The sequence below is a fragment of the Rhizobium sp. Root1203 genome (assembly GCF_001424945.1).
GTDB lineage: Bacteria > Pseudomonadota > Alphaproteobacteria > Rhizobiales > Rhizobiaceae > Rhizobium.
Genome location: NZ_LMCW01000007.1, coordinates 1 through 56,957, shown reverse-complemented (window position 1 = coordinate 56,957; position 56,957 = coordinate 1). Strand labels below are relative to the sequence as shown.

53 protein-coding genes and 4 pseudogenes (1 of these 57 running past the window's edge) are annotated in these 56,957 nt (G+C 60.3%); 20 read left to right on the top strand and 37 right to left on the bottom strand.

The window, feature by feature from the left end; genetic code table 11:
• Together phnA and phnY are read left to right on the top strand one after the other, a co-directional pair.
• Positions 1 to 1,014: the 3' portion of a phosphonoacetate hydrolase gene (gene phnA, locus ASC97_RS07595; RefSeq protein WP_057467745.1), read on the top strand. The gene continues 249 nt to the left of window position 1, outside the view; 1,014 of the gene's 1,263 nt are visible here — the last part of the coding sequence; the start codon falls outside the window, past its left edge; its stop codon occupies positions 1,012 to 1,014.
• Positions 1,015 to 1,042: 28 nt separating this feature from the next.
• Positions 1,043 to 2,482, top strand: a complete 1,440-nt coding sequence (gene phnY / locus ASC97_RS07590; RefSeq protein ID WP_162246680.1) for a phosphonoacetaldehyde dehydrogenase — start codon at positions 1,043 to 1,045, stop codon at positions 2,480 to 2,482.
• A gap of 124 nt (positions 2,483 to 2,606) precedes the next feature.
• Here the strand turns inward: phnY and lhgO are convergent, their stop codons facing one another.
• The 10 genes from lhgO to hutC all read right to left on the bottom strand — a co-directional run bounded on the left by lhgO (position 2,607) and on the right by hutC (position 13,631).
• On the bottom strand, positions 2,607 to 3,797 hold the full coding sequence (gene lhgO / locus ASC97_RS07585) for an L-2-hydroxyglutarate oxidase (protein WP_057467744.1): 1,191 nt from the start codon (positions 3,795 to 3,797) through the stop codon (positions 2,607 to 2,609).
• A 271-nt stretch (positions 3,798 to 4,068) separates the two neighbouring features.
• Complete coding sequence (locus tag ASC97_RS07580) at positions 4,069 to 4,311, bottom strand: hypothetical protein (RefSeq protein WP_057467813.1); 243 nt, start codon at positions 4,309 to 4,311, stop codon at positions 4,069 to 4,071.
• Positions 4,312 to 4,442: 131 nt separating this feature from the next.
• A complete protein-coding gene (locus ASC97_RS07575) occupies positions 4,443 to 5,483 on the bottom strand; it encodes a fatty acid desaturase (RefSeq protein ID WP_057467743.1) in 1,041 nt (346 codons plus the stop codon).
• Positions 5,484 to 5,559: 76 nt separating this feature from the next.
• Complete coding sequence (locus tag ASC97_RS07570; protein ID WP_057467742.1) at positions 5,560 to 5,940, bottom strand: DUF6481 family protein; 381 nt, start codon at positions 5,938 to 5,940, stop codon at positions 5,560 to 5,562.
• Between the two features lie 181 nt (positions 5,941 to 6,121).
• On the bottom strand, positions 6,122 to 6,331 hold the full coding sequence (locus ASC97_RS07565) for a cold-shock protein (RefSeq protein WP_057467741.1): 210 nt from the start codon (positions 6,329 to 6,331) through the stop codon (positions 6,122 to 6,124).
• 295 nt (positions 6,332 to 6,626) lie between these two features.
• Positions 6,627 to 8,162, bottom strand: a complete 1,536-nt coding sequence (locus ASC97_RS07560; protein ID WP_057467740.1) for a SpoVR family protein — start codon at positions 8,160 to 8,162, stop codon at positions 6,627 to 6,629.
• A 12-nt stretch (positions 8,163 to 8,174) separates the two neighbouring features.
• Positions 8,175 to 9,488 (bottom strand): YeaH/YhbH family protein, encoded by a 1,314-nt coding sequence (locus tag ASC97_RS07555; RefSeq protein WP_057467739.1) that lies wholly within the window; start codon positions 9,486 to 9,488, stop codon positions 8,175 to 8,177.
• 25 nt (positions 9,489 to 9,513) lie between these two features.
• The gene (locus ASC97_RS07550) at positions 9,514 to 11,463 is read right to left on the bottom strand and encodes a PrkA family serine protein kinase (RefSeq protein ID WP_057467738.1); all 1,950 of its coding nucleotides are present in this window, start codon (positions 11,461 to 11,463) and stop codon (positions 9,514 to 9,516) included.
• 284 nt (positions 11,464 to 11,747) lie between these two features.
• Entirely contained in the window at positions 11,748 to 12,797 is a 1,050-nt protein-coding gene (gene speB, locus ASC97_RS07545; RefSeq protein WP_057467737.1) for an agmatinase, read from the bottom strand.
• 78 nt (positions 12,798 to 12,875) lie between these two features.
• Positions 12,876 to 13,631, bottom strand: a complete 756-nt coding sequence (gene hutC / locus ASC97_RS07540) for a histidine utilization repressor (protein WP_057467736.1) — start codon at positions 13,629 to 13,631, stop codon at positions 12,876 to 12,878.
• Positions 13,632 to 13,816: 185 nt separating this feature from the next.
• Between hutC and ASC97_RS07535 the strand changes: the two genes are divergently transcribed.
• The 6 genes from ASC97_RS07535 (at position 13,817) to solA (ending at position 19,651) form a co-directional block, all read left to right on the top strand.
• Complete coding sequence (locus tag ASC97_RS07535; RefSeq protein WP_057467735.1) at positions 13,817 to 14,656, top strand: transporter substrate-binding domain-containing protein; 840 nt, start codon at positions 13,817 to 13,819, stop codon at positions 14,654 to 14,656.
• A gap of 104 nt (positions 14,657 to 14,760) precedes the next feature.
• Positions 14,761 to 15,486, top strand: coding sequence for an ABC transporter permease (locus tag ASC97_RS07530; protein ID WP_057467734.1), 726 nt, complete (start codon positions 14,761 to 14,763; stop codon positions 15,484 to 15,486).
• Positions 15,487 to 15,496: 10 nt separating this feature from the next.
• The gene (locus tag ASC97_RS07525; protein ID WP_057467733.1) at positions 15,497 to 16,201 is read left to right on the top strand and encodes an ABC transporter permease; all 705 of its coding nucleotides are present in this window, start codon (positions 15,497 to 15,499) and stop codon (positions 16,199 to 16,201) included.
• A gap of 28 nt (positions 16,202 to 16,229) precedes the next feature.
• Complete coding sequence (locus tag ASC97_RS07520) at positions 16,230 to 17,006, top strand: ABC transporter ATP-binding protein (RefSeq protein ID WP_057467812.1); 777 nt, start codon at positions 16,230 to 16,232, stop codon at positions 17,004 to 17,006.
• Entirely contained in the window at positions 17,003 to 18,496 is a 1,494-nt protein-coding gene (locus tag ASC97_RS07515) for an HAL/PAL/TAL family ammonia-lyase (protein ID WP_057467732.1), read from the top strand. Before ASC97_RS07520 ends, ASC97_RS07515 begins: the two co-directional genes overlap by 4 nt.
• A 9-nt stretch (positions 18,497 to 18,505) precedes the next feature.
• A complete protein-coding gene (solA, locus tag ASC97_RS07510; protein WP_057467731.1) occupies positions 18,506 to 19,651 on the top strand; it encodes an N-methyl-L-tryptophan oxidase in 1,146 nt (381 codons plus the stop codon).
• Positions 19,652 to 19,667: 16 nt separating this feature from the next.
• Here the strand turns inward: solA and ASC97_RS07505 are convergent, their stop codons facing one another.
• The 6 genes from ASC97_RS07505 to ASC97_RS07480 all read right to left on the bottom strand — a co-directional run bounded on the left by ASC97_RS07505 (position 19,668) and on the right by ASC97_RS07480 (position 25,716).
• Positions 19,668 to 20,738 carry an ABC transporter ATP-binding protein gene (locus ASC97_RS07505; RefSeq protein WP_057467730.1) on the bottom strand — a complete coding sequence of 357 codons (1,071 nt, stop codon included), beginning with the start codon at positions 20,736 to 20,738 and terminating at the stop codon, positions 19,668 to 19,670.
• Positions 20,735 to 21,655 (bottom strand): PfkB family carbohydrate kinase, encoded by a 921-nt coding sequence (locus ASC97_RS07500; RefSeq protein ID WP_057467729.1) that lies wholly within the window; start codon positions 21,653 to 21,655, stop codon positions 20,735 to 20,737. Before ASC97_RS07500 ends, ASC97_RS07505 begins: the two co-directional genes overlap by 4 nt.
• Positions 21,656 to 22,678, bottom strand: a complete 1,023-nt coding sequence (locus tag ASC97_RS07495) for an SIS domain-containing protein (RefSeq protein WP_057467728.1) — start codon at positions 22,676 to 22,678, stop codon at positions 21,656 to 21,658.
• Positions 22,675 to 23,520, bottom strand: coding sequence for a carbohydrate ABC transporter permease (locus tag ASC97_RS07490; RefSeq protein ID WP_057467727.1), 846 nt, complete (start codon positions 23,518 to 23,520; stop codon positions 22,675 to 22,677). Before ASC97_RS07490 ends, ASC97_RS07495 begins: the two co-directional genes overlap by 4 nt.
• A complete protein-coding gene (locus ASC97_RS07485; protein WP_057467726.1) occupies positions 23,520 to 24,404 on the bottom strand; it encodes a carbohydrate ABC transporter permease in 885 nt (294 codons plus the stop codon). The genes ASC97_RS07490 and ASC97_RS07485 overlap by 1 nt, the downstream gene beginning before the upstream one ends.
• 73 nt (positions 24,405 to 24,477) lie before the next feature.
• The gene (locus ASC97_RS07480) at positions 24,478 to 25,716 is read right to left on the bottom strand and encodes an extracellular solute-binding protein (protein WP_057467811.1); all 1,239 of its coding nucleotides are present in this window, start codon (positions 25,714 to 25,716) and stop codon (positions 24,478 to 24,480) included.
• A 222-nt stretch (positions 25,717 to 25,938) separates the two neighbouring features.
• On the opposite strand from ASC97_RS07480, the gene ASC97_RS07475 reads away from it, so the two are divergent.
• Entirely contained in the window at positions 25,939 to 27,144 is a 1,206-nt protein-coding gene (locus ASC97_RS07475; protein WP_057467725.1) for an ROK family transcriptional regulator, read from the top strand.
• A 3-nt stretch (positions 27,145 to 27,147) separates the two neighbouring features.
• On the opposite strand, the gene ASC97_RS07470 is transcribed toward ASC97_RS07475, so the two are convergent.
• Complete coding sequence (locus tag ASC97_RS07470; protein ID WP_057467724.1) at positions 27,148 to 28,146, bottom strand: Gfo/Idh/MocA family protein; 999 nt, start codon at positions 28,144 to 28,146, stop codon at positions 27,148 to 27,150.
• An 81-nt stretch (positions 28,147 to 28,227) separates the two neighbouring features.
• Positions 28,228 to 29,136, bottom strand: a complete 909-nt coding sequence (locus tag ASC97_RS07465; RefSeq protein ID WP_057467723.1) for a LysR substrate-binding domain-containing protein — start codon at positions 29,134 to 29,136, stop codon at positions 28,228 to 28,230.
• Between the two features lie 241 nt (positions 29,137 to 29,377).
• Between ASC97_RS07465 and bioB the strand changes: the two genes are divergently transcribed.
• From bioB to ASC97_RS07440, 5 genes are read left to right on the top strand one after another with little or no spacing between them, the layout of a single operon-like run.
• Positions 29,378 to 30,328, top strand: a complete 951-nt coding sequence (gene bioB, locus ASC97_RS07460; RefSeq protein ID WP_057467810.1) for a biotin synthase BioB — start codon at positions 29,378 to 29,380, stop codon at positions 30,326 to 30,328.
• Positions 30,325 to 31,470, top strand: a complete 1,146-nt coding sequence (locus ASC97_RS07455) for an 8-amino-7-oxononanoate synthase (RefSeq protein WP_057467722.1) — start codon at positions 30,325 to 30,327, stop codon at positions 31,468 to 31,470. The genes bioB and ASC97_RS07455 overlap by 4 nt, the downstream gene beginning before the upstream one ends.
• Positions 31,467 to 32,105: a dethiobiotin synthase gene (gene bioD / locus ASC97_RS07450; RefSeq protein WP_057467721.1), complete on the top strand. Its 639-nt coding sequence runs from the start codon at positions 31,467 to 31,469 to the stop codon at positions 32,103 to 32,105. The genes ASC97_RS07455 and bioD overlap by 4 nt, the downstream gene beginning before the upstream one ends.
• Entirely contained in the window at positions 32,102 to 33,367 is a 1,266-nt protein-coding gene (locus ASC97_RS07445; protein ID WP_057467720.1) for an adenosylmethionine--8-amino-7-oxononanoate transaminase, read from the top strand. Before bioD ends, ASC97_RS07445 begins: the two co-directional genes overlap by 4 nt.
• Positions 33,364 to 34,353, top strand: coding sequence for a beta-ketoacyl-ACP synthase III (locus tag ASC97_RS07440; protein WP_057467719.1), 990 nt, complete (start codon positions 33,364 to 33,366; stop codon positions 34,351 to 34,353). The genes ASC97_RS07445 and ASC97_RS07440 overlap by 4 nt, the downstream gene beginning before the upstream one ends.
• A gap of 56 nt (positions 34,354 to 34,409) precedes the next feature.
• On the opposite strand, the gene dhaK is transcribed toward ASC97_RS07440, so the two are convergent.
• The 15 genes from dhaK to ASC97_RS07360 all read right to left on the bottom strand — a co-directional run bounded on the left by dhaK (position 34,410) and on the right by ASC97_RS07360 (position 50,424).
• Complete coding sequence (dhaK, locus tag ASC97_RS07435; protein ID WP_057467718.1) at positions 34,410 to 35,411, bottom strand: dihydroxyacetone kinase subunit DhaK; 1,002 nt, start codon at positions 35,409 to 35,411, stop codon at positions 34,410 to 34,412.
• A 59-nt stretch (positions 35,412 to 35,470) separates the two neighbouring features.
• A complete protein-coding gene (locus tag ASC97_RS07430) occupies positions 35,471 to 35,881 on the bottom strand; it encodes a hypothetical protein (protein WP_057467717.1) in 411 nt (136 codons plus the stop codon).
• A gap of 1 nt (position 35,882) precedes the next feature.
• Positions 35,883 to 37,484, bottom strand: coding sequence for a putative PEP-binding protein (locus ASC97_RS07425; RefSeq protein WP_057467716.1), 1,602 nt, complete (start codon positions 37,482 to 37,484; stop codon positions 35,883 to 35,885).
• Complete coding sequence (locus ASC97_RS07420; protein ID WP_057467715.1) at positions 37,468 to 37,812, bottom strand: HPr family phosphocarrier protein; 345 nt, start codon at positions 37,810 to 37,812, stop codon at positions 37,468 to 37,470. The genes ASC97_RS07425 and ASC97_RS07420 overlap by 17 nt, the downstream gene beginning before the upstream one ends.
• Complete coding sequence (dhaM, locus tag ASC97_RS07415; protein WP_057467714.1) at positions 37,812 to 38,210, bottom strand: dihydroxyacetone kinase phosphoryl donor subunit DhaM; 399 nt, start codon at positions 38,208 to 38,210, stop codon at positions 37,812 to 37,814. Before dhaM ends, ASC97_RS07420 begins: the two co-directional genes overlap by 1 nt.
• Positions 38,207 to 38,851, bottom strand: coding sequence for a dihydroxyacetone kinase subunit DhaL (gene dhaL / locus ASC97_RS07410; protein WP_057467713.1), 645 nt, complete (start codon positions 38,849 to 38,851; stop codon positions 38,207 to 38,209). Before dhaL ends, dhaM begins: the two co-directional genes overlap by 4 nt.
• 1 nt (position 38,852) lies before the next feature.
• On the bottom strand, positions 38,853 to 40,487 hold the full coding sequence (locus ASC97_RS07405; RefSeq protein WP_057467712.1) for a dihydroxyacetone kinase subunit DhaK: 1,635 nt from the start codon (positions 40,485 to 40,487) through the stop codon (positions 38,853 to 38,855).
• A gap of 52 nt (positions 40,488 to 40,539) precedes the next feature.
• On the bottom strand, positions 40,540 to 41,547 hold the full coding sequence (locus ASC97_RS07400; RefSeq protein WP_057467711.1) for an ABC transporter ATP-binding protein: 1,008 nt from the start codon (positions 41,545 to 41,547) through the stop codon (positions 40,540 to 40,542).
• Positions 41,540 to 42,637 (bottom strand): ABC transporter ATP-binding protein, encoded by a 1,098-nt coding sequence (locus tag ASC97_RS07395; RefSeq protein ID WP_057467710.1) that lies wholly within the window; start codon positions 42,635 to 42,637, stop codon positions 41,540 to 41,542. Before ASC97_RS07395 ends, ASC97_RS07400 begins: the two co-directional genes overlap by 8 nt.
• A gap of 3 nt (positions 42,638 to 42,640) precedes the next feature.
• Positions 42,641 to 42,853: a hypothetical protein gene (locus ASC97_RS07390; protein WP_057467709.1), complete on the bottom strand. Its 213-nt coding sequence runs from the start codon at positions 42,851 to 42,853 to the stop codon at positions 42,641 to 42,643.
• Positions 42,850 to 43,803 (bottom strand): carbohydrate ABC transporter permease, encoded by a 954-nt coding sequence (locus ASC97_RS07385; RefSeq protein ID WP_057467708.1) that lies wholly within the window; start codon positions 43,801 to 43,803, stop codon positions 42,850 to 42,852. The genes ASC97_RS07390 and ASC97_RS07385 overlap by 4 nt, the downstream gene beginning before the upstream one ends.
• Positions 43,800 to 44,768, bottom strand: a complete 969-nt coding sequence (locus ASC97_RS07380) for a carbohydrate ABC transporter permease (protein ID WP_200959446.1) — start codon at positions 44,766 to 44,768, stop codon at positions 43,800 to 43,802. The genes ASC97_RS07385 and ASC97_RS07380 overlap by 4 nt, the downstream gene beginning before the upstream one ends.
• Before the next feature lie 101 nt (positions 44,769 to 44,869).
• On the bottom strand, positions 44,870 to 46,195 hold the full coding sequence (locus tag ASC97_RS07375) for an ABC transporter substrate-binding protein (protein WP_057467706.1): 1,326 nt from the start codon (positions 46,193 to 46,195) through the stop codon (positions 44,870 to 44,872).
• An 838-nt stretch (positions 46,196 to 47,033) separates the two neighbouring features.
• The gene (locus ASC97_RS07365) at positions 47,034 to 48,059 is read right to left on the bottom strand and encodes a hydroxyacid dehydrogenase (protein WP_057467704.1); all 1,026 of its coding nucleotides are present in this window, start codon (positions 48,057 to 48,059) and stop codon (positions 47,034 to 47,036) included.
• A gap of 658 nt (positions 48,060 to 48,717) precedes the next feature.
• Entirely contained in the window at positions 48,718 to 50,424 is a 1,707-nt protein-coding gene (locus ASC97_RS07360) for an adenylate/guanylate cyclase domain-containing protein (protein WP_057467703.1), read from the bottom strand.
• Between the two features lie 61 nt (positions 50,425 to 50,485).
• Between ASC97_RS07360 and ASC97_RS07355 the strand changes: the two genes are divergently transcribed.
• From ASC97_RS07355 to ASC97_RS07340, 4 genes and pseudogenes are all read left to right on the top strand, one after another.
• Positions 50,486 to 50,689, top strand: a complete 204-nt coding sequence (locus tag ASC97_RS07355; RefSeq protein ID WP_113001029.1) for a hypothetical protein — start codon at positions 50,486 to 50,488, stop codon at positions 50,687 to 50,689.
• 28 nt (positions 50,690 to 50,717) lie between these two features.
• A pseudogene (locus ASC97_RS07350) lies at positions 50,718 to 50,990 on the top strand (GreA/GreB family elongation factor); the annotation flags it as partial.
• 143 nt (positions 50,991 to 51,133) lie between these two features.
• Complete coding sequence (locus ASC97_RS07345; RefSeq protein ID WP_057467701.1) at positions 51,134 to 52,465, top strand: type II toxin-antitoxin system HipA family toxin; 1,332 nt, start codon at positions 51,134 to 51,136, stop codon at positions 52,463 to 52,465.
• A gap of 2 nt (positions 52,466 to 52,467) precedes the next feature.
• Positions 52,468 to 52,779 (top strand): helix-turn-helix transcriptional regulator, encoded by a 312-nt coding sequence (locus tag ASC97_RS07340; protein ID WP_057467808.1) that lies wholly within the window; start codon positions 52,468 to 52,470, stop codon positions 52,777 to 52,779.
• A gap of 430 nt (positions 52,780 to 53,209) precedes the next feature.
• Here the strand turns inward: ASC97_RS07340 and ASC97_RS33790 are convergent.
• The 4 genes and pseudogenes from ASC97_RS33790 to ASC97_RS07320 form a co-directional block, all read right to left on the bottom strand.
• Positions 53,210 to 53,338 (bottom strand): annotated as a pseudogene (locus ASC97_RS33790) (IS3 family transposase); the annotation flags it as partial.
• 77 nt (positions 53,339 to 53,415) lie between these two features.
• A pseudogene (locus tag ASC97_RS07335) lies at positions 53,416 to 54,393 on the bottom strand (aldo/keto reductase).
• A 130-nt stretch (positions 54,394 to 54,523) separates the two neighbouring features.
• Positions 54,524 to 54,901 (bottom strand): annotated as a pseudogene (locus ASC97_RS07330) (carboxymuconolactone decarboxylase family protein); the annotation flags it as partial.
• Between the two features lie 782 nt (positions 54,902 to 55,683).
• Complete coding sequence (locus ASC97_RS07320; RefSeq protein ID WP_057467699.1) at positions 55,684 to 55,947, bottom strand: DUF982 domain-containing protein; 264 nt, start codon at positions 55,945 to 55,947, stop codon at positions 55,684 to 55,686.
• Between the two features lie 68 nt (positions 55,948 to 56,015).
• On the opposite strand from ASC97_RS07320, the gene ASC97_RS07315 reads away from it, so the two are divergent.
• Positions 56,016 to 56,363 (top strand): DnaB-like helicase N-terminal domain-containing protein, encoded by a 348-nt coding sequence (locus ASC97_RS07315; protein WP_057467698.1) that lies wholly within the window; start codon positions 56,016 to 56,018, stop codon positions 56,361 to 56,363.
• A gap of 323 nt (positions 56,364 to 56,686) precedes the next feature.
• Positions 56,687 to 56,878, top strand: coding sequence for a hypothetical protein (locus ASC97_RS07305; RefSeq protein ID WP_057467696.1), 192 nt, complete (start codon positions 56,687 to 56,689; stop codon positions 56,876 to 56,878).
• The last annotated feature ends 79 nt before the right edge of the window (positions 56,879 to 56,957 follow it).

The following is a 56,957-nucleotide window of genomic DNA, read 5'->3' as shown; positions in this document are numbered from 1 at the left end:
CACGGCATTTGCGGCAATTACCTCTATGAGCCGCAGACCGGCAAGGAAGTGATGATGAACGACCCGCGCTTCCTGCGCGCGCCGACCATCTTCAAAGCCTTCTACGATGCGGGCGCGAAGGTCGCGATCGTCACTGCCAAGGACAAGCTGAGGGCGCTGCTCGGCAAGGGGCTGTCATTCGACGACAGCAGAGCGATCTGCTTCTCCTCGGAAAAATCTGACAAATCGACCAAGGGTGAAAACGGGATCGACAACGCGTCCGCCTGGCTCGGCATCCCGGTCCCCGAGGTCTACTCAGCAGAGCTTTCGGAATTCGTGTTCGCCGCCGGCGTCAAGCTGCTGAAGGAATTTCGGCCCGATGTCATGTACCTGACCACGACCGACTATGTGCAGCACAAGTATGCTCCAGGCGTTCCTGAGGCAAACGCGTTCTACAAGATGTTCGACAGGTACCTGACGGAACTGGATGCACTCGGCGCGGCGATCGTGGTAACGGCCGACCATGGCATGAAGCCAAAGCACAAGGCAGACGGCTCGCCTGACGTGGTCTACGTTCAGGACGTCCTCGACGAATGGCTGGGCAAGGATGCGGCGCGCGTCATCCTGCCGATCACCGACCCTTATGTCGTTCATCACGGCGCGCTCGGTTCCTTCGCCACCGCCTACCTGCCGGAGGATGCTGACAAGGAAGACATCATCGAGCGTCTGGCGGCCATCGAAGGCATCGATCTTGTGCTCACGCGGCCCGAAGCCTGCGTTCGGTTTGAACTTCCCGACGACCGTATCGGCGACATCGTTCTGATCTCATCCGAAAACAAGACGCTCGGAACCAGCGAACACCGTCACGATCTGGCAGCGCTCAACGAACCACTGCGCTCGCATGGAGGGCTGACCGAGCAACGTGTCCCGTTCATCGTGAACCGCAAGCTTCCGGAACTGTTGACCGCTGGCTCGCTGCGCAACTTCGATGCCTTTTACTATGCACTGGTCGCCGCCGCGCAACCGGCAGGCTGAGGGAGGTTGCAACGTGACCAAAGCGGAAATGGAATTCAATCTGCGACATGAACCTATGCGGATTGCGGGAAGGAAGGTAACGACAGATGCCGTTGTCGAGGTCCGCTATCCCTGGAACGATGCCGTGGTCGGGACGGTTCCTGCGGGCCGGGCGGAGCATGCTCGGGAAGCATTTTCGATCGCGGCTGCCTATCAGCCGAAGCTGACGCGCTACGAGCGCCAGCGCATCCTGTTGACTGCGGCCGAGGCGCTGGTTGCGAGAAAGGAGGAGATCTCCGATCTCATCACCCTGGAACTGGGAATATCGAAGCAGGACTCACTCTATGAGGTCGGGCGTGCATACGACGTGATGACCCTTTCGGGGCAGATGTGCATTCGCGACGACGGTGAGATCTTTTCCTGCGATCTGACGCCGCACGGCAAGGCCCGCAAGATCTTCACCACACGCGAGCCGCTGAACGCGATCTCTGCCATCACGCCCTTCAACCATCCGCTCAACATGGTTGCCCACAAGGTGGCGCCGGCAATCGCGACCAACAATTGCGTCGTGCTGAAGCCGACGGAACTCACACCCATGACGGCGCTGGTCCTGGCGGACATTCTTTATGAAGCCGGGCTGCCGCCGGAGATGCTCTCGGTCGTTACGGGCTGGCCTGCCGATATCGGGATGGAGATGATCACCAATCCCGACTTCGATCTGATCACCTTCACGGGCAGCGTCCCCGTCGGAAAGCTGATCGCCGCGCATGCGCACTATAAGCGCCAGGTGCTCGAACTCGGCGGCAACGATCCGCTGATCATCTTGAACGATCTTTCCGACGACGACCTCGCGCGGGCGGCGGACCTGGCCGTCGCAGGGGCCACGAAGAATTCCGGGCAGAGGTGCACGGCGGTCAAACGGATACTCTGCCAGGAGCGCGTTGCCGACCGCTTTGTTCCGTTTGTCCTGGAGCGCGCAAAAAAGCTGCGCTTCGGCGATCCCATGGACCGCTCGACGGATCTTGGAACTGTCGTCCATGCCAAGGCAGCCGAGATCTTCGAAAACCGCGTCTATATGGCCGCAGAACAGGGTGCTGAGATCCTTTATAACCCGGGTCGCAGCGGTGCGCTTTTGCCGCCTATCGTGCTCGATCGGGTTCCCCACTCTTCTGAGCTCATCATGGAAGAAACGTTCGCGCCCATCATCCCGATCGTGCGCGCGCCGGACGACGACGATGCGCTCATCGCTCTGTCGAATTCGACCGCCTTCGGTTTGTCATCGGGTGTTTGTACCAACGATTTCCGTCGTATGCAGAAGTACATAGCCGGTTTGAAGGTTGGCACGGTGAACATCTGGGAAGTGCCCGGCTACCGGATCGAAATGTCTCCGTTCGGGGGCATCAAGGACTCCGGCAACGGCTACAAGGAGGGCGTCATCGAGGCGATGAAGAGCTTCACCAACGTCAAGACGTTTTCGCTTCCCTGGTGAAAAACAAGGAGGCATGATGGCAGTCTGAAAAGGGGCGCAGGAAGAGCGCCCCTTTTTTGGTGAACTCCCTCAAAACAAGCGGGCTAGAATCACTTGTCCCTTGTCCCATGTCCGGGGCGAGTGATTATCCATCGCCATGCAGGCGATTGACGATCATGCGGCCGATCGGAATGGCGGAGGTCGCGGCCGGCGAGGGAGCGTTGCAGACGTGAAGCATTCTTTCTGTCTGCATGAAAAGAAAATCATGGACGAGGCTACCGTCGGACATGACAGCTTGGGCGCGAATGCCCGCCTGAGGCGTTGTCAGATCATTCATGGTCAGCGATGGGCAGTATTTCCGACACTGCTTGAGATATCGGGCCTTCGAGGCCGAATTGGCGAACTCGGTCATGGCTGACCGCCAGTTGCGGATAGCCATCCTCCAGAAACCCGGAAAAGCGACCATGGCTGCGACATCGCCAAGAACGACGCTTCCCTTCGCATACCCTTCCCGGGCGAAGCCCAGAACCGCGTTTGGACCGACGGTCATCCCGCCGTCGATCGTTCGTGTCAGGTGGATACCGAGAAACGGTAAATCGGGGTCGGGTATGGGATAGATGAGGCGCTGGGTTACGCGTGCCTTGGATGCCGAGAGGACGTAGTATTCTCCCCTGAAGGGAACGATCCGATGATCTGTTCGCAGTCCTGCCATCGACGCGATGCGGTCGGACTGCAGGCCCGCGCAGGCAATCAGCCTGCGTGCGTCGACGCGGCCCGAGATGCTTTCGACCCGAACGCCATTCTCGTATTCGTGGATGGCCGAGACTTCTGCCCCGCGCCGGATTTCGCCCCCGTTCCCCGCAATGTGCATCGCCATTGCCCGGCATACGGCCGTATAGTCAACGATGCCTGTTGAATGCACGAGCAGGGCCCCCAGGCCGGCGATATCAGGCTCTTCAGATCTCAGGCGCGACTTGGAGAGGCGGGAATATTCGATCCCATTTTGCCGGGCCCTCTCTTCCAGGCTGTCCATCCGGCGCATTTCGGCATCGCTGGTGGCCACGAGAAGCTTGCCGCAGGTCTCAAAGGGAATGCCGTTTTCGGTGCAGAACCGCTTGGTTGCATCCGCTCCTTCGCGGCACAACGTCGCTTTCAGGGAGCCGGGGGCGTAGTAAATGCCGGCGTGGATCACGCCGCTGTTGTGCCCGGTCTGATGGCGGGCGATATCAGGTTCCTTTTCGAGCAGGACCAGGGTCGCACCCGGCATTTTTTCCTGTAGCGCCATGGCAACTGCCAGGCCCACGATACCGCCACCAATAATGCAATAGTCGTACATTTTTGACCCGCCGGACGTGCCCACGCCAACCAGAGCCGAGGGCCCCGGTTTCCTTCAGTATCTTCCAGGCACAATAATGCAGATCGGTTAACTGACCGCGAAGGAACCAGGTGTCGAAGGCGCGAGCGGGTAGCGGCGTGGTGGTCAGCAAATCTCGCAAGGCGAGGATCGCGTGAAAGCCGAACGGTTCTCACTGTCTTGAGTGAGCGGCGCATGGCTGCCCAGGAAGCTCCCGCGGTCGGGAGCTTCGCTCTTCAATCGCCTGAAAAGGCTATTTGTTTTTCAGAAGCCAGATTTTACCGGCCATCGTTATGCTGTGTGCCGTCCGTTCCACCTCTGCATCCGGGTCGAGAGGTTTGACAAAACCGACTTCCCTCAGTTCAGTGAGGGTGTTCGTGCTCAGAAATTTGATCTTCTGCGGACGTTCTTTAAACCTGTCGGTCTTTGCATAGGTGACGACGGCATTCAGGTGTGTCCATTTTTTCGCGTCCTGGGGGAAGAGGTCCCCATCCATGGCGAGTTTAAGACCCCTGATCTGGATCGGCGTAAGCGTAATCGGGTTCAATGTCAGATCCTTGGAACGGATAGAGTGGGCTTTGATCGACGGCTGCGCTTGCGGCGCGCCGGCGTGCACGGATTTGGTCGTTAGGCGGTCTTGGCTGCATTGGCCGCATCGCGGAAGGACACGAGCTTTCGGCTCTTTTCGTCCCAGAGCACGAGCTTAACACATTGCAGGCTCTCCCATAAAGTTATGCGGCCGATATCGGCCAGTTCCGGGTGGTCGCGAAGGACTTCCGGTAGCCGATAGTAGGGTATTCTGCTGGCAAGGTGATGTACATGATGCACACCGATGTTACCCGTGATCCATCGCAGCACCAACGGCAGGTCGTAGTGTGAAGCGCCGTGGAGTGCTGCATGCGGGAACTCCCATTCATCATCGTTCGACCAGTGCGTTTCCTCGAACTGGTGCTGAACGTAGAAAAGCCACACGCCGGCCGCTCCTGCGAGCAGTACGATGGGGAGATGGACCACCAGGAACGGCACCAGTCCTACCGCCCATATTGCAGCCACGGTCAGGACGGCGATGGCAAGGTTTGTGGCCATGGTGGAAATCCATGGTGACGGGCCATTGCGCATCATCCCGAAAGGAAGGCGCTGCTTGATGAGAAAAACCCAGGCGGGGCCGATGCCGAACATCACCAGCGGATTCCGGTAAAGTCGGTAAGCGAGCCGTTTCGACCAGGAAAGCGAACGATACTCGGCGACCGTCAGCGTCGTGATGTCGCCGAGACCGCGCTCGTCCAGATTCCCGGCTGTTGCGTGATGGGCGGCGTGTGTTCGCCGCCAATAGTCATAGGGCGTCAATGTCAGTACGCCAAGGACGCGGCCGGTCCAGTCGTCGAGACGCCGGCGGCCGAAGAAGGAGCCGTGACCGCAATCGTGCTGGATCATGAACAAGCGAAGCAGGAAGGCGGCCGCAGGGACAACCAACGCCAACCCGGGCCAAAAACCCCTGTAAACACAAATAAGGGCGCAGGCCCAAAGTGCGATAAACGGAAGCAGCGTGACGGCAAGCTCGAAGCTGCTGCGTCCCATGCGGGGCTGGCGATAGGCTGAAAGGATCTTCAGCCAGCTTGCGACGTTTTCTTCGGCAGGTGCCACAGTTGCGTAGGCGTGGGCGCTCATAAAATCGGTCCGCTTTTGGCAGGATATGCAGCGTGGCCGAAAAAGACCTGCTTGCACCGTCCGGCTATATCAATCGTCAGCCTTGACGGGCCTTACGCGCTGCGTAGCGACGATCCCGTTCAGCCTTGCGTGCGGCTTCGTCAGCGACAACGCGCGAAATGCGATTATTGATTTCTGCTTCTCGGGCTTCAGCCTCGGCCTTTTCATGGGCCTGTGCCGCAGCCGCAGCCGAGGCTGCCTCAGCCAGGAGGCGCTCGTTCTCCGCCTTCTTGGCGGCCTCGCGCTCGGCTCGACGCGCTTCCTTGGCGCTGGCCATGGCAGCACGAGCGGCAAGGCGTTCCTGCATCTCGGCATCGGTCGGTTTTGGCGCGGATTCAAACTTGGCCAGCAGTTGCTTCTTAGCGACTGCCGCGGCATTGCGACGTTCTGCAAAGCCATTGTCGTTCGGGTGTCTCAACGTGTGTTCCTTGTTCGATTTTAGCGGAGCGCAGGCAACGCGCAATTTACGTGTCCGGTAAGCCCTATCGATATCACACTCATGCAGAGGGATCTCGACGAAAAAAGGTCAGACATATGCCTGACCTTTCACAACCTTGTGCTTCCATGCCAGTACATCCGTGGTCATGGATAGCAAAGACTTAGGCAGCCTGGAGTTGGCCGGCAGACATCTTGCCCGACTTCTGGTCACGCTCGAGCTCGAAGCTCAGCTTCTGACCTTCGACGATCGATCTCATACCTGCGCGTTCAACAGCAGACACATGGACGAACACGTCCGCGCTGCCGTCATCCGGCTGAATGAAGCCGAAGCCCTTGGTTGCGTTGAACCATTTAACTGTACCAGTGTTCATAACGAACCCTTTCATGGCGATAGCGATAACCGCTGAGCGACGCGCAGCGGGCATTTTTCGACTTTTGAGAGGGGAAGTTCGTCACGACGCGCGAAGCGCAAAACAAATATCGCAAACAAAGTATCGATGGGTGCTTTGTACAGCCTCGATGCCGCTGCGTCAACTTTTTGTTTTGCTTGCCGACGTGACATCGCCATAGGGTTGTATTTCCGGTTGGGACATGCGCCTGCACCGCCTGTCCCGGAATCACTCTGTAGCGCTCGCAGATGCCAAGAAACAGGAACTGCTCCAGATGTCACCCAGTCGAGCATTCGTACAGCACTGCGCCGTTTTCCCCGTCGACACCTTCCAGGCTGACCTCGTACCCCCAGAGATGACGCAGATGCATCAGCGTGGCATCACGGCTCGCTTCCTCAAGACGAAGTCCATCCTTGACGATGTGCTTCAGCCGAAGTTGCCTGTCGCCGAGCAGGTCGACGTCGATGACCTGAATATCGGGCTGCCGGGCACCGACATCGTAGCTGCGGGCAAGCGCTGCGCGCACCGCCGCATAGCCGCGCTCGTTGTGGATGGACGAAACCTCGCAGTAATTGTCGGTTGCGACATCGGACAGCGAAAACAATCGAAATTTGCGGATCAGAGCCGGGCTGAGATATTGCAGTATGAAAGACTCGTCGCGATGGTTTGCCCATGCGTCCAGGAGCGTCGAGCGCCAGTCGCCGTTGCCTGCGAAGGAAGGAAACCACTCGCGGTCTTCCGCGGTCGGCAGCATGCAGATGCGTTCGATATCCTGCATCATTGCAAATCCCAAGGCATAGGGATTGATCCCCGAAAAGCGCGGGTCGTCGAAAGCGGGCTGAAATACGACGTTGGAATGGCTGCGCAGCAGCTCCAGCATGTTGCCTTCACTGATCTTTCCCTGATCGAAGAGCCGGTTGATGATGGTATAGTGCACAAAGGTCGCGCATCCCTCGTTCATCACCTTCGTCTGGCGCTGCGGATAGAAGTATTGGGCGATGACACGCACGATGCGCAGGATCTCCCGCTGCCATGGCTCGAGGATGAGGCTGTGTTTCTCGATGAAATAGAGCAGGTTCTCCTCAGGCAGGTTCAGGATCTTCTTGCGCTCGGTGGCATTGCGTTCAGCCTCTTCCGGATCCCTGCTCTCGGCGGCCAGTGGCAGCGTTCGCCACAGATCGCTATAGCTCTGCTCTTCGTACTCCAGGCGTTCGCGCGCGCGTTCCCTGACTTTCTCCGAAGACAGGCGCGGTGGGCGGCGGTAGCGGAATACGCCGTGATCCATGAGTGCATGAGCGGAATCAAGGATCTCCTCCACGGCATCGAGGCCATGTCGTTCCTCGCATTTGGCGATGTATTTCTTGGCGAAATCCATATAGCCGAGGATGGCGCCCGCGTCGGTCCACTGGCGAAAGAGATAGTTGTTTTTGAAGAAATGATTGTGACCAAAGGAAGCATGCGCTGTGACGAGCGTCTGCATCGCCATCGTATTTTCTTCCATGAGATAGGTGATGCAGGGGTTGGAATTGATCACCAGCTCGTAGGCAAGTCCCCGCTGGCCTTTTCGATACAGATGGTCTTCGAAGATGAAACGCTTGCCGAACGACCAGTGCTGATACATTAGCGGCATGCCGACTGACGAGTAGGCGTCGAGCATCTGTTCGGAGGAGATAATCTCGAGCTGATTGGGATAGATGTCGAGCCCCATCTCGTCCAGCGCAATGGCCTCTATTGCCTCATAGGCGCGGGAAAGCGTCGTAAAATTCCAGTCGGATCCATGAAACAGAAGGCCTGCGCTCGCGCGTTTCGCCATGGCGTTCGTCCCTCAGTTGCGCGCACGCACGCCCGGTTGGCGGCTAAAGAGCTTGCGAAAGACCGGATAGATGTTTGCTGGCCTCGCAATACGAGCCATATGGAAATTCGGCACGTCGCCATCCACTGTGCGATAGGCGCGCCAAAGCGAGGTGCCGTTGTCCGTCGATCCGAATATCTCCGTCTCGCGCTCGTCGATGATTTCGACATAGGCATAATACTGGCAAAGCCCCATAAGCTGCCCGCGAAGAAGAGCTGCACAGCGTTCGGAATCGCCGCTTGTATTGTCCCCATCGGATGCCTGGGCCGCATAGATGTTCCAGAGGCCCGCGGGATATCTCTCCTCGATAATCCGCAGCATCTCTTCCAGCGCGGTCGATACGACCGTTCCACCGCTTTGCTTGCTGTAGAAGAAAGTGTCCTCGTCGACTTCCCGGGCCTCGTCGGTGTGGCGGATGAAGACGATATCGATCCGCTCGTAGCGACGCTTGAGGAAGAGGTGCAAAAGCACGAAAAAACGCTTGGCGAGATCCTTCTCCCGTTCACCCATCGAGGCTGAGACATCCATCAGGCAAAACATGACGGCGTTCGCATTCGGCACCGGCTGGCGCTCAAAACGGTTGAAGCGCACATCGACTGGATCAACGTAGGAAATGCGTCGGCGCCGGCGCTCCAGGGCCTCCAACTCTTCGCGCAGCGCCTTGAGGCGGCGACTATCCTCGAGCGAGGCGGCGTCCCCTTCGAGTGCCGTTATCTCGTCGGCGACAGCCTGTATCTGCCTTTCGCTCGGGCGCTGCAGAGCCATGCGCCGGCCGAAACTATTGCGCATCGTCCGACCGATATTGATGTTCGTCGGTGTGCCGGCGGTGGTGAAGCCGACCCGGTGCGACTTGAAGGTGACCGTCTCCTTGAGGTTCAGCTTGATCATGTCGGGAAGTTCGAGATCTTCGAAGAAGAGGTCAAGCACCTCGTCTCGTGATAGGATAAACTGGAATTCATCGTCGCTTCCACCCTTCCCGGCACCGTGGCCTGTGCCGCCGGCTCCACTCTCGGGCTTCGAAAGGCGGTCACCGGCAGAATACTCCTTGTTGCCGGGGAGAACATGTTCGCGGATGCCGCTGCCGGGGGAGGGACGAAAAGTCGGCTCGCCAGCACCGCGCGTCGGCATGGGTACGCCATGCGCGGTGTCCACATCGACAATTCTGTCGGATTTGATCTGATCCTTGATCGCCCGTTTTAGTTCTTCGCGAGCCCGCTTCAGGAATCGCTGCCGGTTCCCGAGGCTCTTGTCCTTCGGGTTAAGCCGGCGGTCGATGAAATTCGGCATCTGCCAATCCCTCGTTTCGGCATCGTCAACCGGCCTTGTTCACCCGCATGTACCAGTCGACAAGCCGGCGGACCTGGCGCGCCGTATAGCCGCGCTCGGTCATCCGCTCAACGAATTCGGCATGCTGCTTTTCAGTCGAGCTGTCTTTCTTGGAGCCGAAACTGATGACCGGCAACAAGTCCTCTACCTGGCCGAACATGCGCTTCTCGATAACCTCGCGCAGCTTTTCGTAGCTTGTCCAGGAGGGATTGCGCCCGTGGTTTTTTGCCCGCGCGCGGAGGGTGAATTTGACCACTTCGTTGCGGAAGTCCTTCGGATTTGCAATGCCTGCGGGCTTTTCGATCTGGGACAGTTCGCTGTCGAGAATCTCGCGATTGAGGATCTGACCGGTATCGGCATCCTTGAAATCCTGGTCCTCAAGCCAGGCATCGGCGTAGGCGATGTAGCGGTCAAAGAGGTTCTGTCCGTACTCGCTGTAGGATTCGAGATAGGCCTTCTGGATCTCGTGGCCGATGAACTCGGCGTAGCGGGCGGCAAGCTCCGACTTGATGAAGTCGAGGTAGCTCGCCTCTATCTCCTTGGGAAACTGTTCACGCCGGATCGCCTGCTCCATGATGTACATCAGGTGAACCGGATCGGCCGCGACCTCCTTGGTGTCGTAGTTGAACGTCTCAGACAGAACCTTGAAGGCAAAGCGGGTACTGATGCCTGTCATGCCTTCATCGACGCCGGCAGCGTCGCGGTATTCCTGTACGGATTTCGCCTTCGGGTCGGTATCCTTGAGGTTTTCGCCGTCGTAGACGCGCATCTTGGTGTAGAGCGGCGAGTTCTCGTGGCGCGCAAGCCGCGTCGCGACAGTGAAACGACTGAGATTCTCCAGCACTTCCGGCGCACAGGGGCTCTTTGCCAATTCACTTTCCCGCAGCAGCTTCTCGTAGATCAGCCGTTCTTCCGTCACGCGCAGGCAATATGGAACCTTCACCACGAGGATTCGGTCGAGGAAGGCCTCGTTGTTCCTGTTGTTCTTGAACTGGAGCCATTCGGACTCGTTGGAGTGGGCCACCACGATCCCCTGGTATGGGAATGCGCCAAAATTCTCGGTGCCGTTGTAGCTTCCCTCCTGCGTTGCCGTCAGCAGAGGGTGAAGAACCTTGATCGGCGCCTTGAACATCTCGACGAATTCGAGAAGACCCTGCGTCGTGCGGTTGAGGCCACCACTAAAGGAATAGGCGTCGGGGTCAGCCTGACTGTAATTTTCCAGCTGCCTGATATCGACCTTGCCAACGAGTGCCGAAACGTCCTGATTGTTCTCGTCGCCTGGTTCGGTCTTGGCGATGGCGATCTGGCGAAGGCGGGACGGCATCAGCTTGACGACGCTGAATTTAGAGATATCGCCGCCGATTTCATCAAGTCGTTTTGTTGCCCAGGGTGAGATCAGCCCTGTCAGGCGCCGCCTCGCGATCCCGTACTTATCCTCAAGCAGGTCCGCCATTCGCTCGGGATGGAAGAGGCCGAGAGGGGATTCGAAAACCGGGCTGATCTTGCCGTCGATGGCCAGGGTGTAGATAGGGAAGCGTTCCATCAGCTTCTTCAGCCGCTCGGCAAGCGAGGATTTTCCGCCGCCAACCGGACCGAGAAGATAGAGAATCTGCTTGCGTTCCTCGAGACCTTGCGCCGCGTATCTGAAATAGCCGACGATACGCTCGATGGTATCTTCCATGCCGTAGAAGTCGGCGAAGGAGGGATAGACCTTCACTGTCCGGTTGGAAAATATCCGCCCCAGACGCTCGTCCGCGCTTGTGTCGATCAGCGTAGGTTCGCCGATGGCTTCCACCATACGCTCCTGCGCGGTGGCATACATTCTTTTGTCATCGCGGCAGGCCAGGAGGTATTCCTGGAGACTAAGTTCTTCTTGCGCGGCGTTCGTATAGATCTCCGAAAATAGATCGAATACGTCGCATTCGCTCTTTTGCATCGTGCTCTCCCGCGGCCGGTTGTTAGGACGGGATCGCTGCACGTCGGCTCGCGTAAGGTAAACGCGTCAGACCAGCTTGTGTTCCAAATGCTTACACGAAGTTCGAGACAGTCTGATGCCGATCAGCCGCGATATTCGTAGAATCAGTATTATGCAGTCGCTGTGGCAAATCGCCAAGTCCGTTAAATGAATTCCACGTCTTTTTCGTGCATTGCGACAATAGCGCGCGCCGCAAGAGGGGCAGCAAGCAGCCCTTCTTGCGGTCTGCGATCATTCCATGCTGCCTAGCCGCGTGCCGCCAGTGCCGGGCTGAACACGAGGAGGCTCAGGATTTCAAAGAGAACCTGTGCGCCGGCCTGGGCGGTATTGGTGGTGCTGTCGTACTGCGGAGCGACCTCCACCACATCGGCACCGACGAAGTTGAGACCCTTGAGGCCGCGAAGCAGCTCCAGCGCCTCGCGGCTTGTCAGCCCGCCGATTTCGGGCGTGCCCGTGCCGGGAGCGAATGCAGGATCCAGGCTGTCGATATCAAACGACAGGTAGGTCGGTCCGTCGCCGACGATCTGCCGTGCCTTCTCGATGATTGCGGCAATGCCCATGCGCGAAACCTCTTCGGCATGGATGACAGTCATCCCGGACTCATAGGAAAATTCCCAGAGATATTCCGAGGGACCCCGGATGCCGACCTGTATGGTCCTGGTGGGATCGAGCACGCCGTCTAAAACAGCATTGCGCATCGGCCCTCCATGATGGAATTTCGTCTGATCAAAGGGGCCGCCGGTGTCGCAATGCGCGTCAATATGGATCAGACCGACCGGCTGGCGGGCGCCGACTGCCTTCAGGATCGGATGGGTTATCGAATGATCGCCGCCGACAGAGACCGGAATGACGCCGGCTTCAACGATCTTTGCGATCACCGTCTCGATGTTTTGATGGCACTGTTCCAGCCGATAGCGGCTTCCAAACGGCACGTCGCCGATGTCTGCGGCACGCAGGTCGTAAGCGGGTGCGCAGTCGAGGACATGATTGTAGGGGCCGATACGCTCGATGGCGCGAACGGCGCGCGGGCCGAAGCGCGAGCCCGGGCGATTGCTGACGCCGAGATCCATCGGAATGCCGATCGCTGCCACCTGCAGGTCGCCGAAGTCAGGGGCGGCGAAATTCACCTCCTTGTAGGGAAGGCTTGCGAAGGTCGAGATCCCCGAATAGGGCGCGGCGCGGGTGCCGCCCTTGAAAATCTTCTCGGCAACGCGGCGAAACCGCGGGTCGAAAAACTCGGCGCTGTCAGCGAATTTGGTCCGCAGATCATCAAGCTTCTTCTTCAGATCGACCATTCGTCTTTTCCTTCTCCGGTGATCGTTCATCGCAACACGTCATGTGGGGTCCAAGTCCCCTATACAACTGGTGCTTTTTTATTCGTCGAAGACTTTGCCGCTACGCGTCTCCAAGCGATAGCGATTGCCGGGGTAAACGAGCCGCGCGGTGGAGACGACATGTCGCTCCGACCACGTTCTGCGGCGGATCGTCAGGCACGGTTCGCTTCGGAGGATCGTCAACAGCTTACATTCCCAGGCATGGGGCATGGCGGCCTCCACGATGTGTTCGGAACCGCTGAGAGGTGCTGCAGCCGTCAGGTAGACGTTGGGCGTAAGCGAGGTGAAGTCCTGGGAAAGGTAGTCGGGCGCGGCCGCCGGATTGACGAAGCGGTCCTCGATTTGAACCGGCACGCCGTTTTCGCTGTGAACGATCAAGGAGTGGAAGACCGGCGCCGCGATCTCGAGTTCAAGCGCATCGGCAACCTCTGGAGAAGCTGATTCCCGGGCAAGAACGATCACCGATGCCTCGTGCATATGCCCGCGCGCAGCGATCTCGTCGGCGATGTTGCGCACCTCGAAAAGCGCCGAATAGCCCTTGCGCTCGGCCACAAAAGAGCCGACGCCCTGGATACGCACGAGTTCCCCCTCCGTCGCCAGTTCGCGCAGGGCGCGATTGGCCGTCATCTTGCTGACGCCAAGTTCGCTGACCAGTTCGTTTTCCGAGGGCACGCGATACTTCGGCGGCCACTCGCCACTGTGAATGCGGTCGAGAATCATCTGCTTGACACCGGCATAGAGCGGTGCGGTATCGTTCTGTGCCAGCTCACGCTTCATCTCGCTAGGACGCCTCATTGCCTATTCCTTTTGCACGAACTGAATTCGCCCGATAATCCGACTTTCCTCTTGCATATCATAAAATATCTCATATGGTACCCTATACAACCTGCCGATCAATTTCTTTGACGGGCGCAGGCAAGCCGGCGGAGACCGGTCAATTCAGCCGCAAGGCCAATTGTAACTTCAGAGGAGATCCTTCGATGAAATTCAGCACGCTTCTTCTTTCGGGCGCCATGGCGCTTTCTGCCTTTGCTGCCCCGGTTGCCGCCAAGGACTGGACGACTGCCACGATCACGCTTGAGGGTGCCTATGCACCATGGAATATGACCAACGCCGACGGGTCGCTCGGCGGTTTCGAACCGGAACTCGCCAAGGTGCTCTGCGAACGCGCCAAGATCGACTGCAAGCTCGTCGCCTCGGATTGGGATGGCATGATCCCGGCGCTGAACGCCGGCAAGTTCGACGTGATCATGGATGCGCTGTCGATCACCGACGATCGCAAGAAAGTCATCGGCTTCACAATTCCTTACGCTGCAACGCCCGCGGCGTTTGCGACCGCCAAGGATAGTCCTCTTGCAAATGCTGCCGGGACAGGTGCGACGATCAAGATGACGCCGGGCCAGACCGGCGTGAAGGAAGTCGACGCGCTCAAGGAGGCCTTCAAGGGCAAGACCATCGGCATCCAGGCGGCCACTGTGTATGCGAAGTTCGTCTATGACAACTTCGGCGATATTGCCGATATCCGCGAATACAAGACTGGTGCCGACCGCGACCTCGACCTGCAGAGCGGCCGTATCGACCTCGGGTTCGACGATGCCGTCTATTTCGCCAACGCGTTCCAGTCGGCAAACGACACCCTTGCATTTACCGGCCCCGAAATCGTCGGCTCGATCTGGGGTGAGGGCGAAGGCCTTGGTGTTCGCCAGGCCGATACCGATCTGCGGGACAAATTCAACGAGGCCATCAAGTCGGCGCTCGCCGACGGCACCGTGAAGAACCTCTCCATGAAGTGGTTCAAGGTCGACGTCAGCCCGCAATAACATTCGACCGGCGAAAGCCGGCGGTCCCGGTCTCCGGCTTTGCTGCCGGGGACCGCATGCTATTCTGACACCGCCGGGAGTGTGGCGGGCGCGGGGACACGGGTATGGCAACACTGCAATTGATTGGTTTCGGTTCGACAGGATGGGGTGCGCTCCTTCTGCTTGCGGCATTGATGACGCTTTGCGTCACGGCAACCGCGCTTGCAATCGGAGCGGTGCTCGGCGCCATTGTCGCCGCAGCGAAGCTTTCCGGAAGCGTCCTTCTCGCGACATTGGGAAATATATACACGACCGTCTTTCGCGGCGTGCCGGAACTCCTGATCATCTATCTCATCTACTTCGGCGGCTCGTCTGCCATCACCTCCATAGGCAAGGCGATGGGTTATGAGGGTTTCCTCGGTCTGCCGTCGTTCCTCGCCGGCGCGCTGGCGGTCGGCATCATTTCCGGCGCCTATCAGGCAGAGGTGTTCCGCGGCGCCTTTCAGGCGATCCCGAAAGGCGAGCTCGAGGCCGCATCGGCGATCGGCATGCCGCGAAGCCTGCGTTTTCGTCGCATCATCATTCCGCAGGTTCTCCGCTTCGCCATCCCGGGCCTTGGCAATGTCTGGCAGCTCAGCCTCAAGGACTCGGCGTTGATTTCGGTCACCGGCCTTGCCGAGTTGATGCGCACCAGCCAGGTCGCTGCAGGTTCCACGCGGCAGTACTTCCTGTTCTTCATCGTCGGTGGCACGCTCTATCTCGTCCTGACCAGCCTGTCCGACCGCGTCTTCAATGGGGCCGAGCGACGGGCAAACCGCAGTATGCCGACTGCAGCCATGGGCAAGGCTTGAGGATCGTAGAATGGATTTTGCATTTCTCACCCAGACCATGATGACCCTGCTGAAGGCCGTTCCGATGACCTTGGCGCTGTTTTCCCTCGCGGTCTTCTTCGGTGGCATTCTCGGTCTGTTGATCGTGTGGATGCGCGTCGGCGGCAACCCGGTGCTCGCGGCGATCGCCAGGGGTTACATCTTTATCTTCCGGGGTTCGCCGCTCCTGATCCAGATGTTCCTGGTGTTTTACGGCCTCGGCCAATTCGGATTCATCCGCTATTCGTTCCTCTGGCCGTTCCTGCGCGAGCCCTTCGTCTGCGCGGTCCTGTCGCTGGCACTATGCACAGCAGGCTATTCCGCGGAGATCTTCCGTGGCGGCATTCGCGCAGTCTCGCCGCGAGAGATCGAGGCAGCCCGCTCGATCGGCATGTCCGGCCCGCTCCTCGTTCGCCGTATCCTGGCACCGATTGCCTTCCGCCACGCACTGCCGGCCTACTCGACCGAGATCGTACTGATGATGAAATCGACGGCGCTCGCCAGCCTCGTGACAGTCTGGGAAGTCACAGGCGTGGCACAGCGTCTGATTTCGCAGACCTACCGGACGATGGAAGTCTTCCTCTGTGCCGCCATCATCTACCTCGTTCTCAACTTCATCATCCTGCAAGCAATGTCCTTGCTGGAATATTCGCTCTCGCGACATCGCCGCGCGGCCCCGCCGGCGCTGAAGGCCTAGCAGCGAAACGACAATGATTGGAGCTTTCATGCCAGGTGTCACACGACTTTCCGTTCGCAACATCCGCAAGAGCTTCGGGACGCACGAAGTCCTGCGTGGCATCTCTCTCGATGCCCAGGATGGCGACGTCATTTCCCTGCTCGGTGCATCCGGCTCGGGCAAATCGACCTTCCTTCGCTGCATCAATCTCCTGGAGACAGCAAGCGACGGCGAGATCTGGGTGGATGGGGAAGAGATCCGCATGGTGCACAAGGGCGGCAAGAGCCGGCCGGCGAGCCAGAAGCAGGTGGATCACATCCGTTCCGAACTCGGAATGGTCTTCCAGTCGTTCAATCTCTGGTCCCACATGACGATCCTGCAAAACGTCATCGAAGGGCCGGTGCATGTGCTGAAGCGTCCGCGCGCCGACTGCATCGTCGAGGCGGAAGCCCTGCTCGAAAAGGTCGGCATCGCCGACAAGCGCCACGCATATCCGGCTCATCTGTCGGGCGGGCAACAACAGCGCGCCGCGATTGCGCGAGCGCTTGCCATGAAGCCCAAGGTCATGCTGTTCGACGAGCCGACCTCGGCACTCGATCCGGAACTCGTCGGCGAGGTGTTGCGCGTTATGCGCGCGCTCGCAGAGGAAGGCATGACGATGCTGGTCGTGACGCACGAGATGAGCTTCGCCCGCAATGTCTCCAACCGCGTGGTCTTCATGAAGGAGGGCCTCGTCGAGAGCAGTGGAACGCCCGACGAGATGTTCGGCGGTGGCGGGTCACCGGCCTTTCGCCAGTTCATCGGCCATTTCGGAAGCGGACAATGACAGTTATCATCGAGACCGTGCTTGGCTGGCGCGATGTGGCTCTGGTCGGGGCAGGGCAGGCGCTTGCTCTTTCGCCTGCCGCATGGGCGCGTGTCGACTATGCCAGCCGGATCGTCGAGCGCATCGTTGAGACAGGCGTTCGTGCCTACGGCGTCAACACCGGTGTCGGGGCCTTGTCTGACACGGTCATCGACCGTGCCTCGCAAAGCCGGCTCTCGCGCAACATTATCCTCAGCCATGCCTGCGGCATTGGCGATATCCTGGCGCCGCGGGAAGTGCGCGCGATCATCGCAGCGCAGATCGCCAATTTTGCGCACGGTCATTCCGGCGTGCGTCCCGAGGTCCTGCGGTATCTTGCTGTCTTCCTGGAAAAGGACTGCATTCCTGATGTGCCGTCGCGTGGTTCGGCTGGTTATCTGACGCACAACGCGCATACCGCGCTCGTTCTGATCGGCGAAGGGAGTGCCCGCGTTGCAGGCAAGCGGTTGAGCGGCCGCGACGCCTTGGCCTCGATCGGCCTGTCGCCGCTGGTGCTGGGCGCCAAGGAAGGCCTCAGCCTGGTCAACGGCACCGCTTGTGCCACAGGTTTGGCGAGCATCGCCCTTGCAAGGGCCGAGCAGCTTCTCGACTGGGCCGATGCCATCGCCGCGCTGACGCTTGAAGCGGCCGGATGCCAGATGGCGGCGTTCGACGAGGCCGTCCTTGCACTTCGCCCCTCGCGCGGCATCGCCCTGGTCGGCGCCTCGTTGCGCCGCCGGCTGAATGGCAGCGGTCTCATTGCAGCTGCGGTTGGGAGACGCACGCAGGATGCGCTCAGCCTCCGCTCGATACCGCATGCCCATGGGGCGGCTCGCGATGTGTTCGAGACATCGGGGGCGGTGGTCGATCAGGAGCTTGCGTCGGTGACGGACAATCCAGCAGTGTCGGGAACGCCCGAACATCCGATCGTATCATCCGAGGCGCACGCGGTCGCCCCGGCACTTGCGCAGGCGGCCGATAGCCTGGCAATCGCAATCGCGCAGATTTCGGCCATGAGCGAGAGGCGCATGGATCGCCTGATCAATCCGCTCGTCAGCGGCCTGCCGCCGTTCCTTGCCAGCGATCCCGGCAGCAATTCCGGTTTCATGATCGCTCAGTATACGGCGGCCGCACTCAGCAACGAGAACCGCCGGCTTGCCGCCCCGGCTTCTACCGATGGCGGGCTGACCTCCGCCTTGCAGGAAGACTTCCTCGCCCACCCGACGGCTGCGGCAAACAAGCTGCTCTCTGTAATCGACAACGCCGAGTATATTCTGGCGATCGAGCTGATGGCTGCGGCCCAGGCCCACGATTTCCTGGTCGAGACCGGCTCGCGGGCCGACGGTACCAACGCCATTCATGCGCTCACCCGCAAGGAAGTTGCGCGCTATGACGACAATCGGCCGCTTTCGGCCGATATTGAAAGGCTGCGGACAGTCATACGCGAAACGCCGCCGCCCGCCATTGCCTAAGGAGCCAGAATGACCACCCAGTTTGATGTTGCCGTAATCGGGCTTGGCGCGATGGGTAGCGCAGCCCTCGCATTTCTCTCGGCGCGGGGGATAAGGGCGATCGGCATCGATGCCTATTTCCCGGCGCACGCTTTGAGTTCTTCGCATGGAGACAGCCGTCTTATCCGGATGGGCTACTTTGAGGATCCATCCTACGTGCCGCTGCTTCAGCGCGCCTATCGGAACTGGCGCTCGCTGGAAGCAAGGCTTCGCACCGACGTCCTGACCATCACAGGCGTGCTCCAGATCGGCGCCCCCGACAGCAAGATCGTCCGTGGTACGCGGGCTTCATGCGAGATGCACGGCCTGCCGCATGACGTCCTCGACAAGGCTGACATGGCGGCCCGGTTCCCCGCCTTTCAAGTCGACGACGGCGAAATCGCAGTTCTTGATCCCCAAGGCGGATATCTCAGGCCCGAGACGGCTGTCATGGGATATCTGAAGCTTGCGGCAGCGGATGGAGCCGTCCTCCACTTCGGCGAGCGCGTTTCGGCGATCGAACCGGATGACGGCGGCGTCACCATCCAGTCGGCTGCTGGTCGCTATCGTGCACGCAAGGTAATCGTTGCGACCGGGTCGTGGATTGCGGAGCTTGTGCCTCAGCTCAAGACCCATGCCGTTCCGATTCGCCAGGTCGTTGCGTGGTACCAACCGCGAAATGGCTTTGCCACAGAACCGCAGCGCATGCCCTGTTTTCTCCGCGACGAAGGCCCGGATGGCTCCTATTTCGGATTTCCGGCGATCGGGACGGACGGCGTCAAAGTCGGGCGACACGCCCATTTTAGAGAGCCGATCGACCCCAACCGGCCCAATCCTCCTGTCAACGATACGGACACGGATCTGCTCGACCGCTTCATAGCGAAACGGGTGCCGGCCGCCGGCCAGCGGGTAAACGCCACGACATGCCGCTACACGATGCTGCCGAGCGAAGATTTTCTGCTCGACCTCTTGCCAGGCAACCGAAATGTCGTGGTGGCCTCGCCGTGCTCCGGTCACGGTTTCAAGTTCACCAGCGTCGTCGGTGAAATCCTGGCGGATCTGGCACTGGACGGCGGTACGGCACTTCCGACTGCCGCCTTCTCCTTTGACGCGATGGACCGCTTTATCGCGGCCTGACCGCCGGCTTAAGCGATCACCTGCATCGCAGCCCTGTTTCGGGATCGAAGAGGTGGACGGCCTCGGGATCGAAGACGAGCCTCAGTTCCTGTCCGGCACTGAGGAGCGTACGGGGCGGCAGGCTGGCCATCAGTCGCTGTTCACCGGCAAACGCCGTGACGACGAGCTCGGGGCCGGTGAGTTCGGCGACATCGCATCTCACGGCGATCGAACTGCCGGAACCGTCGACGCGCAACGTTTCCGGACGGATACCAAGTATCATGCTTTGCCCTTCTGCCGGTTTTGCAGCCAGCCCGGTCGGGAGCGCCACAAGGCAATCCGTTCCATCGATCCTAAGGCTGCCATCTACAGCCGTCGCCTTTAGAAGGTTCATCGGCGGCGCGCCAACAAAGGTCGCGACATAGAGGGTCGCCGGTCGGTCGTAGATCTCGGCGGGGGTACCAAGCTGCTCGATGCGCCCATCCTTCATCACGGCGATCCGGGTCGCGAGCGTCATTGCCTCGATCTGGTCGTGCGTGACATAGACGACCGTCGTCTTCAACATCTGATGCAGGCGCTTGAGTTCGGTCCTCATCTCCATGCGCAGCTTGGCATCGAGGTTGGACAGCGGCTCGTCGAAGAGAAAAACCTCGGGCTTACGGACCAGAGCCCGGCCGATGGCGACACGTTGGCGCTGGCCGCCTGAAAGCTGTCCCGGCTTGCGGTCGAGAAGACCCTCGATCTGCAAAAGCCTGGCGGCATCGCGCACCGCTGTGTTCCGCTCCTCGGCCGGCACTTTGCGCATCTCAAGGCCGAAGCCGATGTTTCGGTGAACGGTCAGGTTCGGATAGAGCGCATAGGACTGGAAGACCATCGCGATGTCGCGGTCTTTCGGGTGTACACCGAGAACCGAGCGATTGCCGATACGCACATCGCCGCTGGTTGCATCGGCGAGACCGGCAATAATGTTGAGCAACGTCGACTTGCCGCAACCGGACGACCCGAGCAACACGAGGAATTCACCGCTTTCGAGAGCGATGTCGATGCCCTTCAGCGTCTCGACCTCTCCATAGGCCTTGCGAATATTCTGGATCTCGAGAGCGCTCATCGCGTGGTCTCCGATGGTCCGCCATAGCTGCGGGGAAGAGTTGAAATGGCACGCGAGGCCACATCGCAGCCTGCGGACAGGCATGCAGCGAGCGGTTTTTCCTCGGCAAGAGCCGCGAGGAAGGCAGCATTGAAGACGTCGCCGGCGCCGATCGTGTCGACGACCTTGACCTGCGGAGCGCAAACGGAGGTCAGCTGACCATCCGCACCGATACCAACGGCCCCGTCGGGGCCTCGCTTGACGACAACGATAGCGCCATCCGGCATGTGAGACCTGATTTCGCGGGCCGCTTCGATCGGGTCGTCGAGGCCGGCGAGCGTGGTCGCCTCGACCTCGTTGAGGAGGGCTATCCCACAGCGCGAAAGCCAGTTTCGCGTGGCGCTGCAATTGTCAACCGTCCACCCATCGAGGGGCCAGCCGGTATCGAGCGCGACTGTAATCCTGTGCTTGTCCGCCCAGTCGAAGAACGCATCGTAGTCCCGCGTCAGATCGTCTGTCAGGAAGGCCCCGCAGAGAAGGGCATAGCCGCCCGACATTTTCGAGCCGTCGACAACGGCGAAGACGTCGGCGAGGCTGAGACGGGGCAGGTGGCCGCGGGTCGTGAAGAAGGTGCGCTCGCCGTCCGGATGCGTGATGCCGACGGAGAGCGTGGTTCCCTCGGGCCGCACCGGCCAGTTTTCGGCGCGCGACCCGAATGCTTCGCTTAGCCAGCGGCCGAACTGGTCGTTGCCGACATTGGCCGCGATCTGGAAGTCGACGCCGATACCGTTCCACGCAAGTGCACTGTTGCCCGCCGCACCACCGACACGCAATTCGTCATGATCGACGATGATCTCTGTGCCCGCCTTCGGCCAAGGTGCCGCGGGACCGAGAATGAGGTCGACGTTCACATTCCCAATCACTGCAAGAGGTCGCATTCATTCACTCCGGGTGATCTTGGTCGAGCGTACCGGGGTGCCGGCATTGTCGACGCGCGCATCGGCAAAGGCGATCATCAATCGCTGCGCCGCAGGAAGCATCGCGAATATGGCGGCGAGGCCGGTGGCGGGCGAGAAGCGGATCGTGAGCGTTCCCGCGACAGGCTCCGCGCCTGATGCATCGAACACGACGACCGGGGCGCCGGTTTCCACGGCGGAAACCGCCATCGCCGTGACCAGGCTGGCAGTATTGTCGTTTCCTCGAAAGAGGACGACGCCGATCGTGGGGCCGAGCATCTCCATCGGGCCGTGCCTCAGCTGGCCACCTTCCAGTGAAAAGCATGGCAGCCGCGACAGCTCGGTCAATCCGAGCGCAAGCGCCTCGGCAACGCCCTGCAGGCGGCGGCCCGACGTGACGACGGTTGAGACGTCAGCCAATGCCGAAAGCGCAGGTCCGATATCTGGTTCCTCCGGCGTAGCAAGGGCTGCCAGAGCGCTCGCCGGGTCTTCGCCAAGAGCTGCGAGAATGGCGAGGTGAAGCGCGAAGGTGACGGTGAGGCTACGGGTGGCGGCGAAGGCCAGTTCCGTGCCGCCCGCTCCCGCAAGCGAGGTCACGGTGCGCGCCAGAAACGATCCACCTTCCAGGGTCAGGCCGAACGTATCCGCAGTCCCGCCTGTTTCGTTGAACCAGCGCACCACTTCGGCGCTTTCGCCGGACTGGGATGTGATGAGAACGGTTCTGCCGACGAGCGACAACGGTTGCCCCAATTGCTCGGACAGCGGCAAAGCGATGGCATCGATACCAAGTGCGCGATAGAGAGGCTCGACCGCGCGGCCGACGGCGTGGGATCCGCCCATGCCGAGCAACAGCAGCTTGCCTGTCTTGCGCAGTGATGCCGCGATGGTCTTTGCGGTTGCCCGCCCAGCCTCGTAGGAGGTGAGTGCATCTCGATGCTGACGTGCCATCTCGCGGTCGATGGCGAGAAGGCCAGCCGGTCTTGTCTTCTGCTCGGTCATGATCATCCCTTTACGCCGCCGCTGGTCAGCCCCGAGATCAGGGCGCGTTGCATGACGAGACCGACCAACACCGGTGGCAAGGCGGCCAGCACGCCGGCGGTCGCGATCAGTCCGTAATCGGAGACGCGGCCGCCAGCCAGATCGGCAATGGCGACCGTAAGTGTCTTGGCACGCTGGTCGGACGTGAACAGCAGCGCATAGAAGAATTCATCCCAGGCAAGAAGGAAGGCAAACAGCGCCGATGTCGCGACGACGGGCATCGCAAGCGGCAGCGTGATGATCCTCAACGTCTGGAAGAGGCCGGCGCCATCGATCATCGCCGCAGCCTCAATCTCCTTCGGGATGGAATCGAAGCCCGATTTCATCAGCCAGGTCGTAAAGGGCGCCAGGATCGTCAGGTAGACCAGAGCGAGCCCGAAGACGTTGTTCAGCATGCCGAGATGCGACAGTCCCATATAGAGGGGCACTGCCAACGCGACAGGGGGTAGCATATAGGTGGCGATCACCATCGTCAGCGACCAGCCGACCGACGGCGTGCGTGAGACCGCCCAGCCGGCGGGAACGGCGAGCGCGATCGCTGCCAAGGTCGCCATGCCGGCGACTTCGATGCTGTTTCGAAGCGACGAGGTGAAGGCACCGCCTGCGCTGTTTTCCAGCGTCGAGAGCAATACCCCGTAGCGGGAAAAGTCCATGGACTGCGGCCACCACCGAAGCGGTTTGGCGGCAAGATCGGCAGCCGGAGAGACGCTCATGATGAAAAGCCACAGGATCGGCGCCAGGATGACAGCGGCGAGAAGCAGGGCGCAGAGGTAGATGAAGACGGTGAAAACAGGGGCTCTGCGTTCCATCAGGCGGCACTCCCTGCGGTCTTGCGGACGAGGGCGGCGTAGGCTGCGGCAAGCACTGTCACCAGGAGCGTGACGATAAGCGCAAGCGAAGCGCCTGAACCGGCCCGCTGGAAGGAAAAGGCCTCCTGGTAGACGAGGATGGACAGTGTTCGCGTGCTGTTGGCCGGTCCGCCGCGAGTCATGACCCAGATGATATCGAACACCTTGAATGCTTCGATCGTGCGCAGAACGAGGGCGACCATCAATGGTCCGGCGAGATAGGGCAGGATGACGAAGCGGAAGCGGGAAAAAGGACCGGCGCCGTCGACCAGCGACGCTGCAGTGATGTCGCGCGGCACCGCTTGCAGCGCGGCAAGCGCAATGAGGGCGACCAACGGAAAGTTCTTCCAGCAGTCGGCGAGGATCAGGGCCGCCAGCGCCGTGCCGGGCTCTCCAAGCCACGAGCGATAGGCGCCGATCACACCGATCTGCGTCAGCGCCGCATTGAGCGCGCCGTATTCGGGATTGTAGATCAGGCGCCACAGCGTTGCGTTGACGACGGTCGGTAGCGCCCAGGGAAGTATCATCAGGGCGCGAAGCACGCCGCGGCCGACAAAATTCTGGTTGAGGAGAAGGGCCGCCAGAACGCCGATCACCATTTCAGCGGCGACGGAGACGATCGCAAACCACGCGGTGGTGACGAGCGTGCGCTGGAAATTCGAGCCTGAGATCATCTTCACATAGTTGTCTATACCGACGAAATTGCCTTCCGTGCCGACAAGTTTGGCGTCGGTAAAGGACAGGCTGACGGTATCGATCAATGGCCATCCGATGACGGCTATCATGACCACGAGCAGCGGCAGCATCAAAAGCCACGCACGGGTTGTCATCCAGGTGCCGGACATGTGGCGCCCTCTCAATTCATCGGTATGGAAACGGAGGCCAGGCGACGCTTGGGGCCGCCTGGCGGTTCGTCGCTCAGAGGCCGCTGTTGTCGGCAGCAGTCTTCAGAGCATCTTCCGGTGAAGACTGGCCGAGCAGGGACTCCTGGATTGCCTGCTGAAGGGCAGTCGAAAGCTCCTGATACTTCGGTGTCGTCGGGCGCGGATACATGGCGGCGAGACCGATCTTGGCGGCAGAGATCAGCTCTTCCTGACCCTTGGTAACGGCAGGGTCATCATAGGAAGACGCCCAGATCGGCAGGCTGAGCTTCGCATACTGATTCTGAGTGGCCTGCGAGGTCATGAAGGCAATGTACTTCCATGCCTCGTCCGGATGCTTGCTTGCCGAGGTGATGCCGAGGCCCATCGAACCGTTGACTGCCGATGCTTCGCTCTTTCCGGCGACACCCGGAGCGGGCACGACACCCACCTTGCCCGCAACCTTGCTGTCCTTGGGGTCATTGGCCATGTTGTACATGTAGGTCCAGTTCAGCGCGAAGGCCGCATCACCGTTCTGGAATACTTTGCGGACGTCCTCTTCAAGGAACTCCTTGGAGTTCGGGTTGGTGAGGCCCGATTTATAGCTGGAAACCATGTAGTTCAGCGCATCGAGACCGCCGCCCGTCTGGAAGGCGGGCTTGCCGTCTTTCAGAAAGTCACCCTTGTAGGCACTGACGAGCGTCGTGTAATCACAAATCGCGGCTTCGGCCTGCGACCAGCTCCAGGCGATAGGGGTGGCCAGAAGACCCTTGTCCTTGATCGTCTTGGCTTGCTCGGTCAGTTCGTCCCAGGTCTTCGGTGGGTTCTTGATGCCAGCCTTTTCAAGGATTTCCTTGTTGTAGAACAGATATTTGGTGTCCAGAATCCAGGGCATGCCAAAGTATTTTCCGTCGGCCTGGACGGTCGTCCAGGCGCCGGGCAGGACGCCCTTCTTCGTGTCGTCGGTGATACGCGAGGAGACATCGACCAGAACCTTGTTGGCCGCATACTCTGCGGGCCAGATCACATCGAACAGCACGACATCGTAGCCGCCGCCCGATCCCTGAGCCAGCACGGTCTTGTCGTGCAGGCCCTCGTAGGGAACGAATTCGAGGTTTACCTTGACGTCGGGGTTCGCCTTGCTGAATGCATCCGTCATAGCCCGCACGTCGGCTTCGCTATAGGCTGCCTGTGCCATGAACAGCGCATTGATTGTGGTCTCGGCAAAGGCATGCGGAGCAAAAGACGCACCCAGCAGAGCCGCACCGAGCAGTGTCTTGTTTAAGGATTTCAACATTCCAGCCTCCAGTTTTTTTGACATTCACCCGTTTTTCCGGGGCGGCCGTGGGTCGCACCGGATGTCGAAAAGGCATCCGGTATGCCGGCTGCCGAATTTCGGAGCGTCGTCGGAGCCGTTGCGGCCCGCTGCGTTCCCTGGAACTCTTTGGTTCCTTAATAAGTCAATTGTCTTGACTAATTTGTTCTTCAATATTCTATTGGTGTCAAGAGGGAATTGCAGATGAACGAAACGCGCCCGATCCGGGCCAAGAGCGGCACCAATCACGAAGGCACAAGTGCCCATAACCGGCGCGTGATGATTGATGCGTTGCGGATGAACGGCGCGCTTTCGCGTGCGGATCTAGCGCGGGCAACCAAGCTTACCAAGCAAACCGTTTCCAACATCATCGATGAACTGGAGCAGGATGGACTGGTCAGTTCGCAGGATGTCGTCAGAAAGGGAAGAGGTCAGCCGTCGACCCCCTATGGTCTGGTGCCCGAAGGTGCCTTTGCGATCGGCCTTCAGATCGATCGGCACACGACGAGAGCGCTGGCCGTTGATCTCATGGGCAACATCCTGACGCGCGCGGAGGCGAACCTGCCCCCGGACGGCCCCTCCAGTGGCGTCAAGGTCATTCTCGACCTGGTGGGAACTGTCAGGCGCGATCTCGCAAAGCGTGCCAGTCAATCGGAGCGGCGTCTTGTTGGCCTCGGCGCGGCGATGCCCGGCCCCTTCGGCGTGGAGGCAAGCGCCGATGATCCCTGGATGATGGCGGCGTGGCAGACCTTTCCGCTGCTCGAGATGCTGGCTGCAGGCACCGGACTTGAGGTCGGGCTTCAAAACGATGCGGCCGCTTGCGCAACGGCCGAGCGCATGGTGGGCGCCGCGCACGGGCTTGATCACGCCGTATGCCTCTATCTCGGCTACGGTATCGGCGCCGGCCTGATCCTTGGGGGGGAACTCTACAGCGGGGCAAACGGCAATGCCGGTGAAATCGGCATGGCGCTTTTGTCTCCTGGCGGACGCTCTGCGCCGCTCGAACATCGCGCCTCCCTTGCCTCGCTCTATCAGCATTTGGCAATCGATCCCGCCGACCCAAAGCTCTATTCGATTATCGCCGATCTAGCCGCCAGCGGCGATGCCAGAGTATCGTCCTGGATCGAGGAGGCAGCGATGGATCTGCGCTGGAGCGTCCATCTCATCGAGACCATCTTCGACCCGCAGACTGTCATCCTGTGCTGCGGCGCCCCGGAAGCGCTCGCCCGCCGCCTCGTCGCGGCAATGGAGCCATTGCTGCCATCGCTCTCCAGCCGGCCGGATCGTGCTATTCCGCGTTTTCAGCTCGGCATGACCGATCCCTGGGCGGTTGCCCTCGGCGCTGCGGCGGAACCCATCAGCCGCGCCTTCGATCCGCGCTTTTCGGCCATCCTGAAGAGCGCAGGCTAGGTCTCACTGCGTGCGTGCGGCCTTGCAGAGCGCTTCCCATTCGGTCAGCAGCGCCATGATCTCCAGCGAATCGCCAAGGCTGGGCGAGGGGCGTTCGGCCTGCTTGAGGCCGAGGCTGAGGCAGCGTTCGACAACGCGGACCTGGTGACCAAACGCATCGACGTCCGAGCCGATTGTCACCTGTTCGGGTGCTTTGCCGTACTCCTCGACGTCGAGGATGTTGTCGCCGGCAATCGGCAGCCACGGGTTCGTTGCAAAGCGCACCGAGCCAAGGTCGCCTCGAACTGTGAAATCGAACGACATTCCGTAGCTGTCGGTCGATTGCAGCGTGGCGAGCGTTCCGGTGCCGAAGCGAACAGCGAGCGCAGCATCGCAAATATTGTGATCCTTTGGCGAGATATTTCCATGGCCGCTCATGATCCGGTCGGAGAATGCCTCCGGGCCGAAAGCTGTCTGTATGACGTAGTGCAGGAGCGAGGCCGGATAGCAGCCGAGATTGTAGAGCGTGCCGTTTCCATTGGGGTTGACGAGCTTCCAAATGTCGGCCGCGTATAGACCGGCAACAGAGCGAACTGCGCCGAGGCGCCCGGACCGGATGATATTGCCAAGCTCGGCGATGACGGGGTGGTTGAGGTACATCAGTCCTTCGAGAAAGAAGATGTCTGCCGTCTGTACCGCGTTCGCCAGGGCCTGCGCATCGGCCATCCCCGTCGCCAGCGATTTTTCGCAGACCACGGCCTTGCCGCGTTGCGCGGCCCTGATCACGGCTTCGTGGTGCAGATTGTTCGGCAGGCCGACATAAACGACGTCGATCTCGGGATCGTCGACGAGGGCCTCAACGGTTGCGTACCGCTTTGCAACATTGTGCCGTCTGGCGAAAGCCTCAAGGCGCTCCGGATCACGCCCCACGACCGCCTCGATGAACGAGCCTTCGCTTGCGCAAATGGCGTCGGCCATCGTGTTCGAGATGAAACTCGTCCCCAGAATTCCCCAACGCAGCATTCCGTCTCATCTTTCGCTAGATTGCCGTCGTCGCGGCTATTGCTCTTTCTAGCGGCTGCGAGCCGGGATCGTACAGGGATATTATGGTGCTGCGAGGGGCAGATTTGCTGCCTTTCCCTCGGCAACCAGCCAGGCACGCAAGGCAGCGATGGGTTTTCGGTCGCGATCGGCGATCCGGCAGCAAAGCCGGTAACCCGCCGGGCGTGCCGTGAAGCCGAAGGGTGCCACCAGGGCCCCGGAGGCCAGTTCGGCCTCGATCGATGCCCGCGGCGCAATTGTGAAGCCCATGCCGGCCTTGGCGGCGCTCAGCGCCAGCACGAGGTCTGCAAATTCGGTCCGCCTGTGAAACCGGACGGGTGTCGTGCCGCTTTCGCGAAACCAGTCGTCCCAGAGGTATCCCACATCGCGGGCGATGATGGCTGTCGCCTTTTCCAGGCCAGCCGACATGTTGGCAGCGGCCTGCGGCGTTGCGACTGGGCCGAATTCGTCGTCCATGAACTGGGTGGCCGAAATATCGGGCAGAGGGCGGTACTCGCCGCCCGCGACGATGGCGTCGATATCGGGCGCATCCGAAAGCGTGACGCTGACGGGAACGGGCACCACCTCGATATCGAGCGATTTTATGTCGGCCTGAATGCGCGGCAGCAGCGCAACAAACCATGCGGACGCCATCGGCATCGGGACGCCGAGCCGCAATCGCAGCCGGTCTTGCTGCGTCGACACCTCGTCGGCTGCGCGCACAATGATCGCAAAGGCCACTCCGATGGCGTCTGCAAGGCGGCGGGCCGTGTCGTTCAGGCTGACGCGCCCGCTTTCCCTGTTGAAGAGTGCCACGCCAAAATGATCCTCGAGGCTCGCGAGCTGCTGGCGCACTGCGCCCGGCACGACACCGAGATCGGCAGCCGCCGCCCGCAGGCTCCCGCACCGTGCCAACGCATCGAAGGCTCTCAGAGCATTGAGTGGGGGAAGGGAAGGGCGTTTGTCTGCCATAAAGGGTTCACGGTCCAAACACGGTGTGTCCAGCGTTTTCGGTTGCGGTCGATCGCAAGTCAACCAATCCCCCGAAGCAGCCGACCGAAAACGCGCATTTCCCGGCTCTTTTCTCATCTTGCAAAATTATAGATAAAAGGACATTCATATCTATATTGAGGACGAATCCAGGAGAGGGCGCGATCAAATGCGGCTTGAGACATCGGAATTGATACTGCAGGATCATATTGAAGAGGTTGGCATGCCTCAACAGACGATCGAGAACGCAAGTATTATCTATAATTTGCCATTTAACGATCTCATCTTCCGCGCCCAAACCGTTCACCGTGCCAACTTCGATCCAAATGCCATTCAAATGAGCCGGCTGCTGTCCATCAAGACCGGCGGCTGTCCGGAGGATTGTGGCTATTGCAGCCAGTCGGCACACTATCCGACAGGGCTGAAGGCGTCGAAATTGATGGAAGTCGAGCGCGTGCTGGCCGAAGCCCGCAAGGCAAAGGAGGCTGGCGCCACGCGCTACTGCATGGGCGCGGCCTGGCGCAGTCCCAAGGATCGGGACATGGATCAGGTCGTCGCCATGGTGCACGGTGTCAAGGCCTTGGGCATGGAGACCTGCATGACCCTCGGCATGCTCACGCCGGCGCAGTCTGCTTCGTTGGCCGACGCCGGCCTCGACTATTACAACCACAATGTCGACACGTCGGAACGGTTCTACAGCGAGATCATCGGGACGCGCAGCTTTGCCGATCGTCTTGAAACGCTCTCCAATGTCCGCGATGCCGGTATAAAGGTCTGCGCCGGCGGTATCCTCGGAATGGGCGAGACGGTAGAGGATCGCATTTCCATGCTGGTCACTCTTGCCAATCTGCCGGTCCCGCCGGAGAGCGTGCCGATCAACATGCTGATCCCGATCCCGGGATCCAAGCTCGCCAACGCCGAGCCTGTCGATCCGATCGACTTCGTCCGTACGATCGCGCTGGCGCGTATCCTGATGCCGATGTCCCACGTGCGGCTCTCGGCGGGTCGGACCGAGATGAGCGACGAGATGCAGGCGCTCTGCTTCTTCGCTGGCGCCAACTCCATCTTCGTCGGCGACACCCTGCTCACGGCTGACAATCCCGGCGAAGACCACGACGGCGCTCTGTTTCGCCGTCTGGGCCTGAGGCCGATGGAACTGGAGCCGGCGCGATGAGGACAGCCGGCCTCGCCCGCTATGAGAGGACATTGGCCGGCCTCGAACGCAAGGGTCGCAGCCGGGTGCTGATCGCCCAGGCCGGGTTCGATTTCACCTCGAACGACTACCTTGGGCTCGCCCGATCAGATCGTCTGAAGGATGCGATTGCCGCGGCGCTTACGCGCGGCGTACCGGTCGGGGCCGGCGGCTCGAGGCTGCTACGGGGCAACCACCCTGAGCACGAGGTACTGGAAGCGGAAGCGGCCGCCTATTTCGGGGCCGAGAGAGCGCTCTATTTCGGCAGCGGTTATGCCGCGAATGTGGCGCTGTTTTCGACGCTGCCGCAACGCGAGGATATCGTCGTTTACGACGCGCTGATCCATGCAAGCGCCCATGAGGGCATCGCCGCCGGCAAGGCGAGAGCGATCTCCGTCCCTCACAACGACGCACAGGCATTCGAGGATGCGATCGGCGCCTGGCGTCGTGCCGGCGGTACCGGGCGCCCCTGGATCGCCGTCGAAAGCCTCTATTCCATGGACGGCGACCGTGCGCCAATTGCCGATCTTGCACGCATCGCCAGGGCACACGATGCGTTTCTTGTCGTCGACGAAGCGCATGCGACCGGCGTTTTCGGCCCAGGCGGCCGCGGCCTTGCCGCGGGTCATGCGGCGGGCGAAAATGTCATCGCTCTCCATACATGCGGAAAGGCGCTCGGCGTTTCCGGCGCATTGTTGTCCGCGAGCGCCATCATCTGCGACTATCTCGTCAATCGCGCCCGCGGCTTCATCTATTCCACCGCGCCATCGCCGCTGATGGCAGCCGGCGTTCGCGAGGCGTTGCGCGTACTCGGCGGAGAGCCACAACGCCGCACCTCCTTCGATGAGCTGTGCGCTTTCGCAAACGCCGCCCTCACATCCGCGCTCGGCGCACCGGCAAGTGGATCGCAGATCCTGCCGGTCATGATCGGTGACAATGCCAGGGCTGTCAGGATCGCCACGCGAATGCGCGACCACGGATTTGATATCCGTGCGATCCGGCCGCCGACGGTGCCGGAAGGAACTGCACGGCTTAGGATTGCCATCACCCTCAACGTCGACAGGGACACGATCGCGGCGATGTTCGAGCGCCTGGCGACCGTTCTTGCGGAGGAACGCGCATGACACTGCGTCTTGTTGTTACCGGGACCGACACAGGTATCGGAAAGACGGTCTTCAGCGCCGCCCTGACCAACGCCCTAGGCGGCTACTATTGGAAACCGGTGCAATCGGGGCTTGACGAAGAGACCGACAGCCAGACGGTCATGCGGCTCGGCGCGGTCCCCGCGTCCCGCATCCTTCCCGAGGCGTACAGGCTGAAGACGCCGGCCTCACCGCATCTTGCCGCGCGGCTCGATCGCATTTCGATAGATCCCGAACGATTGATACCGCCCGAAACCGACGCACCCCTGGTCATCGAGGGCGCTGGCGGTTTGTTGGTGCCGCTGAACGAAAAATTGCTGTTCGCCGACATGTTCGCGCGTTGGCAGATCCCCGTCATCCTGTGCACGAGAACCGCGCTCGGCACCATCAATCACACGCTTCTGTCGCTCGAGGCGTTGCGCAACCGGCATATTCCTGTCTTCGGAATTGTGTTCATCGGTGACGAGAACGTCGAAACGCAGCGGATCATCGCCGAGTTGGGCGGCGTTCGATCCCTCGGCCGCCTGCCGCAATTGCCCGCGGTGACGTCAAGAGGCCTTGCTCGCGTTTTTGCCGAGAATTTTGACATCGCCCGCTTCAAGGATGGTTTTGCATGACCCGCTCGGCTGTATGGCACCCCTTCACGCAGCATGCGCTCGAGCCGCCGATGCGGCGGATCGTCGAGACGGAGGGCGCCTATCTCATCGACGAAGACGGCAATCGTATTCTCGATGCGATCTCCTCCTGGTGGGTGATCACCCATGGTCATCGGCATCCGGCGATCGTCAAGGCGATCGCGACGGCGGCAGAACAATACGACCAGTTGATCTTTGCGGAATACACGCACGCTCCGGCCGAGGAACTGGCCGAGGCCCTGCTGGCGCTGGCGCCGCCTGGCCTTAAACATGTCTTCTACTCCGACAGCGGTTCGACCGCTGTCGAGGTCGCATTGAAGATGGCGCTGGGCTATTTTGCCAACAGCGGATCGGGGCGCAATCGTATCGCGGTCATGGAGCATGGCTACCACGGGGACACGATCGGAACGATGTCGGCGGGAGAGCGGGGTGTGTTCAACGCCGCCTATGAACCGCTCCTTTTCGGGGTGGATCGATTGGCCTTCCCCGAGCCCGGCCGCGAGCAGGAAACGCTCGACGCCTTCGAGCGCGTCTGTCGGTCCGGTGATGTGGCGGCGCTCCTGCTCGAACCGCTTGTGCTTGGGGCGGGAGGGATGAAACTGTTTGCTCCATCGCTTCTGGCCGAATTGCAGGCAATCGCGCAGCGTCATGGAACGCTCCTCATTGCCGATGAGGTCATGACCGGTTGGGGACGCACGGGCACGGTCTTTGCATGCGAACAGGCAGATGTGACGCCGGATATACTGTGTACGTCGAAGGGGCTGACGGGCGGCGCGCTGCCTCTGGCGGCGACGCTCTGCTCGGCTGAGATATTCGATGCGCATCTCTCGACGGATCGGCGCAAGACGTTTTTCCATTCGAGTTCCTACACGGCCAATCCGATTGCCTGCGCCGCAGCGGTCGCAAATCTCGATATCTGGCGCGACGAGCCTGTCCTTGCACGCGTCGGGGCTCTGGCCGACATGCATAGAGAGCGGCTGTCGCGTTTTGCCTTGGACGAGCGGTTCAGAAATATCAGACAGATCGGCACCATCGCGGCGCTCGACCTGAACACTGAGACCAGCGGCTACCTGGCGGATGCAGGCCCTCGACTGCGCGCCTTCTTCCGCAAACGCGGCCTGTTAATCCGACCCCTTGGCAATGTTATCTACCTCATGCCTCCCTATTGCGTGACCGCTCCCGAGCTTGATCGTGCCTATGAAGCGATCGACGAGGCCGCGTCTCTGGTCGGAGCCGCTGCATGATGGCCGTCAGATCTTCGCGGCTGGCGGGCTTTGGCCACAGCGTTCCCGAGCGCCGGGTGGAGAGCAGCGAAATCGAGTTCGCACTCGGCCTCGAACCTGGCTGGATCGAGCAGCGGACCGGCATCAGGTACAGGCACTGGGCGGTAGAGGGCGAGACCTTGAGCGGCCTTGCGGCAGGCGCCGGCGACATGGCGCTGGACGATGCCGGCGTCGATCGCGCCGACGTTGCTCTAACCCTGCTGGCAACCTCGACCCCCGATCATCTTCTGCCTCCGTCGGCACCGCTCCTCGCACACCGCCTTGGTCTTCGCAATTGCGGGGCAATCGACCTTGCCGGCGCCTGCTCGGGATTTCTCTATGCGCTGACCCTGGCGGACGGTTTCGTCCGCACCCAGGGGCGACCGGTTCTCGTCGTTGCGGCGAATATTCTCAGCCGCCGCATCAATCCCGCCGAGCGGGCGAGCTCGGTGCTATTTGCGGACGCGGCCGGTGCTGTCGTGCTGACACCATCGACCGATCCCGATGCCGGCCTGCGCGGTGTCGACCTCATCGCCGACGGAAGCGGCTACGACCTGATCTCGATTGCCGCCGGCGGCAGCAACCAGCCGTTCGGACCTGGTATCGGCGCCGAGGATTGCCTCATGACGATGCGAGACGGGCGCGAGGTGTTCTCGCGCGCCGTCGACATGATGACGACGTCCTCGGTGCGCGCGCTCGGCCAAGCGGGGTTTGCGCCGCAAGATATCACTCGGTTTGTTCCGCACCAGGCCAACAAGCGCATCTTCAGTGCGGTCTGCGACAAGGTCGGAATACTGCCCGCCAAAACAGTGAGCACGATCGCAGACTATGGAAACTCGTCGGCCGCGACCATTCCGCTTTCGCTCTCGATTGCAAACAGGGCCCGCCGCTTCGACGGCGATGACCGGATTCTCCTTGCGGCTGCAGGCGCTGGCATGACAGGCGGTGCGGTGGTGGTCGCCTTCTGAAACAACCACGGTGGAGCCCAATGACGGTCTGACTGACGGGGACAACGCTTTTCGGTTTAGACGCTGCTGCCCCACTGAAGCGCTGCTGTCGCTACCGGCTGGTCCCAGAGGGCGATCTCTTCGTCCGTCAAGAGGGCGAGGGTGACGGACAGCCCCTGCATGTCGAGTGAGGTGACGTAGGTCCCCACCAGCGACCGCTCGACGCGGATGTCTCGCTGTTCCATGAAATTGCGTGCAGCGTTATAGGCAATATAGAGCTCGGCCGGCGGTGTGCTTCCGAGGCCATTGACGAACAGCAGCGCCTTGGCGCCGGATGGTATAGCGATGTCTGCAGCGATGGTCGTGCAGAGCTTTTCGACGATGACGTCGGACGTGCAGAAGGGTTCGCGAGAATGGCCGGCCTCCCCGTGGATGCCAACTCCCAGTTCCATTTCCTCGGGCCCGAGCGCGAACGTCGCGCGCTCCGTCTGCGGCACGGTAACGCCGCTCAGTGCCACGCCCATCGATCGCACCTTGCCGTTCAATCGGTCTCCCAGCGCCTTCAACTGCGCAAGCGACATGCCCTGTTCTGCCGCCGCACCGATAATCTTCTCAATGACGAGCGTGCCGGCAACACCGCGTCGCCCGCGATCTTCGCCGGATCTTGCGGTTTCCACGTCATCGCTGACAACCACCATTTCGATTTTGTGGCGGTCGGCAACCATCTCCATCGCCATTTCGAAGTTCATGACATCGCCGTCGTAGTTCTTGACGATGAGAAGGCAGCCGGCTCCGGTGTCTGTTTCGTCAATGGCACTGATGATCTGGCTTGGGGTCGGCGAGGTGAAAATGTGCCCAATGCAGGCGGCATCCAGCATGCCTCGGCCGACAAAGCCGATATGCATCGGCTCGTGGCCTGCGCCTCCACCCGAGATGACTGCGACTTTTCCAGGTGTCAGCTCACGGCGACGGACGCATTTGCGCTGCGACCCGAACATGACGACGGCTTCATGGGCGCGCACAAAACCCTCGACGCTTTCGGCGACCATGGTATCCGCTGCGTTCATGAACTTCTTCATCGAGCCCCTCCCAAGGCGGCGATCTGCGGCCGATCAGGCCGCGGCTGTTGCCCTGTCGGTCATTCCGGCGCCCCCGAGATCGCCACGATCTTCTGGACGAGGTCCGAGATCGCTTCCTCCAGGAGGCGGTTGCGTCGTTCGTCGCCGAAATCCGGCACCATCAGAGACAGCTGACGCAGCTTCTCCGAATGACCGAGTTCCGGCAACTTCCCGGGGTGCGCATTCTGGTAGGCGTCGAGAAAGCGGTCCTGTTCGGCGGCGCTGAAATGACAGACCCTGAAAATCGTGGCGAGATGACGTGCCGGCAGCGGTGTCGCATAGCTCGGGCTGGTGATTTGCGTCACGAAGCTGCGGTGCTTGCCAAGCTCGGTCGCCAGACGCTGACGCGTGCCGGATGGCCTGTTGTCGATGATCTGCGCCAGGATGGACTTGTAGGCGATGATGGCGTCTTCGGTCTCTTCGCGCGCCATTCTATTCTCCGGCTGCCGTTGTCCCGTCGGCGTTCAGGCCGACGATCGCCGATCTTATCGCGCGAAGTCGGGCCGGCGCTACGGAAAAATGCCGCAAACCGGCGGCGAGCAATGACGGCAGGCACTCCGGATCGCTGGCCATGTCCCCGCAGATGCCGACCGGTTTGCCGGCAGCAAGCTTCGCCCCCTGTTCCAGGAGGCGGAGGACGGCCGGTCTCGCCTTGTCGTCCTGTGTTTCGAAGCCGGAACCGTCGCGGGCTGAAGCAATCAGGTACTGCGCGAGGTCGTTGGTGCCGAACGAAAAAAAATCTGCTGCCGTAAATGTGTCGAGCATGAGGGCGGCGGCGGGCACCTCTACCATCATTCCGATCGAGGGCATGCGATAGGGTATGCCGCGGCGATCGAGTTGGCTTGCCTGGTCCAGGAAGATCTGGCGCATCTGTTCGACCTCCGAGGGAAAGGTCACCATCGGCAGCATGACGGCGAGCGTCCCCGACACAGCGGAGCGAAGCAGCGCACGCGCCTGGATACGTGCAATTTCCGGCCGGGCAAGCAGCAACCGTATGCCACGCGGTCCCGTCGCGGACAGGGCTGGCAGGTCATCAAGACCCGAAAGCGGTTTGTCGCCGCCGATATCAAACATGCGGATCGTCACGGGTTTCTCCCCCGCCCATTCCAGCACGCGTCGATAGATCGCGAACTGCCTCTCCTCGTTTGCAGCATCGGCGACCGACATCACCGCGAACTCGGAGCGCATCAACCCCACACCGCCAACCCCTGCGGCATCGACGGAAGCGATCTCGTCTGGATCGTTGATGTTGACGAACAGCCTGATCTGCACGCCGTCTGCCGTCAGCACGTTGCCGTCGTCGGAGTCCATTTTTCTGTCGCTAGCGACAGTTACCTGAGAATCCACGGCTGGGATCGAAGGCCCGCCGCCTTGCAGGACAATCTCGCCGCTGTCGCCGTCCACCTGGATCGGGTGTCCGTCCGATGCCGTGAAAGGCCCGGCACTGACCACCATCGGAATTGATCTCGACCTGGCGAGCAAGGCGACATGGCCGACCGCGCTGCCATTGAAAAGCACGATACCACCACCTGCAGACCAGTCATGTGCCAGAAAACGGCTTGGCTCCATATCTGGGGCCACGAACACCGAGCCGGCAGGAAAATCGGCAGCTGGGGTTCCGGTCAGCGCGCCAAGGACCCGGTTCTTGATATCAAGAATATCGACGGCGCGGGCGCGCATCTGCTCCTCTTCGGAGGACTCCAGCTCCCTGATATATCCGTCGAGCGTGTTGACCCAGGCAAAGGCGACGTTTTCGCCTGTTGCCATGCGCGACGCCGTCGCCTCGGCGATCGTCGGATCGTGAAGCACTTCGATCTGAAAATCGATGATGTCCCGGCTCTCGCTGTCGGCTCCCTGAGAAAGATGCTCAAGTTCGCCAATTGCGGTTTCGATCGCGGCTGCAAGGCTGTCATATCGCCAGGCGGGCTGGAGGCGAGACGAAGCCGTGAGGTTGCGTTGTTGCGCAAGGTGAACGGGCCCGGTGGCGATGCCGGGAGACGCGCTTCTTGCCTTTACCCTAAACGGTCCGGCCATGTTTCTTCTCCTCATCGAAGTTGCGCTCGATGAGTTCTCGCAGGACCCGGATTGCTTCTTCCGCAAGAATTCCGTCGGCCCTTATCTTGAGGATCGATCCCTTGCGAATTCTGGCTCCCATGATCTTGATGATACTCTTCCCGTTCAGCCAGACGTCGCTGCCGTTGACGGCGACCTCGATGGAGCAGGGGAAGGACTTGGCAAGTCGCGTAAACGTGACGGACGGGCGGGCATGCAGTCCCACGCCGTGCTTGACTTCCACTTCCGTCTGGCAGCTTGCATGCACCGGTTCTTCCTCTCCTTGTTTCCTATCCGACCGGCCGCTCATCAAGGGGACAGTTCCTCGGCCGTCGCGACCACCTTTATGAGCGATGCTCCGCCTGACGCTTCAGCTGCCGCGATCACAGCACCTTCGACCAGCGGCGCGTTGCAGATCGAGACCAGGCCCGAACGCGGTGCACCGAGCATCTCGATGGCCATTTCGCTGTTGGTTTCTGCGCCGCCAAGATCGACGAAGACCGCAACGCCGGCATCCGACCAGGCAGCTTCGATTGCACGAAGGATGCTCGTAGCGTCCGTTCCGAGCTCTCCGTGCACGTTGCCGCCTGACCATGCGAGCGGCACGCAATCTCCGACCATCTGCCGCACCATGTCAGCAATGCCGCGTGCGACGAGGGGCGAATGAGAGACGATCACGATCCCCACATTTGCGGTCTTTCCACTCATTGCGGATAGTGCTCCTCCAGATAGTGACAAATTGCTGTGGTCAGCAACGCGCAACTCGATGCGCCCGGGTCCACATGCCCGATCGAACGGTCGCCGAGATACGACGCCCGTCCGCGCATCGCTTTCATGGGGGCGGTCTGGCTGGCGGACCGTTGCGCCCTGATCGCGATTTCGCCGAGCGGCGATCGTTCGGCAAGGGCAGCCTGAATGGGATAAAGAACATCGAGCAGGGTCTTGTCGCCTTCCTGAGCCCGTCCGCGCCTTGCCACCGCGTCGATTGCCTGTTTCAGGACCATCGAAAACTCGGAGGTCTCGTCACGCCTGCGAAGCTCACGGCCCATTTCCATCAGCAAGGTGCCATATAGCGGTCCGGCCGCGCCGCCGATGTTCATCACCAGTGTCAAACCGATTTCCTCCACCGCATCCGGAAAGGGCAGTGTTGACAACTTTGCGCCGTCGGCACTGACCGCCTCGCACCCACGCCGCATGTTTGTGCCGTGGTCACCGTCCCCGATCGCACGATCCAGCGCGCATAGACTGTCGGTGTTTGCCGCGATTGTCGCACGGCAAACTTCGATCAATCCCGAAACAAGCACAGGCTCCGTCCGCACCTCTGATCCTCCCCAAGCACCACCTCGCATCCTATGCGAGGTTTGCCGCAACTTCGAACGCTCCAGCGACAGCGACTGCGCCGGGATCGGGCACTCCCGCGAGATCCCTCTCACCCAAATAGGACGCGCGCCCGGCTTTTGCCTTGCGCATCGACTTTGTCGCCTCCGCACCTGCGGCCGCCGCCTTCGCTGCTGTCGCAACATTGCCGGAGGCGAGCGCCTTCAGCGCCGGAGCCAGCGCATCGACCATCGTCCGGTCACCAACAACCGCGCCACCATAGAACGTCATCCGGTCGAGTCCGGCAAGAAGGGCCGCAGCGATATCCGGCTTTTCCGCCATTGCCTTTGCCGCCGCGGTAAAGAAGATCGACATCAGCACGCCGCTGGAACCGCCCATGCTGGTGCCGAGGATATCGCCAATCGACGCAAGTGTCGCCGCCGGCTGGCTGAGCGGCAGGGTGTCGATGCGCGCAAGGATACTGCGGGCACCCGATGCGACGGTGGAACCCGTATCGCCGTCTCCAACACGGCCGTCGAGGCGGTTGAGTTCTCCCTCCAGCGATATCAGATGGTTGCAGAGGGCTGTGATCAGGCGTCGGCTCTGTTCATGTTCGCTCGCTGTCATATGCGCTTTGCCGGTCGAGGCAGGCGCCGCAACGACGGTGATCTCGTGACGTTCGACCACCGGCACCCAGGCATGAGGCGCGACCGCGGCCACCAACGCTGCCTCGCGGTCGGGGTTCAGCCGGATCAGCGAGAGGGAAAAGCCGTTCATATTCAGTGCTGTCATCATCGGTGCCGGGCCGACAACCAATCTGACCTGCTTGGCGATAGAGGAAGATAGAACAGCATTGGCAATAACGGTCATCTCGAGCGGTGGCACGGCTCCGAGATTGTTGATGAGAAGCGCGTGGTCGGCGCCATCAGACAGCGCCGCCGACAGCCGGTCTATCATCGTGGCAACGATATCGGTGACCGGCTGAAGTGCGATCCGCTCGACCCCCGGCTCCCCATGGATGCCAAGGCCGAGCTCGCCTTCGTTTTCCCCCAGGCGATCCTCGTGAACCTGCCCGGGTACACTGCAGGTCGAGAGGGACATCCCGAGTGAGACAATATCCTTTGCTGCGGCGGCGGCATGAGCCGCGACCGTCGCCAGGTCTTCCCCGGCCTCGGCATAATAGCCGGCGATCTTGTGCACGAACAAGGTGCCGGCGACGCCGCGCGGCTGATTGATGTCGGGGATGGCGATGTCGTCGGCGACGATCACCATTTCGACATCGAAACCCTCAGCACGCGCTTTTTCGGCGGCAAGACCGAAATTCAGGCGGTCGCCCGTATAGTTCTTCACGATCAGCAAAGCGCCGCTCGGACCGGTGACCGCGCGGATTGCCGTCAGCACCGCGTCAACACTCGGCGAGGCGAATATCTCGCCCGACACCGCCGCAGTCAGCATGCCCTTGCCGACGAACCCGGCGTGTGACGGTTCGTGTCCCGCCCCGCCGCCGGAAATGACCGCCACGTTTGATTTGTCCCAGTCAGCGCGCAGGATCACCTTGATATCGGGAAACGTATCCAGACGGGCAAGACGGCCCTTGCCGGTCGTCAGAAGCAGGCCATCCAAGGCTTCCGTAACGATGTTTTCCCTGCGGTTGAAAAAGTGCTTCATTGATCGATACCCGTCTGTTTGTCTTGCCTGCCATAATCGGTTCGTTTGACGTTCAGGAGAGACGCTCTCCGCTCGCGCCGAAATAAAGAGGATCACGCAGCGTCAGGTTGATCCTGTCGCCTCGCTTGATCGCGAGATATGGATCCGCGAGTGTGACGAGCTTGTGATCGCGGACCTTGATATGCAGATGGTTCTGATCGCCGAGGTGTTCGATCCAGTCGATCTCGGCATTCGCATCCTTCCCGACGACGATATCGAGATGCTCCGTCCTGGCGCCGACGGTCCTGGTGCCGGATGGAGGGTGGCCGCCCGGTAGCAGATCCGCCGGCAGAAGATTGATATGCGGCTGGCCGAGCCGCGCCGCGACATGGAGGTTGGCGGGATTGCCATAGATCTCGCGCGGCGTTCCGACCTGCATCAGCCTGCCTTCGGCAACGATGCCGATGCGGTCGGCCATTGTCATGGCCTCCACCTGGTCGTGGGTGACGTAAAGCAACGTCGAGCCCAGCTCCTTCTGTATCCGCTTCAGTTCGAGGCGGAGCTCCGCCCTCAGCTTGGCGTCGAGAGAGGAAAGCGGTTCGTCCATGAGATAGATCGCGGGCTGGCGCACCAGTGCGCGGCCAATCGCAACGCGCTGCATCTCTCCGCCGGAGAGGCGCGTCGAGCGGTTTTCCAGCTTATGATCGATCCGGACCATGCGTGCCACGTCGCGAACGCGGCGATCGATCTCGTCGCTGGTGAGCTTTCGGATCGGTGCCCTCAGCGGAAAGGCGAGATTTTCGTAGACCGTCATGTGAGGATAGAGCGAATATTGCTGGAAGACGAAGGCAACGTCGCGTTCCGCCGGTGCCTCGGTGCCGACATCGCGGCCGCCGATCTCGATCCGACCCGTATCGGGCCTTTCCAGACCGGCAATCAGCCGCAGCGTCGTTGTCTTGCCGGCGCCTGTCGGCCCCAGCAGCACGACGAACTCGCCGTCGTGGATCGCAAGATCGAGATTGGAGAGGGCCTTCGTTTCGCCGAAGCTCTTGTTGAGGCCCTTGAGAACGACATCAGCCATGATGGGCCTCCTGATACAATGCCGAAGCGACCGCGCGGCCCGACGTGCAGTCAAACAGCGCAAGGCTTGAATGGTTGAATTCGAGCCCGACCGTCTCGCCGATGCGGAAATTCCTGTTCGCCGGAACGCGTGCCTTGATCAATCCGCTTGAGGTTTCGACAGCGACGACCTGGTTCGTGCCAAGATACTCGCTGCCGTAGACGGCGCCGCGAAGCGGCGAGGCGTCGCTGAAACGTATATGCTCGGGCCGAACGCCAAGCGCAAGCTCGCCTTCGGCCATGTCCTGCCTGACCTCGGGAACGGCGATGTCGACGCCATGGAGCGTGACGGAGCGCGCACCCTTTTGAAGGCCTGCATTGAAGCGCATGAAGTTCATCGGCGGTGAGCCGATGAAATCGGCGACGTACATGGTCGCCGGCTTGCTGTAGATCTCCTGCGGTGTCCCGAACTGCTCGATGACGCCGTGGTTCATGACCGCGATCTTGTCGGCCATCGCCATTGCCTCGTGCTGGTCGTGGGTAACATAGACCGTTGTCGCGCGGATGCGGTTATGCAGTTCGCGCAGTTCATGGACCATGACCTCGCGGAATTCGGCATCGAGCGTTCCGAGCGGCTCGTCCATCAGGAAGCACTTCGGCCGGCGCACGATGGCGCGGCCGAGCGCCACGCGCTGGCGGTCGCCGCCGGCAAGGCCGGAGACTGACTTGTCGAGAATGTGGCTGATCTGCAGCAGGCGGGCGGTTTCCTCCACGCGGCTCCGGATCTCGGCTCTCGGCATTCCCTGCGAGAGCAGGGGGAAACCGATATTCTTGCGCACGTTCATGTGCGGATAGAGCGCAAAGAGCTGGAAGACAAAGGCAATGTCGCGGGCGCTGGCGCGGTTGAAGGTGACGTCTTCTCCATCGAGGTAGATCTTGCCGCTGGTCGGAAGCTCCAGCCCGGCGATCATGCGGAGCGTTGTCGTCTTGCCGCAGCCGGATGGTCCGAGCAAAGCGAGGAACTCGCCGTCATGAACGACGAAGCTCGAATCCTGAACCGCGACGAAGCTTCCGAACTGCTTGCGCAGATTTTCGATCCTGATGTCCGCCATGGTTCACTCCGGAAACTTCGAGACGATGATGAACATGACGGTTCCCGCAAGGAGGGTGACCAGCGAATAGGTGTAAAGTACCAGCAGGAAAGGTTGGAACAGCATCAGGAAGCCCGTCGCGATCAGCACCGTGGCTATATTTTCCATCGGCCCGCGGCGCAGGAGGAGCGGCCGTTTGGGACGGGTAGGGGGTTGCGTGTCGATCCGGTGTGTCATTTGCGAACTGCTCCGAAGGTGATGCCGCGCAGCAGCTGCTTGCGAAGGAGGATGGTGAAAACAAGGATCGGGATCAGGAAGATCGTCGTTCCGGCGGCCACGGCCGGCCAGTCCTGCCCGCCTTCGCCGATGATCGTCGGGATAAAGGGCGGTGCGGTCTGGGCCTCGCCCGAGGTCAGGAGGGCCGCAAACGCGTATTCGTTCCAGGCGAAGATGAGGCAGAAAATGGCGGTTGCGGCGATCCCGGTCGTCGCTTGCGGCAGGACGACCTTGCGAAAGGCCTGCAGTCGGGTGTAGCCGTCGATCATCGCCGCTTCCTCGTATTCGCGCGGGATCTCGTCGATAAATCCCTTGAGCAGCCACACGGCGAGCGACACGTTGACGGCCGTATAGAGGAGGATCATGCCGAGAGCGGTGTCTGAAAGCCCGAGCTCGCGATACATCAGATAGATCGGGATCGCGACAGCGATCGGCGGCATCATGCGGGTCGACAGGATGAAGAACAGCAGATCGTCGGCCAGCGGTATTTTGAAGCGGGAAAAGCCGTAGGCGGCAAGCGTCCCCAGGAAGACCGCGAGGAAAGTGGAGCCGAAGGCGATGACCAGCGAATTGACAAAGCGCGGCAGGAAATTCGAGGGGCCGGCGATCACCATGTTGCGCTTGCGCGTCACCTCATCGCAGGTTCCCGTCGGCTCCGGCAGGGAGGCGATGTATTCGGGCGTCTGGCGCGTTCTTGTGGTGAGCAGGTTGCAGTAACCCTCTAGCGTTGGCGAGAAGACGATCTTGGGAGGATAGCTGATGGAATCGGGCGGCGACTTGATGCTGGTCAGGAAAATCCAGACGAGCGGGATCAGCGTGATCAGCGCATAGAGGATCACAAGGGTCCCGGCGATGCGCCGGCTGGCGAGGCTCGGTGCGACGACCGAATGGGCTGATGTAAAGGAGCTCATCGTTGCTTCACCTTGTTGAGGGCCTTGACGTAGATGTTGGCGAGGCCGAACACCGCGACGAAGAGGACGATTGCGAAGGCGGAAGCCCGGCCGGTTGCCCAGCTTTCGAACGCAGTGCGCTTCAGGGTGATCGACGCGACTTCGGTGACCGACCCTGGCCCGCCGCCTGTCAACAGGGTCACCATGTCGAACATCTTGAAATTCTCGATGCCGCGAAAAAGCACGGCGAGCATGATGAAGGGCAGAGCCATCGGAACGGTAATCGACCAGAACTGCCGCCATGCCGAGGCACGATCAACCTCTGCCGCCTCGTAGATATAGTCGGGGATCGAGCGAAGGCCGGCCAGGCAGATCAGCATCACATATGGCGTCCACATCCAGGTATCGACGATGATGATCGCCCATGGCGCAAGCGACACGCTGCCGAGCATCTGGATGTCAGAGGTCGGAATGCCGGTCAAAAGAGAAACCGCGTAAGCGAAGAGACCGATTTGCGGCTCATAGAGAAACCGCCAGAAATTGCCGACGACCGCTGGAGACAGCATCATCGGGATCAGGATGATGGTGGTCCAGAAAGCGTGGCCGCGAAACTTTCGGTCGATCAGATAGGCCAGTGCGAAGCCGATGACCGTCTGCAACACGATCGTCCAGAAGACGAAATGCGCCGTTGTCTGCATCGCCTGCCAGATATCCGGATCGGTCAGAACGCGTTCATAGTTGCTGAAGCCGACGCCTTGGACGGGCGCATTCGGCCGGTTGGCGCGATAGTTCGTGAAGGAGAGATAGACCGCCCAGAGGAGCGGGAAGATGTTGATCGCGAGCAAGAGGGTAATGGCGGGTGCGATAAACACCCAGGCGATCGCCCTGTCGGAGAGACCGCGGACGCGGCGGGCTACCGATACCGGCGTTGCCCTGGCTGTTGCATCCGCTGCCTTCTCGACGATGGAGGAATGGGAGATATTCAAGATGTCACCTGGTCTTTGCGTATGTGAGACATCTGGCGGCCCGGCCCTGTTGCCGATCCGGGCCGCCATTCTGACGAAGATGTTGCGTGTCCAGCCGGACACTAGATCTTGCCGTCGTCCTTGAAGACCTCGGTCCAGTCCTTCACCAGTCCGTCGAGCGCTTCCTTGGCGGTGCCGTTGCCGGCCACGACGTAATTGTGAACGCGTTTCTGCATGTCCTGGAGAAGGGTGGCATAGCTTGGCTCAGCCCAGAAGTCCTTGACGATCGCCATGGAGTCCAGGAAGGCCTGCGCATAAGGCTGGCTGGCGGCGAAGTCGGGCGCGTTGACGACCGATTTCAGGCAGGAATAGCCGCCGAGTTTCCACCATTTGGCCTGAACCTCCGGCTGGGCGAACCACTTGATGTACTGCAGCGCTGCGTCTTTCTTGTCCGAATAGGAGACGACCGAGATGCCTTGCCCGCCCAGCTGGGCGAAGTGTTCCTTCTCGGCAGGGTTGGGGAAGAAGCCGATCCGGTCGCCGCCGACCTTCTCGTCCTTGTAGAGCCCGGGCCAGGTGAAGGCAAAGTTCATTTGCATGGCGACCTGGCCGGATTTGAACGCGTCGGCGGATTCCACCATATAGACGTTGGAGCTGCCGGGCGGTGTGCAGCAATCGTAAAGGGACTTGTAGAATTCGAGGCCCTTGACCGCGTCAGCCGAGTTGACGAAGCCTTCCATCTCGTAGGGTTTCTTCGGGTTCTCGTACTGGAAGCCCCAGTCGTAGAGGACGTTGGTCACGCCCATGGTGATGCCCTCGGAACCGCGCTCGGTGTAGATGGAAGCGCCATAGACGGTCTTGCCGTCGATCTCACGCTTCTGGAAGAACTCGGCGATCTGCTTCAGCTGGTCGTAGGTCTTGGGGGCCGCGAGCTCCCAGCCGTATTTTTCCTTGAATGCCTTCTTCAGTTCCGGCTTTTCGAACCAATCCTTGCGATAGGTCCAGCCGACGACGTCGCCCATGGCAGGAAGCGCCCAGTAGTTCGGTGAGTTCTTCGGCCATTCGGAATAACCAACGACCGTTGCCGGCACGAAGTCATCCATCTTGATGCCTTCCTTGTCGAAGAAGTCATTGAGCTTGACGTAGTGGCCGTTCTCGGCCGATCCGCCGATCCACTGGCTGTCGCCGATGATCAGGTCGCAGAGCTTTCCATGGGAATTCAGTTCGTTGAGGAAGCGGTCCGCATAGCTCGTCCAGGGAACGAACTCGAACTTCATGTCGGTTCCGGTTTTTGCGGTAAAATCCTTCGACAGCTCGACGAGCGCATTGGCTGGATCCCATGCGGCCCAGCAAAGGGTCAGTTGGTCGGCTTTCGCGAGAGTGGGCAATGCCGACGACAGCACAAATGCCGAGGCAAGCCCAACAAGGGCTTTCGATGTTTTCTGCATAAGTTCCTCCCAGAACCAAAGGCCGGCACCCCGCCGGCGGCACAAGTTCACCCGTTTTCAGAGAATGCCGACATGAACTCCTCAATCATCATGTTTAGCAATATGTTTAGTGATACGCATTTTTATAAACAACGCAAGTCACATTCGTTGCTGCGATGCAGCGTCAGCGCGCCGACAAGGGTTACTGCGAAGCCGACATGCCGCTGAACAGTGTGGAGATTGGACTGGGAAGACATGAGAAGCAGCATCAACAAAATTGCGTAGGGAGGCCACGTTGCAATGTATTTTAGTAAAATATAAAATATTGGACGGAGGGCAAGACGATGCGGACATTCCTCGCGTTACTGCTGTTCTTTGCCGCGCTGGGCACAGCGTCAGCGTCCGGACGGTACATTCATGTCTCTGGCTATGCGTTCAAGACCGATCCCCAGTGTCATCGGACAAAGCCGATCGATCAGTTCGATGCGAGATGCGATGAGCCTGTGCTGGGCTACCGGGATTTCTGTCCACCGCTATGGCTTGCTGGCCTTACGTGAACGGCGCCGATTGAATGATGCCGGATTGGCCACGCCCTACACTCGGTCGGCCGCTGTGCGGCAAGCCGATAGTGCATGGCTGCCGTGCGGAAACCTGCCTACCGTCACTGATAAAACAGCGTATATATAAATCCAACGAAGCGATGCACCTCCTCCCGCAGAGCTTCGCGTTTGCAAGTGCCTCACTCCTCCTCCCAGGGGCACATGCGGGAACAGCAGCACTCCTCCTCCCGCTGCTGTTCAACCTTTCGAAAAAGCCTGCCGCACCTCCTGCGGCAGGCTTTTTCTTTTGGGTGGCGCTGCTATGAAACCGATACCGGCTTTGACCTCAGCCTGCTCGCGGTGGCGGGGTCGGCGCGTCGGCAAAGCTGCGGCGGCAAACCTCTCATGATCAGTTCGGCGTCGGCGACCGCCATCGCACCGATCTCGTAGAATGCGTCGCGCGTGCCGCCCGTGCGGTGCGCCGAGAGAAGCAGGCCGGGAATTGATCGGACAGGATCGTCCGCTCCCACCGGCTCGTCGGGGAAGACGTCGGTTGCGGCCCTGATATGGCCGGAGTTGACAGCGTCGAGCATTGCCGGGAAGTCGACAACGGCAGCGCGGCTCATCAAAAGAAACGCTGCTCCCTGCTGCATCAGTGCAAATTCCCGACGACCGATGAAGCCTTCATTCTCGCTGGTGACGCTCGCAAAGACAAAAACGACGCGACTTTCGCGCATAAGTTCGTCGAGGTCGCTTCTGGTGCAGTCGAGCCGTTCGATCGTTTCCCTGGGAAGCCAGGGATCGAAGACCCTGACGGTATTGCGGAACGGGCGAATGAGTTCCCGCAACTGCTTGCCGAGATCGCCGAAGCCGACAATGCCGACGGAGGCGCCGGAAAACCGGAAGACCCCCTTATTTCCAGCAAGGCCGTATTCTTCTGTCCCAGCGCGAAACGCGCGGTCGGCCGCCGTGATGCCTCGTGCGAGATCAAGTGCTATGCCAAGCGCCGCTTCTGCGACCGGCGATGCGAAGGCTGACGCGGGCGTGATCACCCAGATGCCGCGCTCAACACAGGCCTGATAGTCGATATTCGGCATAAAGTTGGATTCGACGTTGATGATCGCTTTGAGTTTCGGCGCCCTGTCGAGGCGTTCCCTCGGCATATCAGTCTGCCCGAAGATCAGCACAGTATCGGGAAGCAGCGCCTCGACCTGCTGGTCCGGCATCTGGCGATCCTCCGACACGATCACCTCGCCGAGTCCTTCCAACCGCGCACGCACGTCCGGCGTCATGATTAGATCGAGCGTTCGGGGCAACGGATCGACTAGAACGATGTTGCGGCTCATGGTTCCTCCCAGATTTCCTGAATTAAAAACTATCAGTAAAGAGCGTGGAGGAAAGCGTTTTTCGAGAGTGCGCAAAACGCGATGGGGCAGAGGAGTGTCATATGATTTCAATAGCTTATCGAGATTGGCTTGAAATCCCTTCTGTTTTTCCGTCGCGAGCAACCGTCGATGCCAGTTTTGTGCCCTGGCTTCGGGCATCCGTCAACGGGAGGGGCGAGCGGCAATAATATTCGCTTGCGGGACCGAAGTCGCCATCTGGCCGCTGCAGTGCATGAGAGGCTTTCGTACGCCTGACGGCACCCGAAACCCTTAACCATTTCGGCCGTTGAAACATACCGTGCACCTGCCGGAAAGCAGACATTGTCCAGTTTCAAGGTAACGGCATCTTTGCGCCGCCGACAGCGGAAGTAAGCGTCGTCGCCTTCATGTCTCGCCGAAGCTGCTAAAATGCTTCGCGAAGCATCCTTTCTTCATTCTGGGCTACGGGCTCATCGCCACCAAGATGGCCCAGCGGAAAAGTCATGCGAGACTAGGGCTGGTTGACGCGCTTTGTGGAGCGTCTGAAGGAGCTTGTCACTGCGATCCAGACCGCCGTTCTCGCGCCGTGCATATCCGTTGATCAAGTCCTCGAACGCGTCGCGATTGTCCTCACCCGCCGTCACATCTCCGGCAGGCCGGCCTTTCGGAAGCCGTCGACAAAGTGGTCTCGCACGGATGCATCGCGCAGCGGCTGGGAGCCGAGCCAATGGCCGATCGTGAAATGAGGGTGGGCGATCAGGAACAATTCTGCTTCTCGCCGCGCCTCCTCGAGATGACCCAACTGCGCAAGCGTAGCAGCCAGGAATTTGCGTGAGTTGGTACGATACGTGCCTTCCCTTCGGAGTGTAACGGTTGCCGCCTCATAGTCACGCGCGGCGTATTGCGCCTGCCCAAGATGACAAAGATACCAGCAGGTTGGATAGGGATTGAGCCGCAGAGCTTTTTCGATTTGCGCTAGTCCGTCGGCAACCCTGCCGTCCAGCACGGACAGGTCCGACATGGCGGCCCAGGTGTCGGCGTGGTTGGGGTCCAGCTCCAGGGCCTTGGCGAAGGCGGCCTCCGATTCCTCCCATCGGCCCTCATAAGCCAAAATGGTCCCCAGAACGTAACGGCAGCCGGCATCGTTGGGATCTAGGTCGACCGCCTTCTGCGCGAACGTCGCCGCCATCCGACGGTTAGGATCTTCGGGCTCGCCGAAATGAGTCCAGGCAAGCCAACGATTATAGGCGAGCAGACCGAGCGCCTCGGCATATGATGGCTCGAGCTTAACTGCGCGTTGGAGCAGCATATGGGCCTCACGCTCAGTTTGCGGCGACTCTTCCGTCAGGAGGCGGGCGCGCACACACAGATCGTACGCCTCAAAGTTCTTCGGCCGATTGCGCTGCTTCGGGATAGTCAGCCGACCGACGAGGGCTTCAACAATCTTGGCATTAACTTCATCCTGTAATTCGAAAACATCTTCCACCGTCCTGTCAAACCGGTCGGCCCACAAGTGCTGGCCGCCAAGCGCGTCGATCAATTGGGCATTGATGCGGACACGGCCCATTGCGCGTCTGGCGCTCCCTTCCAGGACGTAGCGGACGCCGAGTTCCTGGGCGACCAGCCGTACGTCGACCGGCTTGCCCTTGTAGCCGTACACGGAATTGCGTGCGATGACGAACAGGCCAGCCGTACGGGAAAGGTCGGTGATCAGGTCTTCGGTCAAGCCGTCGACGAAAGGCGCGTCCGCTTCATCACCACTCATATTCGTGAACGGCAATACAGCGATCGAGGGACATTCGGGCAGCGGCAATATGCTCTGCAGCGCATCCGGCCAATGCCACACGTGGACCGGGCGAGTCAGGTTCTTTAGGTAGCGTTCGCCTGCATCAAAGAACCGGTCGCTGATCTTGCCGATGATCTCGCCGTGAACTTTGGCTGAAATGCAGATACCTCCCGGTGCGGCCTGCGTCTCGAGGCGCGCCGCGACATTGACGCCGTCGCCGAGGACGTCTGAACCGTCGTCAATGACATCTCCCAGATTGACGCCTACACGCAAAAGCAGGTGCCGGTCTCCGGAAGCCTCAACGGTAGTGGTGGCCCGTTGCATTTCCAGCGCTGCCGCGACCGCGTCCACCGCGCTACCGAATTCGATTAAGAATCCGTCGCCCATGACCTTGAAGATGCGACCGTTGTGGCGAATGACAGCCGGCTCGATAACGCCAGAACGGAGTTCCCTGAGGTTCGCCAGCGTTGCGACTTCATCAGCCTCCATCAGGCGTGAATATCCCACCACATCGGCAACGACGATGGCGGCAAGGCGACGCTGAATAGATTGATCCGTCATGTGAGGACAAGCCTAACGACCGATTTAACAAGTTATTGTTCAACCGCGGGTGAGTCAACAAGTGGTAAGAGGTAATGTCCGGGCGATCTCCACCTCCATCGGGCCGTCATCCTTCTTTGTGACCGACAGCGTCGAGGTCGACGACACGGAAATGAGTATCCACGGAAAGCGGACGGTTCTTGAACGTCTGGTGATGGGCGGCGACAAGCCGCGACGGAGCCAGCAGTGGCTGGAGAAGTTAGGGACGTGGTCCCCGTCGGTTTAGTAAGTGATCTGGGATGTGGTGCGCATGGGGGTGCACCCTGCGGTTCACGAATGATCTCGGGGATGCGCGGCAGGTTACCCTTGTTTTCCCTGGTGAAGCAGACATGGCCAAGGGGAAGATATCGAGGCTTACTCGGATCGGAACGGCGCTTGTCGGGCTTTCGGTGGGACAGTCCATCGATTGGGTCGCTCGAAATGGACTGATCCATCGCCTGAAAGCTGCTGTCATTCAAGAGCTTGACAGCCATTTTCCGGCATTAGCGATAACAATCGAAAGCGACGAAGAGCAAGGTTTGTTTTAATTTCCCTTCGTTCCGGACGGTAGCCATCGCAAATGGCTTTTTTCATCACTAACTTCCTCCTCCGAGACCAAACAGATAATGACCCACTTTGAGGGTTGCATGCTTCTGGGATAAGATCTATATGAACCATCAAAAGGTGCGCTATGGACTTAGAGCTTGAAATCCATCACGACGGCAAATGGCACGTCGGAGCGGTGGTCGAAATAAAGGAACCCGATCTCGGCGCAATCGGCGGGACGGTCCTGACGTACGACTTGGACTACTGGATGGAGAACGTCGGCAAAGATCTGGAGAACAACCAAACCACACGAGACCTGCGTGCTGTATCGGTAGCTGACCCAGTTGACCTTGAGAACCATCGCCGGAAAACTTGGCCCCCATTTCTTCTAGATCTTATGCCGAGCGGCCGAGCAAGAATTCGCCTGGCAGAAGCGCTAAAGATCGACCCGGACGCCAAGACATCGGAGCTGCCATTGCTTCTGCGAGGAGCCGGAAGCCCGGTTGGCAATGTTCGGATAAAGCAGGCAGCAAAGCTGGACGCGGAGCGGGTCGCTGGCCTGGCCAAGGTTGGCGTAACAGAGGAGGAAATCTTCGGCCGAAGCGACCGGTTCATCGAGATCGTGGACTACTTCTCGATCATCGCCTCTGGCTCCAGCGGATTGCAGGGAGTGTGGCCCAAGGTCGCGATGACCAAGGCGAAGGATGGACTCTATTATCCCGACCCCTTGGTCGAAGATGCCGACGCAGTAGACCACGTAATCGTCAAACTGCTTCGCAGCAGTAGCGAGCGCGATGCGACCATCCTTTCAAGCGAGGCGATCTATGCGGCGATCGCCAAGGAAATTGGGCTGAATGTGGATGAGCCGTCACGCCATGAAAATGGGGTATTGGTGATCCCACGCTTCGACCGGCGGATTGCTGGCGATGGTGTTCTGCGCCTTGGTCAGGAAAGCATTGTCTCGGCTGCAAACATCGCTGAGTTCGCCTACCTCGGACGGCATGAGCAGTATATCGACGTTCTCAAGGCGGTCTCGTCCCATCCTTTTGCCGACATCGTTGAATACGTCAAACGTGAGGTTGCTAATCAAGCACTGGGCAACAGCGACAACCATGGTCGAAATACAGCGCTATCGAAGAGGGTCGACCATACAGTGGGCCTTTCGCCCTTGTTCGACTTCGCTCCCATGCGCCTAGCTCCAGAAAGCATCGCACGTTCAACTCGCTGGGGCGTCATGCTCAAGACCCATAGCGACCACATGCCGGACTGGAACATCATTGCTGAAAGCATTTTCCCGGATGATACGACACTGGCCGGAAAGCTCATCGACGAACTGGCGGAATTCGCGACCAAACTAGAAACCGCACCTGGCTTGGCTAAGCAGCTGGGGGCGCATGAAGACGTGCTGACAATTGCCATGAGCCGCTGCGATGAGATCGTAAGGTCGCTTGATCGTCCTGCCAAATATGGACTTTGATTGTGCCTAAGTTGCGAAAGCCAACCAGAGAAGAGATCAACGCTTATCGAAAGCGCCTGAACGAGCGAGCGGAAGCAGGCGCTCTACGGTACCCGTTCGCTGTATCCGAAATTCGGAAAACCATGGGATTGACCCAAGAGCAGTTCGCGAACCTTGTCCAGATGACCCGACGACAGATTGCTGAAATCGAACGTGGTGAGGCGAACCCTACGGTGGAAACGTTGCAGAGGATTGGAAAGGTCTTCGGCTTCACTGTAGGTTTTGTACCGAAAAACCCCAGCGACGACGAGCCAGAGCCCGCTTTGAAAATATAAAAGCCTGGTTTTGATCATTCAGTGATGGTCAACACGAACCTCTTCGATACCTGCGGGACGCCACAAGCAGGCACCGTGGTCGCGCGACCGCCCAAGCACCCTAAGTCTAGCGATCCGCTACGCAAGGATGACGGTTTCTCCCCCTATCGGCTTTGCTGACGGCCGAAATACGCCCGCGGCTTTGGCCTGAATGCTGTATCTGAATGGTGATGTCATTGCCGAGCGCTTTCAGCGAAGTGAGCGTGAGCAGACGCCAGACAGAGTACTCCTTAAAAATGCCGTTCACGATGCGAGATACGTCTGCTGCTTGAGCCCGGTCAACTTCGCGGTCACTGCCTGCGACAAGTCCAATTCCGCGACCGCGACCGCAATCTGGTTGGCCAGATATAACTTGGCCCGCGACTCGGCGGGTTTGCCTTGCCCTCAAGTTTTATCCAATTTTGAGTTCGCTCCAGCGGTTTTGGGTTGCTGTATTCGGGGCGATAGACGCGGGTGGTGGTGCCGAGCCATTCCGGCTGCGCACCGCACCACGTCTTGGATTGATGGTCTGAGCGAACTCGCAAAAAAAGTGTGCCCGACGGTAAGAAAGCCGCCTGACCAATGGCCGACGGCTTTTAATTGAGAAATCCTTTTGACCTACAAGCCCGTGAGACGCATGTGCTTCTCCAGATGGCGATCGCCGCTGATATGACTATTCGCGGCTTCAATGTCGTCGAGATCACTTTGGTCAGTTGCACGTTCAGCACGCCGATGTTCTCGTCAAACTTTTCGATCTTGCGCGCACCGAACAGGGGCACGATCTAAGGCTTCTGAGCAAGAATCCAGGCGAGTGCCACCTGCGCCGGCGTTGCTCCATGGCGTTCGCCGATGGCTTTGATAAGGTCGACCAGCTTTCGGTTGGCGTCAATTGCGTCAGGCGCAAATTCCGGGATCGAACTGCGCATCGGGTCGAGCGCAGTCGTGCTATCGATCTTTCCTGTAAGGAAGCCCTTGCCGAGTGGCGAGAACGGCACGAGACCGATGCCTAGCTCCTCAAGCGTTGGGATGATCTCTGCTTCCGGCTCGCGCGTCCACAGCGAGTATTCACTCTGGAGGGCGGCGACGGGCTGGACGGCATGGGCGCGGCGGATCGAACCCGCTCCTGCCTCGGACAGGCCGAACCAGCGAACCTTGCCCTCGGCAATCAGGTCCTTGACGACACCCGCGACGTCTTCCATCGGTACGTCGGGATCGACACGGTGTTGATAGAGGAGGTCGATGTGATCGCTCCTCAGACGCTTGAGACTGCCCTCGTCCGCGCTTCGGATTTGCGCTGGCTTGCTGTTGACACCGCCACGCTGAACGCCAGGTCTCCTGGTCGATGACCCAACCGAACTTGATCGCGACCTTTACCCTGTCGCGGACAGGTTCCAAAGTCTCTCCGACCATCAGTTCGTTGGTCCAGGGACGATAGACTTCCGCCGTGTCGAAAAAGTCCATGCCACGATCGGCAGCCGTTCGGATCAAAGTGATCATCTCTGCCCTGTCGGGAAGTTCACGAGCTTTTCCGTACCCCATTGCTCCAAGGGAAAGCGCCGAGACTTGAAGTCCCTGTCCGAGTGTCCGCTTTTGCATCTGCGTGTTTCCTTTCAGTTTCGTGCTGCTCAAACGTGAACCGTCCCGTGATCTATCGTCAGCGGTAGTGTCATTGACGTGCGCGCAGTATGGTGAGTTCGACGGAGTCTGATTGCCCCAGAACATTCGTTCACTCCCGAGAAGGAACATTTCGACCCGCAAACACGTCCTTGACGATTGGCATGGCGGAGAAGACACAAGGCCATCCCGAATAGAACGCGATTTGGGTCAGGACCTCGGATGCCTGATCCCGCGTCAGCCCGTCCATGGCACGGCCGAGATGGTAGGCAATCTGGGCCACCTGTCCCATGGCGATCAGTGCCGCGACCGTGACCAGGCTACGGTCGCGAGGTGCCAGATGGGGACGAAGCCATAGGTCCTTGAACAGCACATCCGCGGTGTAGCGAACGACGCCCGGCGAGACGTCGCCGAAGTTCGCCTCCACCGACGTGGCGCGCTGCGCCTCGGCGATCTCGTCGAGTGGCAACAACTGGGGCGATGCCGCTGGTTCTGTCGTCCTTGATATCGGTGGTCGCCTCCGTCGCAACAACGGCGGTGATGCATCAGACGATCCCCGGGGGCTTTCGGCCGGTCACCCACCATTGAAGAAGGTTCCCTCACACACGCAAAATTGGCTTTCTCAGTTTCCCTGAAGATCGCCACAGAGGCCTACAGTGCGCGATTCGAGGGCGCCACCCGGGGGTGCCGGATGAGCGGGGAACACACGCCCTTTTGGCAGTACGGGCCGTGCTAACATGACCTATGCGCGGTATCATCACCCGACCGTCCGCGCCGGTCAGTCCGCAGCTCAATGCTATTCCCCGCCTCAGCCAGGATCGTTGCAAGCGTCTTGCGCAGTCCATGCGCTCTCCCGCCCACGCCGGCTTCAGCACAAACTCCCCGAACCAATCCCCAAAAGCGGCCGCGCTCTTGAACGGTCGCCCGTGAACCGATGTCACCAAATTACACCAAGTGCGTCGTTTGGTGATTCTCCAATGCCGGATCCGCAACATCCCGTACGGCACAATCGCGGCGCCGTCCTGGCGTCCCGTCCACCTCGGCAACGGCGTTAAGCCACCCGAGGGAAATGACTTGAAAGACCTGGCAATCGAGTACGCCCTGCACGAGAACATCGCGCTCCCGAGCACTAAGGCCGAGCAGCGGGACGCGGGCGGAGGCGATAGGCGTCTGCAACTGCTGGCACAACTGCGCATCCCCGAAATCAAATGGATGCAGCAACGGTTCATAGACCTGCGCACCGGCGCCTATCAGCACAAGCGGAGCATGACTTCAGTGAACAACGCTAAGGCACCTAATTCCGGCCTCTTGTGCCGCGCGGATCAGTGCGTCGCGAGCAGCTGCCGGCGAGATCAAGCCGTTGATGGCGTCGAGACACGCCTTAACCGCGACAATGTATTCTTCGCCATCGTCGTTCGGCCATCTGGTGATGAGCATCTCCGCGGCGTCTTTGAGGGTCCGCACTGGCTTGTATCGCTCCTGATCGTTCCAGAAGAGCGCCAACGGGGGAAATTCTGTGCATGTGTACCGAAACATTACAAGTGGTCTCCACGCAGTGAGTGTTTCAGTAACCTTGCAAGTAACGTACCGAATGACGTGGCAGCATGAACGCCGACCCGCGCGACATGAGACCGGAAGATAAGCTCACCGCCGATGAGCTCGCCGACCATTTCGGCCACGCTGACGAAGTGCAGGAGGTTCCGTGCAACATCGAAGCGGAGCAGGCGTTGCTCGGCGCCATCCTGGTCAACAATGATGCACTAGCCGTTCTCCGCGTTCCGATCGAGGCCAACCACTTCTATGGGCGGCTGCACCGCGACATCTTCGAAGCGATCACCTGCCTTCACAAGGCGGGCCGAGTAGCGAACACCGTTACCGTCAAGAGCTATGTCGACGACGTCCAGGTCGGCGACATGATGATATCCCAGTATCTCGCCCGCCTGACACGTTAGGCGGTCACCGTCCTGAACGCACCCGACTATGCCCGGGCGATCATCGAGACTGCCGCCCGCCGGGCCTGCATAGCTCTCAGCCAGATGTTGGAACGGACGGCCTTCTCCAAGGACCTCGACATCATGGACGAGTTCGAGGCGCTTAAGGCGAAGTTCGAGGACGTCTCTCGCGCGCTCAATGGCGAAACCTACACCCGTAGACCGCCCCAAAAATGGCGTGGAGGCAGGGATACTGTCGCGTCTCCTGTTCATCTGCCATTAAGTGCCCGATCATAATCCTTCTCACAGGTTCAATTCTGGACTTGGGCAACGGGAGACGGGTCTTGATCAAGTACAAGATAATTATTGCAGGATGCATGCTGGCCGTGAGCGGCGGATTTGCCAGCGCTCAGACGGCGGGCGATTGGGTGTTGGGGAACTACAAAGGCGCAAGATACTGGTTCCCAGGCGTTGCCGAGAAGGTTGGCGGCGGAAAGGTTACCATTCGCTATGTGTTGGTTTCCACGCAGAACTGAGCCGGTTGGGCGCATAATTTCCATTGAGAATTGAGCCATGTGAACCTTCCCCCCAACGCGGTGAGCGACGGGGGCAACG

Coding starts and splice junctions, on each gene's coding strand:
- ASC97_RS07500 (WP_057467729.1), bottom strand. CDS start 21,655: ATGCGACCTCTTGCAGTGATTGGGAATGTGAACGTCGACCTCATTCTC.
- phnY (WP_162246680.1), top strand. CDS start 1,043: ATGGAATTCAATCTGCGACATGAACCTATGCGGATTGCGGGAAGGAAG.
- ASC97_RS07320 (WP_057467699.1), bottom strand. CDS start 55,947: ATGTTTCGGTACACATGCACAGAATTTCCCCCGTTGGCGCTCTTCTGG.
- ASC97_RS07345 (WP_057467701.1), top strand. CDS start 51,134: ATGGACTTAGAGCTTGAAATCCATCACGACGGCAAATGGCACGTCGGA.
- ASC97_RS07475 (WP_057467725.1), top strand. CDS start 25,939: ATGAACGAAACGCGCCCGATCCGGGCCAAGAGCGGCACCAATCACGAA.
- ASC97_RS07365 (WP_057467704.1), bottom strand. CDS start 48,059: ATGAGCCGCAACATCGTTCTAGTCGATCCGTTGCCCCGAACGCTCGAT.
- ASC97_RS07480 (WP_057467811.1), bottom strand. CDS start 25,716: ATGTTGAAATCCTTAAACAAGACACTGCTCGGTGCGGCTCTGCTGGGT.
- ASC97_RS07555 (WP_057467739.1), bottom strand. CDS start 9,488: ATGCCGAATTTCATCGACCGCCGGCTTAACCCGAAGGACAAGAGCCTC.
- ASC97_RS07550 (WP_057467738.1), bottom strand. CDS start 11,463: ATGCAAAAGAGCGAATGCGACGTATTCGATCTATTTTCGGAGATCTAT.
- ASC97_RS07440 (WP_057467719.1), top strand. CDS start 33,364: ATGATGGCCGTCAGATCTTCGCGGCTGGCGGGCTTTGGCCACAGCGTT.
- solA (WP_057467731.1), top strand. CDS start 18,506: ATGACCACCCAGTTTGATGTTGCCGTAATCGGGCTTGGCGCGATGGGT.
- ASC97_RS07580 (WP_057467813.1), bottom strand. CDS start 4,311: ATGGATGGGGACCTCTTCCCCCAGGACGCGAAAAAATGGACACACCTG.
- dhaL (WP_057467713.1), bottom strand. CDS start 38,851: ATGCGAGGTGGTGCTTGGGGAGGATCAGAGGTGCGGACGGAGCCTGTG.
- ASC97_RS07520 (WP_057467812.1), top strand. CDS start 16,230: ATGCCAGGTGTCACACGACTTTCCGTTCGCAACATCCGCAAGAGCTTC.
- ASC97_RS07395 (WP_057467710.1), bottom strand. CDS start 42,637: ATGGCGGACATCAGGATCGAAAATCTGCGCAAGCAGTTCGGAAGCTTC.
- ASC97_RS07455 (WP_057467722.1), top strand. CDS start 30,325: ATGAGGACAGCCGGCCTCGCCCGCTATGAGAGGACATTGGCCGGCCTC.
- dhaM (WP_057467714.1), bottom strand. CDS start 38,210: ATGAGTGGAAAGACCGCAAATGTGGGGATCGTGATCGTCTCTCATTCG.
- ASC97_RS07515 (WP_057467732.1), top strand. CDS start 17,003: ATGACAGTTATCATCGAGACCGTGCTTGGCTGGCGCGATGTGGCTCTG.
- ASC97_RS07425 (WP_057467716.1), bottom strand. CDS start 37,484: ATGGCCGGACCGTTTAGGGTAAAGGCAAGAAGCGCGTCTCCCGGCATC.
- ASC97_RS07315 (WP_057467698.1), top strand. CDS start 56,016: ATGAACGCCGACCCGCGCGACATGAGACCGGAAGATAAGCTCACCGCC.
- ASC97_RS07535 (WP_057467735.1), top strand. CDS start 13,817: ATGAAATTCAGCACGCTTCTTCTTTCGGGCGCCATGGCGCTTTCTGCC.
- ASC97_RS07575 (WP_057467743.1), bottom strand. CDS start 5,483: ATGAGCGCCCACGCCTACGCAACTGTGGCACCTGCCGAAGAAAACGTC.
- ASC97_RS07485 (WP_057467726.1), bottom strand. CDS start 24,404: ATGTCCGGCACCTGGATGACAACCCGTGCGTGGCTTTTGATGCTGCCG.
- ASC97_RS07530 (WP_057467734.1), top strand. CDS start 14,761: ATGGCAACACTGCAATTGATTGGTTTCGGTTCGACAGGATGGGGTGCG.
- ASC97_RS07400 (WP_057467711.1), bottom strand. CDS start 41,547: ATGGCTGATGTCGTTCTCAAGGGCCTCAACAAGAGCTTCGGCGAAACG.
- speB (WP_057467737.1), bottom strand. CDS start 12,797: ATGGTCGATCTGAAGAAGAAGCTTGATGATCTGCGGACCAAATTCGCT.
- ASC97_RS07445 (WP_057467720.1), top strand. CDS start 32,102: ATGACCCGCTCGGCTGTATGGCACCCCTTCACGCAGCATGCGCTCGAG.
- ASC97_RS07495 (WP_057467728.1), bottom strand. CDS start 22,678: ATGATCATGACCGAGCAGAAGACAAGACCGGCTGGCCTTCTCGCCATC.
- ASC97_RS07385 (WP_057467708.1), bottom strand. CDS start 43,803: ATGAGCTCCTTTACATCAGCCCATTCGGTCGTCGCACCGAGCCTCGCC.
- bioB (WP_057467810.1), top strand. CDS start 29,378: ATGCCTCAACAGACGATCGAGAACGCAAGTATTATCTATAATTTGCCA.
- ASC97_RS07375 (WP_057467706.1), bottom strand. CDS start 46,195: ATGCAGAAAACATCGAAAGCCCTTGTTGGGCTTGCCTCGGCATTTGTG.
- ASC97_RS07490 (WP_057467727.1), bottom strand. CDS start 23,520: ATGGAACGCAGAGCCCCTGTTTTCACCGTCTTCATCTACCTCTGCGCC.
- ASC97_RS07465 (WP_057467723.1), bottom strand. CDS start 29,136: ATGGCAGACAAACGCCCTTCCCTTCCCCCACTCAATGCTCTGAGAGCC.
- ASC97_RS07390 (WP_057467709.1), bottom strand. CDS start 42,853: ATGACACACCGGATCGACACGCAACCCCCTACCCGTCCCAAACGGCCG.
- ASC97_RS07405 (WP_057467712.1), bottom strand. CDS start 40,487: ATGAAGCACTTTTTCAACCGCAGGGAAAACATCGTTACGGAAGCCTTG.
- ASC97_RS07470 (WP_057467724.1), bottom strand. CDS start 28,146: ATGCTGCGTTGGGGAATTCTGGGGACGAGTTTCATCTCGAACACGATG.
- ASC97_RS07360 (WP_057467703.1), bottom strand. CDS start 50,424: ATGACGGATCAATCTATTCAGCGTCGCCTTGCCGCCATCGTCGTTGCC.
- hutC (WP_057467736.1), bottom strand. CDS start 13,631: ATGAGGCGTCCTAGCGAGATGAAGCGTGAGCTGGCACAGAACGATACC.
- bioD (WP_057467721.1), top strand. CDS start 31,467: ATGACACTGCGTCTTGTTGTTACCGGGACCGACACAGGTATCGGAAAG.
- ASC97_RS07505 (WP_057467730.1), bottom strand. CDS start 20,738: ATGAGCGCTCTCGAGATCCAGAATATTCGCAAGGCCTATGGAGAGGTC.
- ASC97_RS07430 (WP_057467717.1), bottom strand. CDS start 35,881: ATGGCGCGCGAAGAGACCGAAGACGCCATCATCGCCTACAAGTCCATC.
- lhgO (WP_057467744.1), bottom strand. CDS start 3,797: ATGTACGACTATTGCATTATTGGTGGCGGTATCGTGGGCCTGGCAGTT.
- ASC97_RS07525 (WP_057467733.1), top strand. CDS start 15,497: ATGGATTTTGCATTTCTCACCCAGACCATGATGACCCTGCTGAAGGCC.
- ASC97_RS07420 (WP_057467715.1), bottom strand. CDS start 37,812: ATGAGCGGCCGGTCGGATAGGAAACAAGGAGAGGAAGAACCGGTGCAT.
- ASC97_RS07565 (WP_057467741.1), bottom strand. CDS start 6,331: ATGAACACTGGTACAGTTAAATGGTTCAACGCAACCAAGGGCTTCGGC.
- ASC97_RS07560 (WP_057467740.1), bottom strand. CDS start 8,162: ATGGCGAAACGCGCGAGCGCAGGCCTTCTGTTTCATGGATCCGACTGG.
- dhaK (WP_057467718.1), bottom strand. CDS start 35,411: ATGAAGAAGTTCATGAACGCAGCGGATACCATGGTCGCCGAAAGCGTC.